At 67.3% G+C, this 57,671-nt stretch carries 40 protein-coding genes, 3 tRNA genes and 3 rRNA genes (2 of these 46 running past the window's edge); 14 read left to right on the forward strand and 32 right to left on the reverse strand.

What is annotated here, in order from left to right:
• Nucleotides 1-94: the 5' end (the start) of a histidine phosphotransferase ChpT gene (gene chpT, locus ACREEF_RS00255; RefSeq protein ID WP_431563609.1), read on the reverse strand. The gene continues 620 nt to the left of window position 1, outside the view; 94 of the gene's 714 nt are visible here — the first part of the coding sequence; its start codon is at nucleotides 92-94; the stop codon falls past the left edge of the window.
• A gap of 89 nt (nucleotides 95-183) precedes the next feature.
• Between chpT and cysQ the strand changes: the two genes are divergently transcribed.
• The gene (gene cysQ / locus ACREEF_RS00260; RefSeq protein WP_431563610.1) at nucleotides 184-969 is read left to right on the forward strand and encodes a 3'(2'),5'-bisphosphate nucleotidase CysQ; all 786 of its coding nucleotides are present in this window, start codon (nucleotides 184-186) and stop codon (nucleotides 967-969) included.
• Between the two features lie 139 nt (nucleotides 970-1,108).
• Here the strand turns inward: cysQ and ACREEF_RS00265 are convergent, their stop codons facing one another.
• The 5 genes from ACREEF_RS00265 to map form a co-directional block, all read right to left on the reverse strand.
• Nucleotides 1,109-2,029, reverse strand: coding sequence for an oxidoreductase (locus ACREEF_RS00265; RefSeq protein ID WP_431563611.1), 921 nt, complete (start codon nucleotides 2,027-2,029; stop codon nucleotides 1,109-1,111).
• A gap of 3 nt (nucleotides 2,030-2,032) precedes the next feature.
• On the reverse strand, nucleotides 2,033-2,275 hold the full coding sequence (locus tag ACREEF_RS00270) for a BolA/IbaG family iron-sulfur metabolism protein (RefSeq protein ID WP_431563612.1): 243 nt from the start codon (nucleotides 2,273-2,275) through the stop codon (nucleotides 2,033-2,035).
• Between the two features lie 67 nt (nucleotides 2,276-2,342).
• Nucleotides 2,343-2,867 carry a GNAT family N-acetyltransferase gene (locus ACREEF_RS00275; RefSeq protein ID WP_431563613.1) on the reverse strand — a complete coding sequence of 175 codons (525 nt, stop codon included), beginning with the start codon at nucleotides 2,865-2,867 and terminating at the stop codon, nucleotides 2,343-2,345.
• Nucleotides 2,864-3,595: a RadC family protein gene (gene radC / locus ACREEF_RS00280; protein WP_431563614.1), complete on the reverse strand. Its 732-nt coding sequence runs from the start codon at nucleotides 3,593-3,595 to the stop codon at nucleotides 2,864-2,866. The genes ACREEF_RS00275 and radC overlap by 4 nt, the downstream gene beginning before the upstream one ends.
• Before the next feature lie 26 nt (nucleotides 3,596-3,621).
• Nucleotides 3,622-4,443: a type I methionyl aminopeptidase gene (gene map, locus ACREEF_RS00285; RefSeq protein ID WP_431563615.1), complete on the reverse strand. Its 822-nt coding sequence runs from the start codon at nucleotides 4,441-4,443 to the stop codon at nucleotides 3,622-3,624.
• 443 nt (nucleotides 4,444-4,886) lie between these two features.
• On the opposite strand from map, the gene ACREEF_RS00290 reads away from it, so the two are divergent.
• Complete coding sequence (locus tag ACREEF_RS00290; protein WP_431563616.1) at nucleotides 4,887-6,188, forward strand: OmpP1/FadL family transporter; 1,302 nt, start codon at nucleotides 4,887-4,889, stop codon at nucleotides 6,186-6,188.
• A gap of 79 nt (nucleotides 6,189-6,267) precedes the next feature.
• Here the strand turns inward: ACREEF_RS00290 and ACREEF_RS00295 are convergent, their stop codons facing one another.
• Nucleotides 6,268-7,782, reverse strand: coding sequence for a DEAD/DEAH box helicase (locus tag ACREEF_RS00295; protein ID WP_431563617.1), 1,515 nt, complete (start codon nucleotides 7,780-7,782; stop codon nucleotides 6,268-6,270).
• Nucleotides 7,783-8,099: 317 nt separating this feature from the next.
• Entirely contained in the window at nucleotides 8,100-8,750 is a 651-nt protein-coding gene (locus tag ACREEF_RS00300) for a DUF1345 domain-containing protein (protein ID WP_431563618.1), read from the reverse strand.
• A 90-nt stretch (nucleotides 8,751-8,840) separates the two neighbouring features.
• Here ACREEF_RS00300 and ACREEF_RS00305 point away from each other — a divergent pair, with 90 nt between their 5' ends.
• Nucleotides 8,841-9,653 carry a Ku protein gene (locus ACREEF_RS00305; RefSeq protein ID WP_431563619.1) on the forward strand — a complete coding sequence of 271 codons (813 nt, stop codon included), beginning with the start codon at nucleotides 8,841-8,843 and terminating at the stop codon, nucleotides 9,651-9,653.
• Here the strand turns inward: ACREEF_RS00305 and ACREEF_RS00310 are convergent, their stop codons facing one another.
• The 5 genes from ACREEF_RS00310 to ACREEF_RS00330 form a co-directional block, all read right to left on the reverse strand.
• On the reverse strand, nucleotides 9,654-9,836 hold the full coding sequence (locus ACREEF_RS00310) for a DUF3606 domain-containing protein (protein WP_087120133.1): 183 nt from the start codon (nucleotides 9,834-9,836) through the stop codon (nucleotides 9,654-9,656).
• A gap of 50 nt (nucleotides 9,837-9,886) precedes the next feature.
• Entirely contained in the window at nucleotides 9,887-12,406 is a 2,520-nt protein-coding gene (gene ligD, locus ACREEF_RS00315; RefSeq protein WP_431563620.1) for a DNA ligase D, read from the reverse strand.
• An 85-nt stretch (nucleotides 12,407-12,491) separates the two neighbouring features.
• Nucleotides 12,492-13,820 carry an ammonium transporter gene (locus ACREEF_RS00320; RefSeq protein ID WP_431563621.1) on the reverse strand — a complete coding sequence of 443 codons (1,329 nt, stop codon included), beginning with the start codon at nucleotides 13,818-13,820 and terminating at the stop codon, nucleotides 12,492-12,494.
• A 41-nt stretch (nucleotides 13,821-13,861) separates the two neighbouring features.
• Nucleotides 13,862-18,394 (reverse strand): glutamate synthase large subunit, encoded by a 4,533-nt coding sequence (gene gltB, locus ACREEF_RS00325; RefSeq protein WP_431563622.1) that lies wholly within the window; start codon nucleotides 18,392-18,394, stop codon nucleotides 13,862-13,864.
• Nucleotides 18,391-19,824, reverse strand: a complete 1,434-nt coding sequence (locus ACREEF_RS00330; RefSeq protein WP_431563623.1) for an NAD(P)-dependent oxidoreductase — start codon at nucleotides 19,822-19,824, stop codon at nucleotides 18,391-18,393. The genes gltB and ACREEF_RS00330 overlap by 4 nt, the downstream gene beginning before the upstream one ends.
• Nucleotides 19,825-20,086: 262 nt before the next feature.
• Here ACREEF_RS00330 and ACREEF_RS00335 point away from each other — a divergent pair, with 262 nt between their 5' ends.
• Nucleotides 20,087-22,897, forward strand: a complete 2,811-nt coding sequence (locus tag ACREEF_RS00335; protein ID WP_431563624.1) for a M16 family metallopeptidase — start codon at nucleotides 20,087-20,089, stop codon at nucleotides 22,895-22,897.
• 139 nt (nucleotides 22,898-23,036) lie between these two features.
• Here the strand turns inward: ACREEF_RS00335 and ACREEF_RS00340 are convergent, their stop codons facing one another.
• The 5 genes from ACREEF_RS00340 to ACREEF_RS00360 form a co-directional block, all read right to left on the reverse strand.
• Nucleotides 23,037-24,299: a glutamate-5-semialdehyde dehydrogenase gene (locus ACREEF_RS00340; protein ID WP_431563625.1), complete on the reverse strand. Its 1,263-nt coding sequence runs from the start codon at nucleotides 24,297-24,299 to the stop codon at nucleotides 23,037-23,039.
• The gene (gene proB, locus ACREEF_RS00345; protein ID WP_431563674.1) at nucleotides 24,296-25,435 is read right to left on the reverse strand and encodes a glutamate 5-kinase; all 1,140 of its coding nucleotides are present in this window, start codon (nucleotides 25,433-25,435) and stop codon (nucleotides 24,296-24,298) included. Before proB ends, ACREEF_RS00340 begins: the two co-directional genes overlap by 4 nt.
• A gap of 182 nt (nucleotides 25,436-25,617) precedes the next feature.
• Complete coding sequence (locus tag ACREEF_RS00350) at nucleotides 25,618-27,060, reverse strand: efflux transporter outer membrane subunit (RefSeq protein WP_431563626.1); 1,443 nt, start codon at nucleotides 27,058-27,060, stop codon at nucleotides 25,618-25,620.
• The gene (locus tag ACREEF_RS00355; protein ID WP_431563627.1) at nucleotides 27,060-30,335 is read right to left on the reverse strand and encodes an efflux RND transporter permease subunit; all 3,276 of its coding nucleotides are present in this window, start codon (nucleotides 30,333-30,335) and stop codon (nucleotides 27,060-27,062) included. The genes ACREEF_RS00350 and ACREEF_RS00355 overlap by 1 nt, the downstream gene beginning before the upstream one ends.
• Nucleotides 30,336-30,341: 6 nt before the next feature.
• A complete protein-coding gene (locus tag ACREEF_RS00360; protein ID WP_431563628.1) occupies nucleotides 30,342-31,535 on the reverse strand; it encodes an efflux RND transporter periplasmic adaptor subunit in 1,194 nt (397 codons plus the stop codon).
• Nucleotides 31,536-31,701: 166 nt separating this feature from the next.
• Between ACREEF_RS00360 and ACREEF_RS00365 the strand changes: the two genes are divergently transcribed.
• Nucleotides 31,702-32,295 (forward strand): TetR/AcrR family transcriptional regulator, encoded by a 594-nt coding sequence (locus ACREEF_RS00365; RefSeq protein ID WP_431563629.1) that lies wholly within the window; start codon nucleotides 31,702-31,704, stop codon nucleotides 32,293-32,295.
• Nucleotides 32,296-32,360: 65 nt separating this feature from the next.
• Here the strand turns inward: ACREEF_RS00365 and leuB are convergent, their stop codons facing one another.
• From leuB to ACREEF_RS00410, 9 genes are read right to left on the reverse strand one after another with little or no spacing between them, the layout of a single operon-like run.
• Complete coding sequence (gene leuB / locus ACREEF_RS00370) at nucleotides 32,361-33,461, reverse strand: 3-isopropylmalate dehydrogenase (protein WP_431563630.1); 1,101 nt, start codon at nucleotides 33,459-33,461, stop codon at nucleotides 32,361-32,363.
• Nucleotides 33,461-34,051 (reverse strand): 3-isopropylmalate dehydratase small subunit, encoded by a 591-nt coding sequence (gene leuD / locus ACREEF_RS00375; protein WP_431563631.1) that lies wholly within the window; start codon nucleotides 34,049-34,051, stop codon nucleotides 33,461-33,463. The genes leuB and leuD overlap by 1 nt, the downstream gene beginning before the upstream one ends.
• Nucleotides 34,044-35,498, reverse strand: coding sequence for a 3-isopropylmalate dehydratase large subunit (leuC, locus tag ACREEF_RS00380; RefSeq protein WP_431563632.1), 1,455 nt, complete (start codon nucleotides 35,496-35,498; stop codon nucleotides 34,044-34,046). The genes leuD and leuC overlap by 8 nt, the downstream gene beginning before the upstream one ends.
• Nucleotides 35,485-36,453 (reverse strand): branched-chain amino acid transaminase, encoded by a 969-nt coding sequence (locus ACREEF_RS00385; protein WP_431563633.1) that lies wholly within the window; start codon nucleotides 36,451-36,453, stop codon nucleotides 35,485-35,487. The genes leuC and ACREEF_RS00385 overlap by 14 nt, the downstream gene beginning before the upstream one ends.
• Entirely contained in the window at nucleotides 36,437-37,693 is a 1,257-nt protein-coding gene (locus ACREEF_RS00390) for a 2-isopropylmalate synthase (RefSeq protein WP_431563634.1), read from the reverse strand. The genes ACREEF_RS00385 and ACREEF_RS00390 overlap by 17 nt, the downstream gene beginning before the upstream one ends.
• A complete protein-coding gene (locus ACREEF_RS00395; protein WP_431563635.1) occupies nucleotides 37,693-37,944 on the reverse strand; it encodes an ACT domain-containing protein in 252 nt (83 codons plus the stop codon). Before ACREEF_RS00395 ends, ACREEF_RS00390 begins: the two co-directional genes overlap by 1 nt.
• A 2-nt stretch (nucleotides 37,945-37,946) precedes the next feature.
• On the reverse strand, nucleotides 37,947-39,659 hold the full coding sequence (ilvG, locus tag ACREEF_RS00400; protein ID WP_431563636.1) for an acetolactate synthase 2 catalytic subunit: 1,713 nt from the start codon (nucleotides 39,657-39,659) through the stop codon (nucleotides 37,947-37,949).
• Between the two features lie 24 nt (nucleotides 39,660-39,683).
• Nucleotides 39,684-40,697, reverse strand: coding sequence for a ketol-acid reductoisomerase (gene ilvC, locus ACREEF_RS00405; RefSeq protein ID WP_431563637.1), 1,014 nt, complete (start codon nucleotides 40,695-40,697; stop codon nucleotides 39,684-39,686).
• 3 nt (nucleotides 40,698-40,700) lie between these two features.
• Nucleotides 40,701-42,440, reverse strand: a complete 1,740-nt coding sequence (locus ACREEF_RS00410; protein ID WP_431563638.1) for a dihydroxy-acid dehydratase — start codon at nucleotides 42,438-42,440, stop codon at nucleotides 40,701-40,703.
• 1,268 nt (nucleotides 42,441-43,708) lie between these two features.
• On the opposite strand from ACREEF_RS00410, the gene ACREEF_RS00415 reads away from it, so the two are divergent.
• The 6 genes from ACREEF_RS00415 to ACREEF_RS00440 all read left to right on the forward strand — a co-directional run bounded on the left by ACREEF_RS00415 (nucleotide 43,709) and on the right by ACREEF_RS00440 (nucleotide 48,974).
• Nucleotides 43,709-45,169, forward strand: a 16S ribosomal RNA gene (locus ACREEF_RS00415).
• A gap of 205 nt (nucleotides 45,170-45,374) precedes the next feature.
• A tRNA-Ile gene (locus ACREEF_RS00420) sits at nucleotides 45,375-45,451 on the forward strand.
• A 54-nt stretch (nucleotides 45,452-45,505) separates the two neighbouring features.
• Nucleotides 45,506-45,581 (forward strand) — tRNA-Ala (locus ACREEF_RS00425).
• A gap of 241 nt (nucleotides 45,582-45,822) precedes the next feature.
• Nucleotides 45,823-48,602 (forward strand): 23S ribosomal RNA (locus ACREEF_RS00430).
• 80 nt (nucleotides 48,603-48,682) lie between these two features.
• Nucleotides 48,683-48,797 (forward strand): 5S ribosomal RNA (rrf, locus tag ACREEF_RS00435).
• Together the 16S, 23S and 5S rRNA genes with 3 tRNA genes alongside form the textbook arrangement of a ribosomal RNA operon.
• A gap of 100 nt (nucleotides 48,798-48,897) precedes the next feature.
• Nucleotides 48,898-48,974: transfer RNA gene (locus ACREEF_RS00440), tRNA-Met, on the forward strand.
• A 266-nt stretch (nucleotides 48,975-49,240) separates the two neighbouring features.
• On the opposite strand, the gene ACREEF_RS00445 is transcribed toward ACREEF_RS00440, so the two are convergent.
• Both ACREEF_RS00445 and ACREEF_RS00450 read right to left on the reverse strand, forming a co-directional pair.
• A complete protein-coding gene (locus ACREEF_RS00445; protein ID WP_431563639.1) occupies nucleotides 49,241-49,888 on the reverse strand; it encodes an SDR family oxidoreductase in 648 nt (215 codons plus the stop codon).
• 59 nt (nucleotides 49,889-49,947) lie between these two features.
• The gene (locus ACREEF_RS00450) at nucleotides 49,948-50,877 is read right to left on the reverse strand and encodes an alpha/beta hydrolase (RefSeq protein ID WP_431563640.1); all 930 of its coding nucleotides are present in this window, start codon (nucleotides 50,875-50,877) and stop codon (nucleotides 49,948-49,950) included.
• Nucleotides 50,878-51,005: 128 nt separating this feature from the next.
• On the opposite strand from ACREEF_RS00450, the gene ACREEF_RS00455 reads away from it, so the two are divergent.
• Nucleotides 51,006-51,917 carry a LysR family transcriptional regulator gene (locus ACREEF_RS00455; protein ID WP_431563641.1) on the forward strand — a complete coding sequence of 304 codons (912 nt, stop codon included), beginning with the start codon at nucleotides 51,006-51,008 and terminating at the stop codon, nucleotides 51,915-51,917.
• 102 nt (nucleotides 51,918-52,019) lie between these two features.
• On the opposite strand, the gene ACREEF_RS00460 is transcribed toward ACREEF_RS00455, so the two are convergent.
• The 3 genes from ACREEF_RS00460 to ACREEF_RS00470 form a co-directional block, all read right to left on the reverse strand.
• On the reverse strand, nucleotides 52,020-53,174 hold the full coding sequence (locus ACREEF_RS00460) for a hypothetical protein (protein ID WP_431563642.1): 1,155 nt from the start codon (nucleotides 53,172-53,174) through the stop codon (nucleotides 52,020-52,022).
• A gap of 436 nt (nucleotides 53,175-53,610) precedes the next feature.
• A complete protein-coding gene (locus ACREEF_RS00465) occupies nucleotides 53,611-54,123 on the reverse strand; it encodes a thioredoxin family protein (protein WP_431563643.1) in 513 nt (170 codons plus the stop codon).
• Nucleotides 54,124-54,389: 266 nt separating this feature from the next.
• Nucleotides 54,390-56,489, reverse strand: coding sequence for a winged helix-turn-helix domain-containing protein (locus ACREEF_RS00470; protein ID WP_431563644.1), 2,100 nt, complete (start codon nucleotides 56,487-56,489; stop codon nucleotides 54,390-54,392).
• Nucleotides 56,490-56,591: 102 nt separating this feature from the next.
• On the opposite strand from ACREEF_RS00470, the gene ACREEF_RS00475 reads away from it, so the two are divergent.
• Together ACREEF_RS00475 and ACREEF_RS00480 are read left to right on the forward strand one after the other, a co-directional pair.
• On the forward strand, nucleotides 56,592-57,269 hold the full coding sequence (locus ACREEF_RS00475; RefSeq protein WP_431563645.1) for a TonB-dependent receptor plug domain-containing protein: 678 nt from the start codon (nucleotides 56,592-56,594) through the stop codon (nucleotides 57,267-57,269).
• A gap of 29 nt (nucleotides 57,270-57,298) precedes the next feature.
• Nucleotides 57,299-57,671, forward strand: partial view of a TonB-dependent receptor domain-containing protein gene (locus ACREEF_RS00480; RefSeq protein WP_431563675.1) — the beginning only. 971 nt of this gene lie beyond the right edge of the window; only the first 373 of its 1,344 coding nucleotides appear in the window; its start codon is at nucleotides 57,299-57,301; its stop codon lies off the right edge, out of view.

Genomic DNA, 57,671 nt, shown 5'->3' on the forward strand with positions numbered 1-57,671 from the left:
CGCCGCCTGCGGGCAGGTCGGCCGCAGCCAGGTCGGGGGCGTGATCGGAGGCGCGATCAGATGAAAGGTCTGCGGTGAGGTCGGAGAAGGTCATCGGCCGGACGGGTTGCAATCGGGAATGGTTAAGGCTGACCTGATTTGCCGGTTCGTGAAACCGGGCGCATGGGCTATCGAGGTGCGGACATGACGCACGCCCTTGAGACCGACCTCGCTTCCGGCGCCCTCGCCGAGACCATAGCCGACATCGCCGAGGAGGCCGCGCGCGTCATCCTGCCCTACTGGCGGGCCGGTGCGACGGTCGAGACCAAGGCCGACTCCAGCCCCGTGACCGAGGCCGATCGCGCCGCCGAGGCCCTGATCCTGAAGCGGCTGGCCGAGCGCTGGCCCGAGGTCGAGGCCGTGGCCGAAGAGGCCGCAGCCGCCGACGGCGTCCCCGCTTCGGTCGGGGACTGGTTCTGGCTGATCGACCCGCTGGACGGCACCAAAGGCTTTGTGCAGGGCCGCGAGAGCTTCACCGTCAACATCGCCCTGATGCGCGGCGACGCCCCGGTCGCGGGCGTGGTGACGGCGCCGGCGTCCAGCGTGACCTGGGCCTCGACGACGCCGGGCAAGGGCGCCGTGCGGCGCGTCTTCGGCGAGGCCTGGCGGCCGATCAAGGTGCGCGACCGTCCGGCCGAGGGCATCGCCCTGTTGAGCCACAGCATCACCGACGAAGAGGCCGCGCGCCTGGCTGCCCGTCACGGCTGCAGCCAGTGGCAGGGAACGGACTCCTCGTTGAAATTCTGCCTGATCGCCGAGGGGCGTTTCGACGCCTATCCACGCACCGGCCCGACCTGCGAATGGGACACGGCGGCGGGCCAGGCGGTGCTGGAAGCCGCCGGCGGCCGCGTCCTGGGCGCGGACGGACAACGGTTGGCCTATCGCAAGCCGGGCTTCCTCAACGGCCCCTTCGTGGCGATAGGCGGCTAGAGCATGATCGTTTTAGACGGAACCGCTGCGCGGTTACGGCTGAAGCGTGAATCATACTCTCGCTTATATCTGGAGCCTGATTCACCGTATCGGCGGAATCGCGAAGCGATTCCTCCTCAACGGATCAGGCTCTAGGTCTTCAGGACGCCGCCGCCGAACCGACGCGCGCCATCTCGATCTGGGCGGACAGGCCGGGCGGCAGATCGCGCTCCGGCACGGCGGCCAGGGCTTCCATCCGCTCCGGGTTGATCGCCTCGACCATGATGCTGGCGATGGCCGGGTCTGTCAGGGTGAAGGCCAGGCAGATCGCTTCGGCGTTCCAGTTCGGCGTCTGGTGCAGGAAGGCGAAGGAGCCGGCGTTGGCCATGCCCTGTTCGACGGGCTTGGCGCCGAAGCCGAACAGACCCTTCTTCTTCGGGGCCGCGCCGACGCCGGCGGCCTTGCGCTCGGTCGACAGGCTTTCCGGGAAATAGTCGTAGGTGAAGATGGCCATGTCGCGCTCGCGCGCGGCCCGCATCCGCGAACGGATGCGCCATTCCACATTGGCGTGGAAGGGCGTGTAGAGGACATCGAAGGCGCCGGTCGAGACGTAGACGTCCATCACCGGAGCGTCGCCCGACACCCCCAGAAGCCGGACATGGCCCGCCTTGCGCTGGGCCTTGAGCGCGATCAGCGAGGCCTGCGGCAGCTCATCGTCGGCGGGTTCGTCCAGCACGGCCACGTCGAACCAGCCCAGGCCGGAGGCGTGCAGCCCCCGGTCGATGGCGTCGTTCAGGGCCTCGGCCGAGAAGTCGCGGAAGCCCTTCTTGCGGCCGTCGCCGACGCCCAGGGTGACGCTGACGCAGACCAGCCGCCGCTCGACATGGCCCAGGGCCTCGCCGACGATCTCGGCCAGAACCGGGTCGGCGTTCTCGAGGTGGTAGCTGTTCACCCCGGCCTCGAGCGCGGTGAAGACCAGTTCGCTGAGGGCGGCGCGGCCGCGCCCCAGCGCCTCGGTTCCCAGGCTGAGGGTCAGGTTGGAGACCGCCGCGCCGGTGCCGCCGAACGGACGATAGCGCATCGGTCAGCCTGCCTCGGCGGGGGCCGAGGTCTCGAGCGCCAGGGCGTGCAGCTCTCCGCCCATCTGTCCCTTCAGCGCGCCGTAGACCAGCTGGTGCTGACGCACGCGCGGCAGACCCTTGAAGGCGGCGGAGACGATGCGGGCGCGATAGTGGTCGCCATCCCCGGCCAGATCCTCAATGGCGATGTCCGCATCGGGAAAGGCCTCGACCAGGTGGGCGCGCAGGACGTCGGCGGACATGGGCATCGGGGGGACTCTCGAAGAAACGCGCGGGACTGTGAATGGTAAATCTTAATGAGGGCCGCAGCCCCTGTCAGCCCGCGATGGTGCGGGGCCGCTCATACAGGACGACGGTCGAGCCCTTGTAGTCGGCCTCGGCGTAGGGGCGGTAGCCGACCCGTTCGGCCAGCTTCACCGAGGGGGCGTTGTCGGGCGAGATCATGCAGACGGTGCGCGGCTCCAGCCGATAGGCGTCGGTCCAGGCCAGGGCGGCCTCCAGGGCCTCCAGGGCCAGGCCCTGACCCTGGAAGGCGGGGGCGACGCCCCAGCCCAGTTCGGGGGCGTCGAAGGCCGGCGTCATCTCGCGGCGATAGTCCAGCACCCCTACGCTGCCGACATAGGCCCCCGTCTCCGTCTCGCGGATGGTCCAGTTGCCGTAGCCCTTGGCCTGCCAGTGGCCGAGATCGCGCAGCAGGCGGAACCAGACCTCCTCCTCCGACAGGCCGCGTCCCATGATGTGACGGGTGAAGTCGGCGTCGGCCCACAGGACGGTCAGGTCGGCCATGTCGCTGACGGCGACGGGGGTAAGGGTCAGGCGGTCGGTGGTCAGGATGGTCACATCAAACCCAGTTGCTTGAAGCTGGCCACGCCTTCGCGGCCGACGATGAGGTGGTCGTGAACCTGAAGGCTCAGCGAGCGGGCGGCCTCGATCACCTGGTTGGTCATGTCGATGTCGGCGCGGCTGGGGGTCGGGTCGCCCGAGGGGTGATTGTGGACAATGATCATGGCGCTGGCCGACAGCTCCAGCGCCCGGCGCACCACCTCGCGCGGATAGACCGGGGCGTGGTCGACCGTGCCCCGGTTCTGGATCTCGTCGAGGATCAGCTGGTTCTTCTTGTCGAGGTATAGGACGCGGAACTGCTCGCGCGGCTCATGCTGAAGGCTGAGGCGGACATAGGCCAGCAGGGCCGTCCAGGACGAGATGACAGTGCGCTTGTTGGCCTCCTCCTTGGCCACGCGGCGCGACACCTCGTGCAGGGCGGCCAGGTCCAGGGCGGTCTCGGCCCCGACGCCTTTCGAGCGGCCGCGCGAATCCTCGGAGCGGACGGTCATCAGGTCCTCGACCGAGGCGGCCAGGACGGCGGCCAGCGAGCCGAACCGGGTCAGCAGGGCCTTGGCGATCGGCTTGACGTCGCCCTGCGGCTGGCTGCGGAACAGGAAGAGCTCCAGCAGCTCATAGTCGGGCAGGTGATGGATCCCCGCGCCGCGCGCGCGTTCGCGCAGCCGCTCGCGATGACCGGCGTGGTGCGGCTTGGCCTTCGGCTTTTCCGGCGGTTGATCGAGCATCAGCCTCCCCCGGAGGGGAGACTAGCTCAGAATTTCGGGCGGAACAGGCCCTTCGGCGAGGCCGAGAAGATTTCGAGCCCGTCTTCCGTCACCCCGATGGTGTGCTCGCACTGGGCCGACAGCGACTTGTCGCGGGTCACGGCGGTCCAGCCGTCGGACAGCACCTTCACCGCCGGCTTGCCCAGGTTCACCATCGGCTCGACGGTGAAGAACATCCCCGGCTTCAGCACCGCGCCCTCGCCGCGACGGCCGTAGTGCAGGACGTTGGGGCTGTCGTGAAAGACCCGGCCGATGCCGTGGCCGCAGAAGTCGCGGACCACGCTCATGCGCTGGGCCTCGACGAATTTCTGGATGGCGTAGCCGATGTCGCCGAAGGTGGCGCCCGGCTTGACCTGGGCCAGGCCCAGCTCCAGGGCGTCATAGGTGACGTCGATCAGCTTCTTGGAGCGGGCGTTGATCTCGCCGACCGGATACATACGGCTCGAGTCGCCGTGCCAGCCGTCGACGATGACCGTGTGGTCGATGTTGACGATGTCGCCGTCCTTCAGAACCTTGTCGCCCGGAATGCCGTGGCAGACGACGTGGTTGATCGAGGTGCAGATCGTCTTGGTGTAGCCCTTGTAGCCCAGGCAGGCGGGGATGCCGCCGCGCGCCAGGGTGAACTCGCGCACCAGGTCGTCCAGTTCGCCGGTGGTGACGCCGGGCTTCACGTGCTCGCCGATCATGTCCAACGCCTCGGCCACCAGACGGCCAGCCTTGCGCATACCCTCGAAGGCCTCCGCGTCGTGGATGCGGATTTCGTGGCTGCGGACGAAGGCGTCGTTATCCAGGTCAGGGGTCTCGTACATGGTCTGCTTTCGGGCAAGCCGCCGAATGTGGGGGAGCGGCTGTGTGCGGGCTTTGGCGTCAGATGGCGAACCTAGCACAAAAGCTCAACCCCGTCAGGCGGCGGCGGTGACGCGGGGGCCGGGCGGCGCTCTCTGTCCGTTCGGGTTCAAGGCCGCCGGAGCGGCCGGAGCCCCGGGGTCGTTCATGGCTGCGATATCGCTGAAGTTGACGCTAGGGAACACGATCATTCCCAAGAACTGCGTTATTTAGGCATTGAAATTGCCGTAACGTAAGCTCTCGAAGGATTGATCGACTACGGTTCCGGCGCCACGTTTTCGCCTTATTCGGAACCGAGAGGGGCCATGATGCAACGCTTTCGTGATGTGAACGCTAGAGCTTGCGTCACCCTCCCCGACAACGGTTCGCCGCACGGACGGCGGACCGACGCAATAGGTGAAACAGTATGACTCCCAGGATTATCGGCCGCCTCGGCGGCGTCGCCCTGACCTCGCTTCTGATGGCCGGCGTCGCCGCTCCGGCCTTTGCAGGCTCCTTCTATCTGCAGGAACAGTCGGTGCGCGGCGCGGGCCGCGCCTTCTCGGGCGAAGCCGCCGACCGCGGCACGGGCTCGATGTGGTGGAACCCCGCCGCCATCGCCCGCAGCGGCCGCGAGCTGTCGTTCGGCCTGCACGCCATCCGCATCGACTCGGAAGTGAAGAACAACGGCTCCTTCGTGACCTATCCGGGCGGCGCCAATGTGCCGGTGGTGAACCCGCGCAACACCGAGGTCGACCCGATCGAAAGCGGCCTGGTGCCGAACTTCGCCTTCGCCACCCCCATCGGCGAGCGCTTCGCCGTCGGCGTCTCGGTGGCCGCGCCCTACAACTTCACCACCAAGTACGAACAGGGCTCCTTCGCCCGCTACGACGCCCTGACGTCGGAACTGCGCTCGGGCGACGCCAGCGTGACCGTGGCCTATCAGGTCAACGACTGGCTGGATGTAGGCGCGGGCCTGAACGCCCAGTACGTCAAGGCCAAGCTGACCTCGGCCATGCCGACGGTCTCGCCCCTGCTGCCCGACGGCTCGTCCTCGCTGGAAGGCGACGCCTGGGACTTCGGCTGGAACGTCGGCGCCCAGGTGCACAAGGGCCCGTGGGACTTCGGCCTGTCGTACCGCTCCAAGATCGAGCATGAGCTGGACGGCGACGTGAACATCGTCCTGACCGGTCCGCTGGCGCCCAACAGCGTCTCGGCCGCCGGCACGGCCAGCTTCAACACCCCGTGGTTCGCCTCGGCCTCGGTGCGTTACGCGGTCAACGACAAGCTGACCCTGAACGCCCAGGTCAACCGCATCGGCTGGTCCGAGTTCGCAGCCATCGACGTGGCCTATCCGGGCGGCGGCGACTCGATCCACCAGGACTACAAGGACGTGACCACCGGCGCGATCGGCCTGGACTACGCCCTCAGCGACAAGACCACCCTGCGCGCCGGCGTCGGCTATGATCCGACCCCGACCCGCGACAGCCTGCGCACGGCCCGCATCCCGGACGCCGACCGCCTGCTGATCTCGGTCGGCGGCTCGACCGAGGTGACGACGGGCGTCACCTTCGACGCCGGTCTGACCTACATCGCCTTCAGCGACTCGGACATCCACGACGACCGCACCTTCTACGCCGGGACGCCGGCGGCTGTGACCTCGCACCTGCGCGGCACGGCCGAGGGTTCGGCCCTGGTCGCCTCGCTGGGCGCGCGCTGGGCCTTCTGATCCCGGCCATAGGCTGAAACGGAAAGGGCGGCTCCCTCGCAGGAGCCGCCCTTTTTCTTTGGCCTCAGATCAGGCGATCCTAGGCGCCGTAGCCCTTGCCGCCGTTCGACGGGCGACGGTTGCGCGGACGGCGCTTCAGTTCGCCGACCGGCTTGGGCTCGGCCGAGGGGTTGGCGCGCGGCGACGACTTGGGACGTTCGCCCGCCATCGGATCATAGGCCGCCGCCGGACGCTCGGCGTGGTGGGTGCGGTCGCGGTTGGCGCCGCCCTTGCGCTGGCGGTGCGGCTGACCGCCGCCCTCAGGACGGACGCCCTCGCGGCGCGGGTTGCGGGCGCGGCCTTCGCCGCCCTCGCTGCCGCCACGTCCGCCGCGTCCGCCCCGACCTTCACGCTCGGGCAGGGTGGCCTTCTGCTTGACGCCGGCGGCCATGATCGAGGCGTCCAGCTGGGCCAGGGCCTTGTCGTTGCGGCGGTCCACGGCCGGGATCTTCTGGCGCGTGACCTTCTCGATGTCCTTGAGCAGCTTCATTTCGTCGCCGGCGACGAAGCTGATGGCCGTGCCGTCAGCGCCCGCGCGGGCCGTACGGCCGATGCGGTGCACATAGGCTTCCGGCACATAGGGCAGCTCGAAGTTGACCACGTGGGTGACCTTGTCCACGTCGATCCCGCGGGCGGCGATGTCGGTGGCGACCAGGACGCGCAGCTTGCCCTGCTTGAAGGCTTCCAGGGCGCGTTCGCGTTGCGACTGGCTCTTGTTGCCGTGGATGGCGCCGGCTTCGACGCCGCCGGCCTCCAGATAGGCCGCGACCTTGTCGGCGCCGTGCTTGGTCTTGGTGAAGACCAGGCAGCGCGTATAGGCGGGGTCCGAGAACAGCTCGGTCAGCAGGGCGCGCTTGCGGCCCTGTTCGATGTGGATGACCGACTGCTTGATGCGCTCGACCGTGGTCGACTGCGGCGTGACCTGAACCTTGACCGGGTCCTTCAGCAGCTCGCCGGCCAGCTTGCCGATCTCCGACGGCATGGTGGCCGAGAAGAAGAGGTTCTGACGCTTGGCCGGGATGCGGCTGACGATTTGACGGATCGGCTTGATGAAGCCGAGGTCCAGCATCTGGTCGGCCTCGTCGAGGACGAAGATTTCCGTCGACGACAGGTCCAGCGTCTTCTGTTGCAGGTGGTCCAGCAGGCGGCCGGGGGCGGCGACCAGGACGTCGAGGCCCTGTTGCAGGGCGCGTTCCTGCGGGCCGTACTTCACGCCGCCGAAGATGACGGCGACGCGGAAGCCCAGGTGGGCGCCGTACTGCTTGAAGCTGTCGGCGATCTGGGTGGCCAGTTCGCGCGTCGGCGACAGGATCAGGGCGCGCGTGGTGCGCGGCTGGGGCGCGACGCGGTTCTCGGCCAGGCGATGCAGGATCGGCAGGGCGAAGGCCGCTGTCTTGCCGGTGCCGGTCTGGGCGATGCCCAGCAGGTCCTTGCCGAGCATGACGTCGGGGATGGCCTTGGCCTGGATCGGCGTCGGCTTGTCGTAGCCGGTCGAGGCCAGGGCCTGGAGGAGGGCCTTGTTCAGGCCCATGGATTCAAAAGTGATATTGCTCACGTAGCGTCTTTCGCTTGCGGCGAAACGCTCTCTTGATGCGTGCGGTCAGAAGGCTCCGCCTTCTCGACCCGACGCACGCTAGAAGAGACGCCTCGCCAATCCCGATAGAGCTTCGGAATGAAGCCGTCGGGGTGGATCGGGCGCCGCCCCGCGTGTCCGGACGACGTAATGACTCTGAGGTCTGACCGGCTGCGTCTGCAATCAGGTCTTCGGAGAGGAAGACCCACACGCGTTGCAGGAAACCGGATACCGCGATTGTGCGGTGCAGCGCAGATGGGCCCCAATAGCGGCCAAGTCAAGGCGAGCCGGCGGAAAGCCTAAAGCAGACTGACCGCCATATTGACCGCCAGGGCCAGGATCACCGTGTTGAACAGGAAGGCCACCAGGCTGTGCAGGGTGGCGATGCGGCGCAGCCTCCGGCTGCTGATCTGGATGTCGGCGGTCTGGCTGGCGACGCCGATGATCAGGGCGAAATGCAGGAAGTCCCAGTAGTCGGCCTCGTCCTCGCCGGGAAAGATCAGCCCCTGGCGGTCGCCCTTGCCCGTTTCGGCCGGGGCGTAGAACGCGTGGGCGTAGTGCAGGGCGAAGATGACGTGGACGAACAGCCAGGACAGGGCGATGACGCCGATGGAGAAGAGGGCGCCGGCGGCCGAGGGCTTGCCGCCGTCCGCCGCCTCCATGACGATGATGAAGACGCTGGCCGCCGCCGCCAGCAGGCTGAGCGGCAGGACCGCGCCGCCCGCCTGATCCAGTTCGGCGGCGCGCCGGCGGATGGCCTCGACCGAACGGGCGCGCACCAGTCGGGCGAAGGTCAGCGAGAGGAAGGCGGCGGCGCCCGCGCCCCATCCCGCTGCGATCCGCGTCGGCCAGTCCCAGTCGGTCGGCGTCAGGGCGACCGCCGCGATCAGAACCGCCAGCCCCAGCCACAGGGCGGCGTGCAGACGGAACAGGCGGACGATCCAGCTCATGCGGCGGATGATTACGCTGTTCTGCGCGCTGGGCCAGAGGGCTGAACGAATCCCCGGCCGACCCGTTGATCCTGGCTGGAGGACCGGATCATGGCCGCGCGACCGACCTGGCAAGGGCATCTGAAACTGTCGTTGGTGACCTGTCCGGTGGCCCTCTATACGGCGACCAGCAGCGCCGGCGACGTGCGCTTTCACCTGATCAATCCGGCCACCAACAACCGCATCCGCATGGTGACGACCGATCCGGACACGGGCCCGGTCGAGCGGTCGGATCTGGTCAAGGGTTATGAGGTGGCGGCGGGCGAATACGTCCTGTTCGACGAGGCTGACTTCGACAAGGTGAGGCTGGAAAGCACCCGCACCATCGCCATCGACCAGTTCGTCGACGAGGGCGACATCGACCGCCTCTACTGGGACGATCCCTTCTATGTCGTGCCGGAAAAGGGCGTCGGCGTCGAAGCCTTCGCCGTGATCCGCGAGGCGATGAAGACGGCGGGCAAGATCGCCCTCGGCCAGCTGGTGCTGCGCGGCAAGGAGCGGCAACTCGCCCTGGAAGTCCACGGCAAGGGTCTGGTCGCCTATACCCTGCGCGCCCACGACGAGGTGAAGAAGGCCGACGACTTCTTCGACGACATCCCCGAGGTGACGGCGGACGCCGACATGGTCGAGATCGCCGCCCGCATCATCGGCCAGAAGGAGGCGGAGTTCGACCCGACCCGCTTCCACGACCGCTACGACGAGGCCCTGCGCGAGATGATTGCGGCCAAGGCCAAGGGCGGAAAGGGCGTGGTGTCCGCGCCCGAGCCGGACGATACGAACGTCATCGACCTGATGGCTGCGCTGAAGGCCAGTCTGAAGGGGCCGCCCGCTCGAAAGCCTGCGCCGAAGAAGAAGGCGGGCTGATCAGCGCTTCTTGCCCAGTTCGGCGGCGATGTCCTTGGTCATGCGGCCGACCTTGCGGTGGGCGGCGGTGATCTGGTCCTTGGTCACGCCCCAGCGCTTCATCCAGTATTCGACGGCCTGACGCTCGGACAGGTCCAGCCGGTCCTTGTCGATGAAGCCGCGCTTGTCCTTGAGGCCCGCCATGATCTCTGTCTCCGTTTCCATCCTGCCATAGGCCGTTCCGACGCCCGGCGTTAGAGGCCCAGTCGTTTGGACGCCGGCTTCAGCGACGCGGCGGCCGAGCGGAAATCCCGCCACGGGTCGGGCTGCGCCAGCCAGTCGGCGGCGCTCAGCAGGGTGAAGGCGCTCGGGTCCAGCCCCGGCTTCACCTGATCCCACGACAGCGGGCGGGCGATCCCCGCGCCGGGGCGGGCGCGCGGCGACCAGGGGGCGACGGCGGTGGCGGCGCGGCCGTTGCGCAGATAGTCGAGGAAGATCTTTCCGCCGCGCGCCTTCTTCGCCATCGTCGTGGTGAAGCGGTCGGGGTGGTCGGCCTTCAGCGCCTCGCAGACGGCCCTGGCGAAGGTTCTGGCGTCGTCCCAGTCGATGCGGCTGCGGGCGTCGGCGCGGATCGGGACGATGACGTGCAGGCCCTTGCCGCCGGTGGTCTTGACGAAGGGGGTCAGGCCGAGGGCCTCGAGTCGGGGCTTGAGCAGATTGGCGGCGGCGATGACGGCGTCGAAGGCGAGGCCTTCGTCGGGGTCGAGGTCGAAGGTGATCTGATCCGGAGTCTCGGGATCGCCCGGCTTGCAGCCCCAGGGATGCAGCTCCAGCCCGCCCGACTGGCCGACCGCGATCAGGCCGCCGAGGTCGGTGACGGCGACATAGGGCTTGCCTTCCCCCGCCTCGATCAGGCGCAGGCCCGGGGCGCGGCTGACCATGGCGTGGCGCTGGAAGAAGCGCTCGCCCGCGATCCCGTCCGGGGCGCGGATGACGGAGACGGGGCGGTCGAGGATGTACGGCAGCAGGCGTTCGGCGGCGGCCTCATAGTAGCGGATCAGGTCGGCCTTGGTGACGGCGGGGTGGTCGCCCAGCGCCGGCCAAAGCACCTTGTCGGGATGGGTGATGGTCACGCCCGCGACGATCAACTTGCCCGGTCCGGCGGCGGGTGCGGGCGGTTGGGGCGGGCGAGTCACGTCGGCGGGAGCCTTGTCTTCGCGCAGACCCTTGAAGGCGGCCTGGCGCAGGATGCCAGCCTCGGAATAGCCGGCGTGCTCGATCTCGGCGACCAGGACGGGGGCGACCCAGTGCAACTGCTCGTCCAGGCCGGCGCCGGCTTCGGGCGCGGCGGCGCCGACGAAGGGCGAGCGGTCGGCGGCGGCGGCTTTCAGCGCGGGCAGAAGGGTCTTGGTTAAGGCCGCCGAATAGCCCGTGCCGACCCGGCCGAGGTAGCGCAGCCCGCCCCTGGTCTTGACCCCGACCAGCAGGGAGCGGAACCGGCCGCCGCCCTCGGACGACCAGCCGCCGATCACCACCTCGTCGCGGCCCCGACACTTGGACTTGACCCAGGCCGCCGAACGGCCCGCGCGATAGGGGGCGTCCAGTTTTTTGGAGATGACGCCTTCCAGTCCCATGCGACAGGCGCTTTCCAGCACGGCCTGACCCTTGGCGGCGAAATGGTCGGCGTAGCGCAGGCGGGCGGCGTGAGATTTCGCCACTCGGTCGCACCAGGCCTGCAGCCGCGCCTTGCGGTGCGACAGGGGCAGGGGGCGCAGGTCCTCGGCGCCCTCGAACAGCAGGTCGAAGGCGAAGTAGACCAGGGCGTCGGTCCGGCCGTCGGCGATGGCGGCCTGCAGCGCCGAGAAGTCCGGCAGGTGGTCGGCGTCCAGGGCGCACAGTTCGCCGTCGACCACGGCGTCGGGCCAACGGGCGGCGTCGACGACCAGTTCGGGAAAGCGGTCGGTCCAGTCCAGACCCTTGCGGGTGCGTAAGGTCGCCCGCCCGCCGCCAGTCGCCACCTGAATCCGGTAGCCGTCGAACTTGATCTCATGCACCCAGCCCGGCGCCGAGGGCGGTCGGTCGGCGATCTGGCACAACTGGATGGGGACGAAGGCGCGGGGCTTGGCGAGGGGTTTGGCCGTGGTCTTCGACGGCCGAGGCGCGGCCTTGCGGGCGGCGGGTTTGGAGGAAGTCCATTCGGCCGGGCCGTCGGCGATTTCGGCGAGAGTGCGCCCGCTGACCACCGAGGCGTCGATCTCGGCCAGGGCGTCGCCTTCGCCCTCGACGGCATAGGCGTCCTTCTCCTTGACCAGCAGCCAGTTGGGGCGTTTGGACGGTTTTCCGCGATCCGACTTGAGCCGGATCAGGGCCCAGCCGCCCTTCAGCCGCTCGCCGTCGAGAACCAGTTTCACGACCCCCTTCTGGAAGGCGGCGTCCAGATCAGCGTCTTGGGGCGTCCATTCGCCGACGTCCCACAGCTGCACCGTGCCCGCGCCGTAGTTTCCGGCGGGGATGGTCCCCTCGAAGCCGCCGTAGTCGAGGGGATGGTCCTCGACCTCGACCGCCAGCCGCTTGACGTGGGGATCGCGCGAGGGGGCCTTGGTGACGGCCCAGGACTTCAGCACCCCGTCGTGCTCGATGCGGAAGTCGTAGTGCAGATGCGACGCGGCGTGGCGCTGGATCAGATAGCGCAGGCCGGTCTGGCGGGATTTCGCCTTGCGGCCCTTCGGCTCCGGCGTGACGCCGAAGTTCCGCTTGGCCTGGTAGGTGTTCAATTCTCCGCGCGCCGTCATGGGGACGAAACGCGGCGGGGCGGCGAAGGCTTCACGCGGTCACTAACCGCCTTGGCCGCCCGGTTCGCTAGTGCATGGCCTCGCCATGCTGGCTGTAGTCGAGGCCCTCGATCTCGGCCTCCTTCTCGACGCGCAGGCCGACGGTGTATTTGCAGATCATCAGCACGAGGAAGGTGCCGACGGCGCTCCAGACCATGGCGCCGCCCAGGCCGATGGCCTGTTTCCACACGGTGGCCCCTTCGGCCAGGGGGTTGATGGCGGCGTTGGCGAAGACCCCGGTCAGCAGGGCCCCGGCGATGCCGGCGACACCGTGCACCCCGAAGGCGTCCAAACTGTCGTCGTACTTGAGCTTATGCTTGAGCCAGACGGCCCCGACATAGGCGACCGGACCCGAGATCAGGCCGATCAGGAAGGCGCCTTTCGGATCGACGAAGCCGGCGGCGGGGGTGATGGCGACCAGGCCCGCGACCACGCCGGTCAGCAGGCCCAGCAGGGTCGGCTTCTTCTTCAGCGTCCACTCGACCGCTATCCAGCCGACGGCGGCGGCGGCGGGGGCCAGCAGGGTGTTGAAGACGGCGACGGCGGCGATCTCGTTGGCGCCGGCCGCCGAGCCGCCGTTGAAGCCCATCCAGCCGACGAACAGCAGGCCCGTGCCGATGGCGGTGAAGGCTAGGTTGTGCGGGGCCATGTTGTCCCGACCCCAGCCGTGGCGCGGGCCGAGCACGATGGCGCAGACCAGGCCGGCCACGCCCGCGTTGACGTGGACCACGGCGCCGCCGGCGAAATCGAGCACGCCCAGCTCGCCCATCCAGCCGCCGCCCCAGACCTGATGGCAGATCGGCGCATAGACGATCAGGTGCCACAGGGTGAAGAAGAGGACGCTGGCCGAGAACTTGATCCGCTCGGCGAAGGCGCCCGCGATCAGGGCCGGGGTGATGATGGCGAAGGTCAGCTGATAGCTGATCCACAGGAACTCGGGCAGGCCGGGGGTCAGGGCGTGCGCCGTCTTCACCCCGACGCCGTTGAGGAACAGGGCCTGGAGGCTGCCGATGAAGCCGTTGGCCGGACCGTCAACGGTCCCGAAGGATAGGGTGTAGCCGGCGACGAACCACAGGACGGTGACAATGGCCATGGCCGCCGTGGAATGGGCGATGGTGGCGATCAGGTTCTTCTTGCGCACCATGCCGCCGTAGAAGAGCGCCAGACCCGGCAGGGTCATCATCAGCACCAGGGCCGTCGAGGTCAGGATCCAGGCCGTGCCAGGACCGTCCAGCGCCAGCGGGACTTGATGCGCCAGCAGATTCGGCGGCGTCGCGGCGAGGGCGGGCGCAGCAAGCGCCAAGGCGACAAGGCCGCAACAGAATGCCGCGGCCTTGAGGATCGTCGATGGGTGCATGAAGGTCTCGAGGAGAAGACGCGGCGGAAGGGAAGGCGACGTCAGGCCCGGGCGGCGGGCCTGACGTCGGTGTTGGCGGCGACCGGGAGGGCGGCCAGGGTGGTCAGCGGCGCGATGCGGGCGAACTGGGGCAGGGCCTTGCTCCAGTCGGCCAGCAGGCGTCGGGCCAGCGGCGAGCCGGTGCTGGACGCATGCGCCTGAACCAGATCGTGCAGACGCCGGGCGGCGGCCTCGTCCATCGGGGCGATGGCGGCCAGGTCGCCGTTCAGGGCGCGCGGGGCGACGTTGTCGGGGTCGAGCAGGAACAGTTCGCCGCCGCTCATCCCCGCCGCCAGGTTCCAGCCCACCGGGCCGAGCACCACGACGCGGCCGCCGGTCATGTATTCGCAGCCGTGCGCGCCCAGGCCCTCGACCACGGCCTCGGCGCCGGAGTTGCGGACCGCGAAGCGCTCGCCCGCCCCGCCGGCCACGAACAGCCGGCCGGAGGTGGCGCCGTAGAGGGTGGTGTTGCCGCACAGCAGCTGGTTTTCACGCCATTCGGGCGGGCGGACGATGATGTCGGCGCCGGACAGGCCCTTGCCGACATAGTCGTTGACCTCGCCGGTGACGTCGAGGATCAGGCCGCGCGCGCCGAAGGCGCCGAAGCTCTGACCGGCGATGCCTTCCAGCTTCAGCGTCAACCGGCCGGCCGGACCCTTGGGACCGAAGCGGCGGACGATGGCCGAGGAGACGCCGGCGCCGGCGGTGCGCTGGGTGTTGTTCAGCGGATAGGACAGCTCCAGCGTCTGGCCGCGCTCCAGGAAGGCCTGGGCGTCCTTCAGCACCTGGGCGTCCAGGCTCTCGGGGACGGGCTTGCGGACCTTGTCGGCCCAGCGGCCGGGCCGGTCGACGTCGACCTTCACCAGCAGGGGATTGAGGTCCAGATCGTCCAGGTGCGTGCCGCCGCGCCGCGTCTGGCGCATCAGGTCGGTGCGGCCGACGATCTCGTCGATGGTGCGGGCGCCCAGCGAGGCCAGGATCTCGCGCACCTCCTCGGCGATGAAGGTGAAGAGGTTGACCACCTTCTCGGGCGTGCCGGTGAACTTGGCGCGCAGCCGCTCGTCCTGCGAACAGATGCCGACCGGGCAGGTGTTGGAGTGGCACTGACGCACCAGCAGGCAGCCCATGGCGATCAGGCCGGCGGTGCCGATGCCGAACTCCTCGGCGCCCAGAAGGGCGGCGATGACCACGTCGCGGCCGGTGCGCAGACCGCCGTCGGCGCGCAGGCTGACCGAGGAGCGCAGATGGTTCAGGCTGAGGACCTGATGGGCCTCGGCCAGGCCGATCTCCCACGGCAGGCCGGCGTGCTTGATCGAGGTCTGCGGCGAGGCGCCGGTGCCGCCGTTGTGGCCGGCGATCAGGATGGCGTCGGCCTTGGCCTTGGCCACCCCGGACGCGATGGCCCCGATGCCCGAGGCCGAGACCAGCTTCACCGTGACCTTGGCGTCGGGATTGATCGCCTTCAGGTCGTAGATGAGCTGGGCCAGGTCCTCGATCGAATAGATGTCGTGGTGCGGCGGCGGGCTGATCAGGGTCGTGCCGGGCACGGCGTGGCGCATCCGGGCGATGAACTCGGTGACCTTGAAGCCGGGCAGCTGGCCGCCCTCGCCGGGCTTGGCGCCTTGCGCCACCTTGATCTCGATCTCGCGGCACTGGTTCAGGTATTCGGCGGTGACGCCGAACCGGCCCGAGGCGACCTGCTTGACCGCCGAGTTGGCGTTGTCGCCGTTGGCGCGGGGGATGTAGCGATCCGGGTCCTCGCCGCCCTCGCCGGAGACGGCGCGCGCGCCCATCCGGTTCATGGCGATGTTCAGGGTCTCATGCGCCTCAGGCGACAGGGCGCCCAGGGACATGGCTTGCGACAGGAAGCGGCGGCGGATGTCCGAGACGCTTTCGACCTCGTGCAACTGCACCGGGGTCAGGCCTTCGCGGAAGTCCAGCAGGTCGCGCAGGGCCAGATCCGGCTGTTCGCGAACGGCGGCCGAATACTGCTTGAAGCGCTTGTAGTCGCCGCGGTTCACCGCGTCCTGCAGCAGGTGGATGGTCCTGGCGTCGTGGGCGTGGGCCTCGCCGCCCGCGCGGATGCGGAAGAAGCCGCCCATCGAGGGCGAGGGCACGGCCTCGCTCCAGGCCGCGCCGTGACGACGCAGGGCCGCCTGCTCCAGACCGGCCAGACCGATGCCGGAGATGCGCGACGGGGCGCCGGGGAAGAATTCGGCGGTCAGGGCGCGGGACAGGCCGAGAACCTCGAACTCGCAGCCGCCGCGATAGGCGGAGATGACGCTGATCCCCTTGCGCGCCAGAACCTTGAGCAGGCCCGCCTCGATGCCCTTTTTATAGTTCAGGCAGGCGTCGCGCAGGCTCAGGCCCGGATAGGCGCCGCGCTCCAGCCGTTCCTGGAACAGCTCCTGCGCCAGCCAGGGATTGACGGCGGTGGCGCCGACCCCGACCAGGACGGCGAAGGCGTGGGGGTCCAGGGTCTCGGCCGAGCGCACGATCAGCGAACAGAAGGAGCGCAGGCCCTTGTCCAGCAGACGGCCGTGCACCCCGGCCGTGGCCAGGATCATGGGCGCGGCCAGCCGGTCGCCGGCGGCGTGTTCGTCGGTCAGGACGATCAGGGCGGCCCCGTCGCGGGCGGCGGCCTCGGCCTCGTCGCGGATGCGGTCCAGGGCGTCGCGCAGGCGGGCGCCCGGCTTGTCGTCCTTGCCTGGCAGGTCATAGGTGCAGTCGATGACCGCGGTCGAACCCGCGCCGACCACGTCCAGCAGCCGGCCGTACATGCCGGTGGTCAGGACGGGACTGTCCAGCACGAAGACGTCGGTCTGGGCCGCGTCCTGGGCCAGGATGTTGCCCAGGTTCTTGAAGCGGGTCTTCAGGCTCATGGCCCCGGCTTCACGCAGAGGGTCGATGGGCGGGTTGGTGACCTGGGAGAAGTTCTGGCGGAAGTAGTGGGCCAGCGGTCGCGGCAGGCTGGACAGGACGGCGGGCGGGGCGTCGTCGCCCATGGAGCCCAGGGCCTCCTTGCCGTCCTTGACCAGGGCGTCCAGCAGCAGGTCCAGATCCTCGCGGCTGAAACCGGCGGCGATCTGGCGGCGGATCAGGCCTTCGCCGACGGCGGCGCGCGGCTCGGGGCCGGGGCCGATGACCGGCTCCAGATCGACCATGTTGCCCAGCCATTCCTCATAGGGATGGGCGGCGGCCAGGGCGTCGATGGCGGCCTCCTCGTCGTAGAGGCGGCCGTGCTTCATATCGACGGCGATCAGCTTGCCGGGGCCGATGTGCAGGCGGCGCTTGATCCGGCCCTCGGGCAGGGGGACCAGGCCGGCCTCGGAGCCGGCCAGCAGCAGGCCGTCCACGGTCTCGACCGCGCGCAGGGGGCGCAGGCCGTTGCGGTCCTTGCCCGCCACGACCCAGCGGCCGTCGACGGCGCACAGGGCGGCGGGGCCGTCCCACGGCTCCATCACGGCGTTGCAGTAGGAGTAGAAGGCGCGGTGCTCGGCCTTCATCATCACGTCGTCGCTGGACCAGGCCTCGGGCACCAGCAGGGCCTTGGCCATGGGGGCGGGGCGACCGGCGTGGACCAGGACCTCGAAGACATTGTCCAGGGCGGCGGAGTCGGAGCCGCCCGGCTGGACCACCGGCTTGACCTCGCCGTCGCGGTCGCCGAAGGCGGTCGCGGCCATGCGGATCTCATGGCTGCGCATCCAGTTGAGGTTGCCCTTCAGCGTGTTGATCTCGCCGTTGTGGGCCAGCATCCGGAAGGGTTGGGCCAGCTTCCACTCGGGGAAGGTGTTGGTCGAATAGCGCTGGTGGAAGACGGCGTAGCCGGACTCGACGCGCGGATCGTTCAGATCGACGTAGAGCTGGCCCAGCAGTTCGGCCCGGACCATGCCCTTGTAGACGATGGAGCGCGCCGACAGGGAACAGAGGTAGAAGCCGTTCAGGCCCGAGGCCTGGACCGCCTTTTCGATGCGGCGGCGGCACAGGTAGAGTTCGCGCTCCAGCGCTTCCCCATCCATGTCTTCGGGCGCGGCCAGCATGATCTGTTCGATCTCGGGCCGGGTGGCGTCGGCGCGGGTCCCGACCACGGTCAGGTCCAGCGGGGTCTGGCGCCAGCCGTATATGTAGAAGCCCGAACGCAGGGCCTCGGTCTCGACGATGGCGCGGGCCTGGTCCTGGGCGCCCAGATCGGTGCGCGGCAGGAAGACCTGGCCGACGGCGATGGGGCCGGGGCGCAAGGTCTGGCCGACGCTGCGGACCTGTTCGGCGAAGAAGCCCTGGGGGATCTCGATCATGATCCCGGCGCCGTCGCCCGACAGGCCGTCGGCGTCGACCGCGCCGCGGTGGGCCACGGCCTTCAGCGACTTGATGGCCATCTCGACGATTTCGCGGCGAGGCTTGCCGTCGATGGCGCAGACCAGGCCCACGCCGCAGGCGTCGCGCTCGGACGACGGATCATAGGCGTGGCCGGCGGTCAGGCGGTCGCGGTTCTCTTCGTAGCGGGCCAGCCAGTTCTGTTGCGGTGCGTCGGTCATGCGGCGGCTTCCTCGGTACGCGCGCGCAGGTAACGGTCGATTTCGGCGGCGGCGTCCTGGCCGTCGCGCACGGCCCAGACGACGAGGGAGGCGCCGCGCACGGCGTCCCCGGCGGCGAACACGCCCGGCAAGCTGGCGGCGAAACCGCCGCGCGCCACCTGGATGGTGTTCCATTTGCTGAGGGCGAGCCCCGCGTCGATCTGTTCGGCGAAGGGCTCGGGCTCGAAGCCCAGGGCCTCGATCACCAGGTCGGCGGGAATGTCGAAATCCGAACCGGCGACCGGGGCGATGTCGCGGCGCTGGCCGGGGGCGGCCTCCGTCAGCGCCATGCGCTGGGCGCGGACGGCGACGACGGCGCCGTCGCGCGACAGCAGGGCCTTGGGCGCGGCCAGCCATTCGAAGCGGACGCCTTCCTCCTCGGCGTTCTGAACTTCACGGGCGGAGCCGGGCATATTCTCGCGGTCGCGGCGGTACAGGCAGACGACGCTCGTCGCGCCCTGGCGGACGGCGGTGCGGACGCAGTCCATGGCCGTGTCGCCGCCGCCGATCACGACGACCTTGCGGCCCCTGGCGTGGGGCGCGTCGGCCACGGGGGCGTCGCCGCAGTCGACGCGGTTCTGGGCGATCAGGAAGTCCAGGGCGGCGACCGTGTCGTTCGCGCCCCGGCCGGGCACTGTCAGGATGCGCGCCTGATAGACGCCCATGGCCAGCAACACGGCGTCGTGGCGGTCGCGCAGCTCGTCCAAGGTCACGTCGACGCCGACCGAACAGTTGAGCACGAACTCGACGCCGCCCTCGACCAGCCGGTCCACCCGGCGCTGAACGACGCGCTTCTCCAGCTTGAAGCCGGGGATGCCGTAGGTCAGCAGACCGCCGACGCGGTCGTGGCGGTCATAGACGACGACGCTGTAACCCGCGCTGCGCAGCCGGTCGGCCGCGGCCATGCCGGCGGGACCGGCGCCGACGATGCCGACGCTCTGGCCGCGCTCGGCCAAGGGGCGGATGGGCTCGACCCAGCCGTTGTCGAAGGCCGTGTCGGCGATCCAGGCCTCGACCGAGCCGATGGTGACGCCGTCCCAGCCGGATTGCTGCAGGGTGCAGGCGCCTTCGCACAAACGGTCCTGCGGGCAGATGCGGCCGCAGATCTCGGGCATGGTCGAGGTGGCGGCGGCGACGCGCCAGGCCTCGCGCAGGTCGCCGTCGGCCGACAGGGCCAGCCAGTCGGGGATGCTGTTCTGCAGCGGGCAGGCGTTCTGGCAGAAGGGCACGCCGCAGTCGGTGCAGCGCCCGGCCTGAGCCGCGCCGCCGTCAGCGGTCGGTTTGACCGTGATCTCGGTGAAGGCGCGCAGACGCGCGTCAGCGGGCTGTTTCTCCAGCCGACGCTGTTCAATCAGGAAACCACCAGGGTTGGAACGACCACCTTTTTGCATTTGCTCATTAAGCGAAATCCCGCGTTGATGTGCAAATATAATCCTGCATACCGCCTAAAAATGATGATCAACAGCACGATATGTCTGGTTGTTGTTGTTTTAGGGCATATTGTATCCAGTTTTGCGTGTGCAGCGCAGCATTGTTTCGCACCTCGTAGAGGCGGCGCCGGGCGCGCGGGCGGATTAAATTTTAGAAAGGTTCGTTTCTGACGGGATAGCGACGTTACGGTCCTCCCCATCGCGACATCGCATGGGGGAATTCATGACCATCACCGCACGCCGCCTGGCCCTGCTGGGCGGGGCCGCCGTCAGCCTTCTGGCCGCCGCCGCCCAGGCCAATCCGCTGCCCGCCGCACCGGCGCCCGCCGCCCAGAACCGCACCGCCGCGGCCGCCCTGCCGGCCCTGCCCGACGTGGACATCCCCTTCACCAGGATGGTGCTGTCGAACGGCCTGACCCTGATCGTCCACGAGGACCACAAGGCGCCGATCGTGGCGGTGAACATCTGGTACCACGTGGGATCCAAGAACGAGCCGACCGGCCGTTCGGGCTTCGCCCACCTGTTCGAACACCTGATGTTCAACGGGTCCGAGAACTACAACAACGACTTCTTCAAGGGCACGGAGCTGCTGGGCGCGACCGACCAGAACGGCACCACCAACAACGACCGCACCAACTATTTCCAGAACGTGCCGACCTCGGCGCTGGACTCGATCCTGTGGCTGGAAAGCGACCGGATGGGCCATCTGCAGGGCGCCATCGACCAGGCGCGCCTGGATGAGCAGCGCGGCGTCGTCCAGAACGAGAAACGCCAGGGCGAGAACCAGCCCTATGGCCGGGCCTGGGACGCCATCACCAACGCCACCTATCCGGCCGACCATCCCTATGGCCACACCGTCATCGGCTCGATGGACGATCTGAACGCGGCCGACCTGGATACGGTCAAGGCTTGGTTCCGCGACTATTACGGCGCCGCCAACGCCGTCATCGTCCTGGCCGGCGACATCACGCCCGAGGAAGCCAGGGCCAAGGTCGAACGCTACTTCGGCGACATCCCCTCGGGCCCGCCGGTGACCCATCCCAACCAGATGATCGCCAAGATGACGGGCGCCCAGAGCGAGACCATGTATGACCGCGTCGGCCAGCCGCGCCTCTACAAGGTGTGGAACACGCCGCCGACGGGAACGGCCGAGGCCGACTATCTGGGGATGCTGGGTCAGGTTCTGAGCAGCGGCCGCAACTCGCGCCTCTACAAGCGCCTGGTGTTCGACGATCAGATCGCGACCTCGGTCGGCGCCTTCAACTCGGAAGCCGAGATCGGCAGCCAGTTCCTGGTCATGGTCACGGCCAAGCCCGGCCAGGACCTGAAGCGCATTGAAGCCATCGTCGACGAGGAAATGGCCCGGCTGCTGCGCGACGGCCCGACGGCCGACGAACTGGAGCGCGCCCGCACCAACGTCGGCGCGGCCTTCATCCGCGGCTCCGAGCGGATCGGCGGCTTTGGCGGCAAGTCCGACATCCTGGCCGAGAGCGAGGTCTATCTGGGCGATCCTGGCGCCTGGAAGGCCGGCTATGAGCGCATCCTGGCGGCCCGTCCCGCCGATCTGACGGCCGCGGGCCGCGCCTGGCTGACCGACGGCAGCTATGCCCTGTCGGTCCTGCCCTTCCCCGACTATTCGGTCGCGGCGACGGACGTCGATCGTTCCAAGGGCGTGCCGACGCCCGGCGCCGTGCCTGCGGCCGACTTCCCCGACATCGAACACGCCACCCTGTCGAACGGTCTGAAGGTCGTGCTGGCGTCGCGCGACGGCGTGCCGACGGTCAGCATGAACCTGATCGTCAACGCCGGTTCGGCGGCGGACGGCGCCGACAAGGCGGGCATCGCCCAGCTGGCTCCGGCGGTGATGACCAACGGCACCACCCATATGGACGCCCTGCAGATCAGCGACCGGACCCAGCTGCTGGGCGCCACGCTCGGCGCAGGCTCGGCGACCGACTACAGCTCGGTGTCGCTGACGGCGCTGACGCCGCGCCTGGCCCCGTCGCTGGACCTGTTCGCCGACGTGATCGAGAATCCGGCCTTCCGTCCGGCCGACTTCGCCCGCGCCCAGGCGCAGCAGGTCTCGGGCATCCAGCAGGCGAACCGCAACCCCGGCGCCATCGCCAACCGCATCCTGGCCGCCGACGTCTATGGGCCACAAAGCCCCTATGGTCGTCCGACCTCGGGTACGGAACAGTCGGTGGCGGCGCTGACGCCGGCGGACGCCAAGGCCTTCCACGACACCTGGTTCCGCCCCGACAACGCCACCCTGGTGGTCGTCGGCGACATCAGCATGGCCGAGCTGAAGACCCAGCTGGAGCGGGCCCTGGGCGGCTGGCGCGCGCCCTCGACGCCGCTGCCGGTCAAGGCGGCGCTGGTGACGGCGGCCGCGCCCGCGACGCCCCGGGTGCTGATCGTCGACCGTGCCGGTCCGCAGTCGATCATCACGGCGGGCCGCCTGGCCCCGGCCTTCGACGCCGCGGCCCAGCCCTCGCAGGTGGCCTTCAACACGGCCCTGGGCGGCGCCTTCACCAGCCGGATCAACATGAACCTGCGTGAGGACAAGCACTGGTCCTATGGCGCGGGCGCCGGCGTGCGCACGGCCAACGGCCCCCGCCTGTTCGCGGCGACGGCGGCGGTTCAGGCCGACAAGACCGCCGAAAGCGCGGCCGAAGTCCGTCGTGAGCTGAGCGAAGTGATCAGCTCGCGTCCGGTCACGGAAGGCGAGCTGAGCGCGGTCAAGGCCAACCTGATCCAGGGCATGGCCGGCGACTGGGAGACCAACGCCTCGGTCATGGGCGACCTGACCCAGATGGTCGTCTACGGCCTGCCCGAGAACTACTACGACGGCTATGCCGCCGGGGTGAATGCGACGACGCCGCAGTCGGCCTCGGTCGCGGCGCGCGCCATCGTCGGCGACGGGCCGACGACCTGGGTGGTGGTCGGCGACCGCGCCGCCATCGAACCCAAGATCCGCGCCCTGAACCTGGGCGAGGTGCAGGTGGTCGATACCGAGGGCCGCCCCGTCCAGTGACGGATCGGTTCGGAAAGACAGGAGAGGGCGGCGCTGCGGCGCCGCCCTTTTTCTTTGGGCCTACCGCGCGTGATTCTGGGGCCTATCGCCCTTCGGGCTACTTGAGGCCCGCGTCATCCCGGAAAAGGCGGAGCCGTTATCAGGGGCGGGTCTGGCCCTGGCCGCGCACGACGTATTTGTAGGTGGTCAACTGTTCGGCGCCGACGGGGCCGCGGGCGTGCAGTTTCGAGGTCGAGATGCCGATCTCGCCGCCGAAGCCGAACTCGCCGCCATCGGCGAACTGGGTCGAGGCGTTGATCAGGACGATGGCGCTATCGACGCCATTGGCGAAGCGCTCGGCGGCGTCGGCGTCGGCGGTGACGATGGCCTCGGTGTGGCCCGAGCCGTAGCGGCGGATGTGCTCGACCGCGCCGTCCACGCCGTCGACGACCCGCACCGACAGGACGGGCGCCAGGTATTCGGTGGTCCAGTCGGCCTCGACGGCTTCGGCGGCTTCGGGGATAAGGGCGCGGGTCTCGGCGTCGCCGCGCAGTTCGCAACCGGCGGCCATCAGGTCGGCGGCGACGGCGGGCAGCAGGCGCTCGGCGGCGGCGCGATCGACCAGCAGGGTCTCGGTGGCGCCGCAGACCGAGACGCGGCGCATCTTGGCGTTGACGGCGACGCGGCGGGCGACGTCGAGGTCGGCGGCGGCGTCCAGATAGGTGTGGCACAGGCCCTCGAGGTGGCCGAGCACGGGGGCCTTGGCCTCGGCCTGAACGCGGGCGACCAGGCTCTTGCCGCCGCGCGGAATGATCAGATCGATGGACCCCTCTAGCCCCGACAGGATGGCGCCGACGGCTTCGCGATCAGCGACGGGGACCAGTTGGACGGCGTCGGCGGGCAGGCCGGCCTCAGCCACGGCGCGGCTCACAACGGCGGCGATGGCGCGCGAGGATTCCAGGCAATCCGAACCGCAGCGCAGGATGGCGGCGTTGCCCGAGCGCAGGCACAGGGCGGCGGCGTCGGCGGTGACGTTCGGGCGGCTCTCGTAGATGACGCCCAGCACGCCGATGGGGGTGCGGACGCGGGCGATGTCCAGACCATTGGCGGGGGTCCAGCGGGCCATCTCGGCGCCGACCGGATCGGGCTGGGCGGCGATGGTCTCGACGGCGACGGCCATGCCCTCGACGCGGGCGGGCGTCAGGGCCAGGCGGTCGATCAGGGCTTCGGACAGGCCGGAGGCGCGGGCGTCAGCGATGTCGCGGGCGTTGGCGGCCAGGATCTCGGCCTCGGCGGCGCGCAGGCCGGCGGCGATGCGGGTCAGGGCTTCGGTGCGGGCGTCCGGCGTCGCAGCGCGCAAGGCGTCGGCGGCGGCGCGGGCGCGGCGGCCCATGTCGAGCATGAGAGCGTTGATGTCGGTCATCGGGTTTCCAGCACCAGGTCGTCGCGGTGGATCACGACCGAGGGGCCGCGATAGCCGATCAGGCCTTCGATCTCGTCGGAATGGCGGCCCCGGATCAGGGCGATCTCGTCGGCCGGATAGGCGGCCAGACCGACGCCGACGACGGCGCCGCTCGCGTCCAGCAGGCGCAGGCTCTCGCCCTTCTCGAAGTCGCCGCTGACGGCGACGACGCCCGAGGGCAGAAGGCTCTTGCCCGCCTTCAGGGCGCGCACGGCGCCGTCGTCCAGCGTCAGCGCGCCGCCCGGCGCCATGCTGCCGGCGATCCACTGTTTCCAGGCGGCGAGCGGCGTGGCCGGGGCGGTGATCAGGGTGGCGCGCGCGCCCTCGGTCACGGCCTTCAGCGGATGCGGGGTCAGGCCCGAGGCGATGACGGTGGCGCAGCCGGCCGAGCGGGCGATTTGGGCCGCCGCCAGCTTGGTGGCCATGCCGCCGGTGCCGACCCCGGCCTCGGCATTGGCGCCGCTGGCCATGCCGAGGATGTCGGGGCCGAGGCTCTCGACCAGCGGCAGGTGTCGGGCCTCGGGATCGCGGCGCGGGTCGGCGGTGTAGAGGCCGTCCACGTCGGACAGCAGGATCAGCAGGTCGGCGCGCGCCAGCTGGGCCGCGCGGGCGGCCAGTCGGTCGTTGTCGCCGTAGCGGATTTCCTCGGTGGCGACGGTGTCGTTTTCATTGACCACGGGGACGACGCCGTGGGCCAGCAGGGCCTCGACCGTGGCCCGCCCGTTCAGCCAGCGGCGGCGGCGTTCAGTGTCGTCGCGGGTCAAAAGGACCTGGGCGGTGATTAGGCCGTGAGGGGCCAGGGCCTCTTCCCAGGCGTGCATCAGCAGGGATTGGCCGACGGCGGCGGCGGCCTGCTTGTCCTGCAGCCGGCCCGGCGTGGTGTTCAGCCGTCCGCGCCCCAGGGCCACGGCCCCGGAGGAGACGACGATGACCTCGAGGCCTTGTTGACGCAGCGCGGCGATGTCCTGGGCCAGCGAGGCCAGCCAGTCGCGGGCGACGGCGCGGGTCGCGTGGTCGATGAGCAGGGAGGAGCCGATCTTGACCACGACGCGTCGGGCGTGAGCCAGCGCCGTCGCGGGCGAGGCCTCGGCGGTGATGTCGGCGGCGGGGGAGGGCGCGGCGGGAACGGTCACGCATTCTCCCTAGAGCATCAATCGGGCCGGGGTCACGTCTGCGGACGTGAAAATCGTGCGGCGCGCTCTAAAAGAAAACGCCCGGCGGGGTCGAACCTGCCGGGCGTTTCCATGTTCAGCGATGATCCGAGGATCAGGCTTCGGGATTAGGCTTCAGGATCTGGGGCCTGATCCCAGCCGCCGGCCAGGGCCTTGAACAGGGCGATCTGGTAGGTGGTGACCTGGGCCTCCGAAGCGGCGAGGGCCGCATCGGCGCCGGCCAGGGTCCGTTCCGAATCCAGCACCGTCAGGAAGCTGTCGGCGCCGGCGTCGAAACGCAGGCGCGACAGACGCGCCGCCGTCGCCGCCTGATCCCGCGCGGTGCGCAGGGCCGTGCGGCGGTCCAGTTCATTGGCGTAGGCGCTGAGGGCCGTCTCGGTTTCCTGCAGCGCCGTCAGCACGGTCTGGTCGAAGGTCGCCAGGGCCGCGTCGGTCTGGGCGTCGGCCTGCTTGATGCGGGCGCGGGCCACGGCGATGTTGGGGAAGTTCCAGCTGATCAGCGGGCCGACGCTGAAGCGGAAGCTGGAATCCTTGCCCAGATCATTGCTGTCCAGCGCCGTCGTGCCCAGGGATCCACCGAGGCTGATGGTCGGATAGAGGCTGGCGGTGGCCACGTTGACGCGGGCGGCGGCGGCGGCCAGACGGGCCTCGGCCTGACGCACGTCGGGACGACGAGCCAGTAGCGTCGCGCCGTCGCCGACCGGGATCGGCTGCGACAGCTGCGGCGGCGACTGGCAGCCGCGCGCCGCCTCGCTGGCCTCGGCCGGGGTGCGCCCGGTCAGGGTGGCGAGGCGATAGAGGGCGCCGTCGCGTTGGGCCCGCAGCGGCGGCAGGCTGGCGCGGGTGGATTCAAGCGCTGCGCGGGCGCGGGCCACGTCCAGACCGTTGCCGGAACCGCCGTCCAGCAGACGCTGGGTCAGGTCGACGGTCTTGGACTGCAGGTCGATGGTCCGTTCCGCCACCGCGATCTGGGCGTTGGCGGAACAGGTGTCGGCATAGGCTCGAGCCGTTTCGGCGACGACCGAGATGCGGATCACCTCCAGCGCCTCACGGGCGGCGTCGGCGTCGGCGCGGGCGGCGCGGATGGTCGAGCCCACGCGACCGAACAAATCGATCTCATAGGCCATGTCGAGGCCGCCGCTGTAGGTCTCGCTGTTCTCAAACGGCTGGCCGTTGTTGCCGTCGGCCGTGGTCGCGGCCGAGGCGCGGCCGTACTGGCCCGAGGTGTTGAGATTGGTGCTCGGCAGACGGCCGGCGCGGGCTTCGGACAGCGAGGCCCGGACGGCGCGCAGATTGGCCGCGGCCGCCTCCAGTTCGTTGTTCTCGGTCAGGGCCTGCTGGATCAGGCCGTCCAGTGCAGCGTCGTTATAGAGACGCCACCAGTCGGCGCGGGCCGCCTCGGTCGAAACCGAGGCGGATTGCGAGCCGATGAAGGCGCCCGAGGCCTGGGGGGGAAGGGCGGCGTCGGGCGCCTTCGGCCCGACCGCGCAGGCTGCGAGTAGAAGCGCGGCGCTGGAGGCGGTCAGGAAGGGAAGGGCTTTACGGTTCATCAGGCGTCTCCCAGGCGCGGGCTGGCCGTGGTCGGCGCGGCCGGCGCGGGGTCGTTGGGGTCGTACGGATCATGCGGCGGGGCGCCATAGGTGGTCGGCAGGTCGCGTTCCTTGACCGGCGGCTTGGGCAGTTTGGCCGCGAGCCAGCGCATCATGACGTAGAAGACCGGGGTGAAGATCAGGCCGAAGAAGGTCACGCCCAGCATGCCGGAGAAGACCGACGTGCCCAGCGACTGGCGCATTTCGGCGCCAGGGCCGGTCGCCAGCATCAGCGGCACGACGCCGAAGATGAAGGCGAAGGAGGTCATCAGGATCGGACGCAGACGCACCTTGGCGGCGTAAACAGCCGCTTCGAAGCGATCCATGCCCTCTTCCTCTTCCGCCTGCTTGGCGAACTCGACGATCAGGATGGCGTTCTTGGCCGCGAGCGCGATCAGGACGACCAGGCCGATCTGGACCAGGATGTTGTTGTCCAGACCGCGGATGTTCACCCCGATCATGGCCGCCAGCAGACACATGGGCACGATCAGCACCACCGCGAGCGGCAGGGTGAAGGCCTCATATTGCGCCGCCAGAACCAGGAAGACGAAGACCACGGCCATGACGAAGATGAGCGAGGCGCCGCCCGAGGCCTGTTTCTCCTGCAGGGCCAGTTCGGTCCACTCGTAGCTGAAGCCTTGCGGCAGGGCTTGAGCGGCCAGATTTTCCATCGCCGCGATGCCCTCACCGGACGAGACGCCCGGCGCGGACTGCCCCTGAAGCTCGGAAGCCGGGAACAGGTTGTAGCGGACGACGCGAGCCGGACCGGAGTCCTCGCGCAGGTTGGCGACGGCGCCGATCGGCACCATGGCGCCGGTGGCCGAGCGGGTCTTCAGATTGGCGATGTCGGCGATGTCGTCCCGCGACGAGGGTTCAGCCTGGGCGGTGACGCGGAAGGTGCGCCCCAGCAGGTTGAAGTCGTTGATGTAGGACGAACCCAGATAGACGCCGAGGGTGTCGAACACGGCCGAGGGCTGGACGCCCATCATCAGGGCCTTGTTGCGGTCGACGTCGGCGCCGATGCGCGGCGAGCCGGTGTTGTAGGTCGAGAAGACCTGCTGCACCTGATCGGGCCTCTGGGCGGCGCCGCCCATCATGGCGAAGGTGGCGCCTTCCAGCGCGCGGTAGCCCGCGCCCGAACGGTCCTGGATCATCATCTTGAAGCCGTTGCCGTTGCCCAGGCCCTGAACGGCCGGGGGGGCGATGACGAAGATGTTGGCGTCCTCGATGCCGCCGGTGGCGCCGGTGATGGCGCCGGCCAGGGCGACGGCGGCCTGTTCCCTGGTGCGGTCCTCGAAGGCGTCGAGGCGCACGAAGATGGTCGCGGCGTTGGACCCGAACGAGAAGCTGGAGCCGTCGAGACCGGCGAAGGCCACGGTGCCGTCGACACCCTCGGTCTTCTGGATGATCTCGTCGGCGCGCTTCATCACGGCCTCGGTGCGGTCCAGCGAGGCGCCGGCGGGCAGTTGGACGACGCCGATCAGGAAGCCCTGATCCTGCTCGGGGATGAAGCCCGAGGGCGTGTCCACCAGGCGCCAGCCGGTGAGGGCCAGCAGGCCCGCATAGACGATCATGACGAGCATCAGCGAGCGCACCAGGCGGGCGGTCAGGCGACCATACTTGTCCGACAGCCAGTCGAAGCCCTGGTTGAACTTGGCCCCGGCCCAGCGGATGTAGTAGGTGACCGCGCCCCACAGACCCGGCTTGCGGATGTTGTCGTGGTCGGTGTGCGGCTTGAGCAGCAGGGCGGCCAAGGCCGGGGACAGGGTCAGCGACACCACCAGCGAGATCAGCGTCGCCGAGGCGATGGTGACGGCGAACTGGCGATAGAAGATGCCGGGAATGCCGGGGACGAAGGCGGTCGGCACGAACACCGCCGTCAGCACCAGGCCGATGGCGATCAGGGCGCCGGAGACCTCCTGCATCGAACGATAGGCGGCCTCCTTGGGCGTCAGCCCCTGACGCAGATATCGCTCGACGTTCTCGACCACGATGATGGCGTCATCGACGACGATGCCGACGGCCAGGACGAGGGCGAACAGCGACAGGGAGTTGATCGAATACCCCAGGGCCAGCTGCACGGCGAAGGTGCCGACGAGGGCGACCGGGATGGCGATGATGGGGATGATGGCCGCGCGCCAGGTCTGCAGGAAGATCAGGACGACCAGGGCCACCAGGACGAGGGCTTCCAGCACAGTGTGCTGCACCGCCTCGACCGAGGCGGCGACGAATTCCGTCGGATTGTAGGGGATGGAGACGGCCATGCCCGCGGGCAGTTCGGCCTTGATCGCCTCGACCTCGGCCAGGACGCGGTCGGCGGTGCCCAGGGCGTTGGCGCCTGGTTGCTGGACGATGGCGATGCCGACGCCGCGCTGGCCGTCGAAGAAGCCGCGGATGCCGTAGTCCTGGGCGCCCAGTTCGACACGGGCGACGTCGCGGACGCGGGTCACGCGGCCTTCGGCGTCGGTCTTGATGACGACGTCAGCGAACTGGTCGGGATCGGACAGACGGCCCTGCACCTGCACCGGCAGCTGGAAGGCCGCGGCGTTGGTGGCGAAGGGCGGCTGGCCGATGGCGCCGGCCGCGGCCTGGACGTTCTGGGCGCGCAGGGCGGCGACGATGTCGGGACCCGTCAGACCGCGCTCGGCCGCCTTGGCCGGGTCGATCCAGACGCGCATCGAATAGTTGCCGCCGCCGAACACCTGGACCTGGCCCACGCCGTCGATCCGCAGCAGGCGGTCCCGCAGCGTCGAGTTGGCGTAGTTGCCGACGTAGTCGTTATCTAGGCTCCCGTCCGGCGAGGTCAGGCCGACGATCATCAGGAAGCCGCTTTCGGCCTTGTTGACCGTCACGCCGATCTGGCGGACCTGTTCGGGCAGCTTGGGCTCGGCCAGGGCGACGCGGTTCTGGACCAGCACCTGGGCGGAATCGAGATCCGTGCCGGGCTGGAAGGTCACCGTGATAGCCACCGCCCCGTCCGAGGTGGACGAGGAGGTCAGGTAAAGCATCTTCTCGACGCCGTTGACCTCTTGTTCGATGGGGGCGGCCACGGTCTCGGCCAGGGTCTCGGCCGAGGCGCCGGGGTAGGCCGCGTTGATGGTGATCGTCGGGGGCGCGATCTCCGGATACTGCGACAGGGGCAGCATCGGATAGGCGAACAGGCCGATCAGGGTGATGAACACCGATATCACGCCCGCGAAGATCGGGCGGTCGATGAAGAAGCGGGAGATATTCATCTAGGATCAGCCCGCGTTGGCGAAGGAGGCGCTGGAGGCCGGCGCCGCCTGGGTGACGGGGGCCGCGCCCGCTTGCGGCGCGACGGGGGCGATGGTCCCGTTCTTGGGCGTGACCTTCATGCCCGGCATCTGGATGCGCTGACCGCCGGCGATGATGACGCGGTCGGTCGACTTCAGGCCCGAACGGATGACGCGCAGGCCGTCGACCAGGGGGCCAGTCTGGACCGGGCGCGGCGCCGTCGTGCCGTCGGCGTTGACGACGATCACGACGCGGCGGGCGGCGTCGGTGGCGATGGCGGCGTCGGGCACCAGCAGGGCCTGATAGGAACCGCCGCCGGCCAGTTGCGCCTGGCCGAACATCCCGGGCTTCAGGAAGCCGTCGGCGTTGGGGACCACGGCGCGCAGGCGGATGGTGCCCGAGGCGGTGTCGATGGCGTTGTCGGTGAAGTCCAGAGCGCCGGTGCGGCTGTAGGCGGTCTCATCCTGCAGGCGGATGCGGATCGGCGCCGGGCCGCCCGTGCGGGCTTCGCGCTGATACTTCAGCGCCAAGGCTTCGGAGCCGTCGAAGACGAAATAGATGGGCGAGGCCGAGACCACGGTCGTCAGGATGTCGCCGGCCGAGGAGCCGCCGCCGATCAGGTTGCCCGGATCGACGCGACGGTCGGAGACGCGGCCCGCGATCGGGGCGACGACGCGGGTGAACTCGACGTCCAGCTGACGGGCGCGAATGGCGGCGTTGGCGGCCGAGACGGCGGCCTGGGCCTGAGCCACGGCGCCGCGCTTGGCGTCGACCTCGGCCTGGGACACGGCCTGCGAGGCCAGCAGGCCTTCGGCGCGGGCGAACTCGGTGCGGGCCAGGGTCAGCTGGGCCTGGGCCTGGGCCAGCTGGGCCTGGGCCGACGCCAGCGCGGCCTGGGCCGGGCGCGGGTCGAGGGTGAACAGCAGCTGGCCCTGACGGACGAAATCGCCGTCCTTGAAGTGGACCGACTGGATGTAGCCGCCGACGCGGGCGCGTACATCGATCGAGCGAGGCGCTTCAAAGCGGCCGGTGACTTCATCCCAGTCGACGACCTGACGCACCAGCGGCGTGGCGACCGTGACGGGGGGCGCTTGGGGTGCGGGGGCTTCGCCTCCCTTGGAACAGCCATAGAGGGCGGCTGACATCATGACGGACGCAACCGCGATCTTAACCGTGCGCATCGGCGCATTCTCCTGTCGGGAGGGATTTCAAACATAACAGACCGGCGCTCTCGGGGGGAGGAAGCGGCCAGTCAACGTCGGGTGACTTAATGATGAGCGCGGTTCCGCTTGTCAACGCCTGATGACAAAGCCATATAGGCGATAAGGTTTATTGGAGTGCGACCAATTGGTCCTGTGCGACGTCCCCCGGCCACGTAACGCGAACGCGACCCGCCAGGCGATTCTGGAAGCGGCGCGGGAGCGTTTTTGTTCCGACAGCTATGATGATGTCGGCATGCGCGACGTCGCGCGCGACGTCGGCGTGGATGCAGCTCTGATCAGCCGCTACTTCGGATCCAAGGAAGATCTGTTCGTAGCTGTTCTGGACAGCTGCAAGAACGGCCGCGACCTGATGGACGGCCCGCGCGAGGACTTCGGCGAGCGGCTGGCGCGGGAGATCGTCTATGGGGACCTGACGCCCTGCGAGGCGGACGGGGACGGGGCTCGGATGCGCGGCCTGCTGATCCTGCTGCGCTCGGTCGGTTCGGCCAAGGCGATGGACGTCATGCAGCGGACCTCCAACAATCGCTTCTTCGACCCGCTGGCCGCCTGGATCGGGGGCGCGGACGGCCCGGTCCGAGCGCGTCTGGCGGCGGGCCTGATCATGGGCATGGCCATCGGACGGGAGCTTTCGGACGGCTATTCCTCGCTCGACGAGACGCAGAAGGGGGAGTTGGCGCGGCGCATGGCGGCGGCGCTGCAGGGCCTGATCGACAACTGAATGCAAAAAGGGCGGACCGCGAGGCCCGCCCTTTCTCTTTATATCTATGCCCAGGCGCTGGAGGCTCAGGCCCAGTGCATCGGCACGTGGCGGGCGGCGGCCCAGTGGATGGCGCGGATGGCGTCGACGATGGCGCGGGTGGCCTCGACCGTGCCCAGGGCGCCGCCCAGATCGGCGGTGACGGCCCCCGAGGCCAGGACGGCGGCGACGGCGGCCTCGATGGAATCCGCCTCGTCCTCCAGGTCGAAGCTGTGACGCAGCATCATGGCCGCCGACAGCACCATGCCGACCGGGTTGGCCAGGTCCTGGCCGGCGATGTCCGGCGCCGAGCCGTGGATCGGCTCGAACAGGCCGGGACCGTCGGCGCCCAGCGAGGCCGAGGGCAGCAGGCCGATGGAGCCGCCCAGCACCGAGATCTCGTCCGACAGGATGTCGCCGAACATGTTCTCGGTCAGGATGACGTCGTACTCGCGAGGCTTGCGGATCAGGTGCATGGCCATGGAGTCGACTAGGGCGTGCTCCAGGGTGATCTGCGGGTACTCCTCGGCGTGGATGCGGGTCACCACCTCGCGCCATAGCCGGCTGGTCTCCATGACATTGGCCTTGTCGACCGAGGTGACCTTGCCGCGACGCTGGCCGGCGGCCTGGAAGGCGGCGCGGGCGACGCGTTCGATCTCCTCGACCGTATAGACGCACAGGTCCGAGGCGCTGGTTTCGGTGCGGGTCTTCTCGCCGAAATAGACGCCGCTGGTCAGTTCGCGGAAGACGATCAGGTCGACGCCCTCGACGATCTCCTTCTTCAGCGGCGAGCGGTGGGCCAGAACCGGCGAGACCTGCAGGGGGCGCAGGTTGGCGTACAGGCCCATCGCCTTGCGGATGGCCAGCAGGCCCTGTTCCGGGCGGACCGGCGCGCCGTCCCACTTGGGCCCGCCGACCGCGCCCAGCAGGACGGCGTCAGCGGTCAGACAGGCGGCTTTCGTTTCGTCGGGCAGGGCTTGGCCGGTGGCGTCGATGGCGGCGCCGCCGATCAGGTGCTCGGTGAACTCGAACTTATGACCATAGATGTCGCCGATGCAGGTCAGGACGCGCTCGGCCGCGGCGGTGACTTCAGGGCCGACGCCGTCGCCGGGCAGGACCACGATGTTGAAGGTGCGAGTGTTGGGCATCAGGCGGACTCCGGTTCACGGAAACGTTCGTAGGTCTGGATGTAGGGCAGCTTGGATTGCAGCCAGCCGAGGGTGTCGACGCCGTCCAGCAGGCACTGGCGGGCGAAGGCCTCGACCTTGAACGGGACGGGGGCGACATTGCCGCGACGGATCTCGCCGGCTTCCAGGTCGATGGTGACGGGCTGTTCCGGATGGGCGGCCAGGTCGTCCCAGGTCGCCTGATCGACGACGATGGGCAGGAAGCCGTTCTTCAGGGCGTTGGAGGTGAAGATGTCGGCGATCTCGGTCGAGATCACCGCCCGGAAGCCGTAGTCCAGCAGGGCCCAGGGGGCGTGTTCGCGCGACGAGCCGCAGGCGAAGTTCGGGCCGGCCAGCAGGATGCGGTGCTCGCGCGGGTCGATGCGGTTCAGCACTGATTCCGGCTTGGGCGCGCCGTCGGCCTCATAGCGCCAGTCGTAGAAGGCCTGGGCGCCCAGACCCTCGCGCGTGGTGGTGGTCAGGAAGCGGGCCGGGATGATCTGGTCGGTGTCGATATTGGCCTGGCTCAGGGTCAGGGTCTTCGACGTCAGAACCTTGAACGGATCAGACATGATGTTTCTCCCCTATCGCCGAGCGCGCGGCGCTCGGCTGCATGAGGGGAGTCTCCAGATAGGCGCGCGGGTCGGTCAGGACGCCGGCGACGGCGCTAGCCGCGGCGGTGGCGGGGCTGGCCAGGATGGTGCGGGCGCCCTTGCCCTGACGGCCTTCGAAATTGCGGTTGGAGGTGGAGACGGCCAGTTGGCCCTCACCGACCACGTCGCCGTTCATGGCGATGCACATGGAGCAGCCGGGGATGCGCCATTCGGCGCCCGCCTCGGTGAAGACCTTGTCCAGCCCCTCGGCCTCGGCGTCGCGGCGCACGGCCTCGGAGCCGGGGACGACCAGCATCCGCACGCCCGGCTGGACCTTGCGGCCCCGCAGGACGTCGGCGGCGGCGCGCAGGTCGGGCAGGCGGCCGTTGGTGCAACTGCCGATGAAGACGACGTCGACCTTGTGGCCCGTCGTCGCCTCGCCCGCCGTGAAGCCCATGTAGGCGATGGCCTTGCGGTCCGAATCCGAGCGGGGCTGCGGCACCGGGGCGCCGACGGGGGCGCCGGCGTCGGGGGTAGTGCCCCAGGTGGCCATGGGGCGGATGGCGGCGCCGTCCAGCGTCACCTCCTTGTCGAAAGTCGCGCCGGGGTCGGAGGCCAGGCTCAGCCAGTCGGCGGCGGCGGCCTCGTAGTCGGCGGGGACGTGTTTGCGGCCGCGCAGCCAGTCGATGGTGGTCTGGTCCGGGGCGATCATGCCCGCGCGCGCGCCCGCCTCGATGGACATGTTGCACAGGGTCATGCGCCCTTCCATGTCCAGCGAGCGCACGGCCTCGCCCGCATATTCGATGACGTAGCCGGTGCCGCCGCCGAAGCCGATGGCGGCGATGACGGCCAGGGCGACATCTTTACCGGAGACGCCGGGGCGCAGGCGCCCGTCGACGGTGACGCGCATGGACCTGGCGCGGCGCTGCAGCAGGCACTGGGTGGCCAGGACATGGCCGACCTCGGAGGTGCCGATGCCGAAGGCCAGGGCGCCGAACGCTCCATGCGTGGCCGTGTGGCTGTCGCCGCAGACGACCGTCATGCCCGGCTGGGTCAGGCCCAGCTCCGGCCCCATGACGTGGACGACGCCGCGTTGGTCCGAGCCCCATCCGGCCAGCTCGACGCCGTGGCGGGCGCAGTTGGCCTCCAGGGTCTCGACCTGCTTGCGCGCCTGGTCGGTGACGTAGGGCCGCTCGCCGTCCGGCCCGGCGGGCAGGGTGGGGGTCGAGTGATCCAGGGTGGCGAAGGTGCGGTCGGGGCGGCGGACCTTCAGTCCGCGCGCCTCGATTTCGGAGAAGGCCTGGGGCGAGGTGACCTCGTGGACCAGGTGCAGGTCCACATACATCACCCCCGGCGTCTCGGCCGTTTCCGGCACGACGACGTGCCGGTCCCAGACCTTTTCATACAGGGTTCTAGGCGGGCTCATGCACGCGCTCCTTGGGAGAGGCGGCGGCCTCTCCAATAGGCTCCAGCCAGCCGAAGCGGTCGGGGGTGGTGCCGTCGAACAGGCCGCGGAAGGCCGTGTTGACCGCCTTGGTGATGGGGCCGGGCCCAGCGGCGCGGGTGGGGATGCCGTCGATGGAGCGGACCGGGGTGATCTCGGCGGCGGTGCCGGTCATGAAGACCTCGTCGGCGACGTAGAGGGCCTCGCGCGGCAGGATCTGCTCGCGAGCCTCATAGCCCAGGCCGCGGGCCAGCTTCATGACCGTGTCGCGGGTGATGCCCTGCAGGATGGAGGCGGCGGCGGGCGGGGTCATCAGCACCCCGTCCTTGACCACGAACAGGTTCTCGCCGGCGCCTTCCGACAGGCGGCCGTCGACGCCCAGGGCGATGCCTTCGCCGAAACCGCCGACGCGGGCCTCACGCCCGATCAGATAGCCCGACAGATAGTTGCCGCCCGCCTTGGCGCCCGCCGGGATGGTGTTGGGCGCGACGCGGTTCCAGCTGGAGACGCAGGCGTCGACGCCCTTCTCCAGGGCCTCCTCGCCCAGATAGGCCCCCCAGGGGAAGGCCGAGATCATAACGTCGGTGCGGATGTTCTGCGGCGACGGCGTCACGCCCATGCCGCACTCGCCCAGGAAGGCCAGAGGGCGCAAGTAAGCCGAACGCAGGCCCTCGGAGCGGACCACGTCCTTGCAGGCCTGGATCAGCTCGTCCTCGGTGAAGGGCAGGGGGAAGTGATAGATGCGCGCGCTGTCGAACAGGCGGCGGATATGGTCGGTCAGGCGGAAGCCGCACGGGCCGTTGGGGGTGTCATAGACGCGGATGCCCTCGAACACCGAGGTGCCGTAGTGCAGGGCGTGGCTCATGACGTGGATCTTGGCGTCGGCCCAGGGCGTCAGTTCGCCGTTGATCCAGATATTCTTAGCCAGCGGTTGCATAGGTCTTGTCCATTTGTGCGGAGCCCGCTCCGGCTGTCACAGCCGCGATGATGGCGGTCAGCTCCGCGTCATTGATTTCGCCGATCTGGTCGGCGCGTTGCTTGAAGCCGGCGAAGACGTCGGCCAGGCGCTGGCCTTCCAACACGTGACCCAGGGCTTCGGCCCGCTTGCCGACCGCGTGGCGGCCGGAATGCTTGCCCAGCACGAAGTAGCTGCCCTCGAAACCAACGTCCTCGGGACGCATGATCTCGTAGGTGCGGCTGTCGGCCATCATGCCGTGCTGGTGGATCCCGGCCTCGTGGGCGAAGGCGTTCAGGCCGACGATGGCCTTGTTGCGGGCGATGACGCTCTCGGTCACCTCGCGCAGGGTTTCTGAGGCCCGCACCAGGTGGCGGCTCTCGGCGGATACGCTGACGCCATAGCGGTCCGCGCGGGTGCGCAGGGCCATGATGATCTCCTCGATGGAGGCGTTGCCGGCGCGTTCGCCGATGCCGTTGATGGCGCCCTCGATCTGACGCGCCCCGCCCTCGACCGCGGCCAGGGAGTTGGCCACGGCCAGACCCAGGTCGTTGTGGGCGTGCGACGAGAAGATGATGTCGGCGTGGCGCGGGCGGATGATCCCGTCCAGATAGGCGAAGCGCTGACGCGCCTCTTCTGGCGTGGCGTAGCCGACGGTGTCGGGCACGTTCAGCGTCTGGGCCCCCGCGTCGGCGGCCGCCGTCAGGGCCTCGGCCAGGAACTCCGGCTCGGTGCGGAAGGCGTCCTCGGCCGAGAACTCCACGTCGTCGAACATGGAGGCGGCGTATTCTACCGAGCGGGAAATCGTGGCCAGCACCTCGTTGGTGCTCATGCGCAGCTTGGCCGAGCGGTGGATCGGGCTGGTGGCCAGGAAGACATGGCAACGACGGTGCGATTTCGGTGCGGGCGACAGGGCCCGGAACGAGGCGTCGATGTCCTTCTCGTTGGCGCGCGACAACGAGGCGAAGACCGGTCCCTCGATCTCGCCCGCCACGCGGCGGATGCATTCCTCGTCGCCCGGCGAGGCGGCGGCGAAGCCGGCCTCGATCACGTCCACGCCCAGGTCGCGCAGGACATGGGCCATCTTCAGCTTGGCCTCGGCCGACATGGAGAAGCCGGGCGCCTGCTCGCCGTCGCGCAGGGTGGTGTCGAAGATGATGACGCGGTTGGGATCCGACGCCGTAATCTCGGCGGTTCTGGATACTCGTTCTACTCGGGACATTAGGCGGCCTCGGACTGGTAGGTGGGGGCGCTGATGCGAGCGACGCCGAACAGGCGGTCGATCTGGCAGCCCAGATTGTCGATGGAGCGCGCGGCGTCGCGGCCGCGCACGGTCAGGGCGATGCGGCGCGAGGCGCCCTCATCCGCCATGCTCATGCCGTCGATGTGGAAGCCGCGGCGCTCCACCAGGCCGATGAGACGCTGAAGCGAGCCGTCGGCCCGGTCGATCTGGATGTGAATGGTGTCGCTCATGCTCATGCGCCTTCCATCATTTCAGCGTTGCTCTTGCCCGGCGGAACCAGAGGCCAGACGTTCTCTTTGGGGTTGATGACGACGTGGGCCAGGCAGGGGCCGTCGGCGGCCAGCAGGCGGGCGATGCCGTCCTCGACCTGATCGCGACGGTCGATGCGGAAGGCCTCGACGCCGAAGGCCTCGGCCACCTTCACGAAGTCCGGGTTGTCGGACAGATCGACCTCGGAATAGTTCTCCTCGAAGAACAGCTCCTGCCACTGGCGCACCAGGCCCAGCGACGAGTTGTCCAGCAGGACGATCTTCAGGGCGACGCCGTAGCGGCGCAGGGTCGCCAGCTCCTGAATGTTCATCATGAAGCCGCCGTCGCCGGCGATGGTGACGACCGTGGCCGACGGGTCGGCCAGCTTGGCGCCCAGACCGGCGGGCAGGCCGAAGCCCATGGCCCCCAGGCCGCCCGAGGTGATGTGGGCTTCCGGCTTGGAGAAGCGGCAGTGCTGGGCCGCCCACATCTGATGCTGGCCGACGTCGCAGGCGGCGACGAAGCGGTCGCCGGCCGCTTCGGACAATTGCTTCAGCAGGGCGGGGGCATAGACGCCTTCGCCCGGCGCGTCGTAGCGGGCGGCGTGATGCGCGGCCGCCGTGGCGCAGCGGATGACCCAGGGATCGATGGCCAAAGGCGCGGAGGCCATGCGCGCCGTCAGGGCCTCGACGCCGGGCTTCAGCTCGCCGGCGACCGCGACATGGGTCTCACGCAGCTTGCCGATCTCGGAGGCGTCGATGTCGAAATGGACGACGCGGGCGTGGGGCGCGAACTCGGCCAGCTTGCCGGTGGCGCGGTCGTCGAAGCGGGCGCCCAGGACGATCAGCAGGTCGGACGCCTGAACCGCCTCGTTGGCGGCGCGCGTGCCGTGCATCCCCAGCATGCCCAGATAGCCTGGGGCGTCGGTCGGAACCGTGCCCAGGGCGTTCAGGGTCGAGACGGCGGGGATGCCGGTGGCCTCGGCGAAGGCGCGGACGGCCTCGACAGCGCGGCCGATCTTCACCCCGCCGCCGATGTAGATCAGCGGGCGCTCGGCGGCGCGGATGAAGCGCTCGGCCTCGGCGATGGCGTCGTGGTCGACCTCGGCGGTCTCATTGGGGATGTTGAAGCCGAACGGGGCGACGGCGGTGGCGAACTGGACGTCCTTGGGCAGGTCGACCAGCACCGGTCCGGGACGGCCCGAGGCGGCGATGTGGAAGGCCTGTTCGACGGCGGCCGGGATCTCCGACGCGTCGCGCACCAGGATGGAGTGTTTCACGATCGGCAGGGTGACGCCCAGGATGTCGATCTCCTGGAAGGCGTCGGTGCCCATGACGCCCTGGGGGACGTTGCCGGTGATGCAGACCATGGGCACCGAATCCATCATGGCGTTGGCGATGCCGGTGATCAGATTGGTGGCGCCGGGGCCGGAGGTGGCCATGCAGACGCCGACCTTGCCCGAGGCGCGGGCGTAGGCGTCGGCGGCGAAGGCCGCGCCCTGTTCGTGACGGACCAGGATATGCTTCAGGCCCGTGCCGGTCAGGGCGTCATAGATGGGCATGATGGCGCCGCCGGGGTAGCCGAAGACCACCTCCACGCCCATCCGCTCCAGGCTGGAGACGAGCAGGCGCGCGCCAGTGGCCGTGTCGTTCACGGTCGCCGGGGCGGGGGCGGTTTTCGGGGCGGCGACGCTCATCACACTCACTCTATGGTTTTCGGATCAGGCGGCTTCAGACTTGGCGGTCTGCAGCCAGGCCATGCGTTCGCGCAGACGGGCGCCCGTCTGCTCGATCTGGGATTCGCTGTCGGCCTTCAGCCAGGCGGCGTACTGCGGCTTGCCGGTCTCGTTCTCGGCGATCCAGTTCCTGGCGAAGGTGCCGTCCTGGATCTCGGTCAGGACCGTCTTCATGCGGGCGCGGGTTTCGTCATTGATGACGCGCGGGCCCGAGGCGACGGCGCCCCACTTGGCGGTTTCCGAGATGAAGTGGTGCATCTTGGAGATGCCGCCCTCGTAGAACAGGTCCACGATCAGCTTCAGCTCGTGCAGGCATTCGAAGTAGGCGATCTCGGGCTGGTAGCCGGCCTCGACCAGGGTGTTGAAGCCCGACATGACCAGTTCCTTGGCGCCGCCGCACAGGACGGCCTGTTCGCCGAACAGATCGGTTTCGGTCTCTTCGCGGAAAGACGTCTCCAGCAGGCCGCCGGTCGCGCCGCCGATGCCCTTGGCGTAGCCCATGGCGCGGTCGCGCGCCTTGCCGGTCGCGTCCTTCTCGATGGCGAACAGCGAGGGGACGCCGCGGCCGCGCGCGAACTCGCGACGGACCAGATCGCCCGGACCCTTGGGGGCGACCAGGATGACGTCCATGTCGTCGCGCGGGGTGATGCGGTCGTAGATGATCGAGAAGCCGTGGGCGAACAGCAGGGCGGCGCCCGGCTTGGCGTTGGGCTCGATGATGTCGCGATAGACCTCGTTCTGGATCATGTCCGGGGTCAGGATGGCGATGATGTCGGCGCCGCGGACGGCCTCGGCCGGCTCGGCGGTGGGGACGCCGTCGGCGGTGGCGTGCTTCCAGCCTGTGCCGCCCTGGCGAACGCCGACGACCACGTCATGGCCCGAGTCCTTCAGGTTCTGGGCGTGGGCGCGGCCCTGCGAGCCATAGCCGATGACGGCGATGCGCTGGCCGGCGATGGCGCCCGGCTTGATGTCGTCGTTGGTGTAGATCGTGATGGCCATGGTTCAGGCGTCCTCAGAGATGGGGGCGTTGGAATAGGTCGCTGCCGTTTGAGCGGGCGGCGGATTGGGAATGGTCACGGCCCCTTGCGAGGCGGAGGCGACGGCGGCGCGGTATTTCGCGAAAACGCCTTGCGCCGGACGGACCCGGTTGGGGGCGAAGTCCGCCCGGCGCGCCTCCAGATCGACGAGCACGTCGATCCTTCGGTTGGTGACGTCGATGACGATCGGATCGCCATCGCGAATGAGAGCAATCGGGCCGCCGACCGCCGCTTCGGGCGAGACGTGGCCGGCGACGAAGCCATAGCTGGCGCCCGAGAAGCGGCCGTCGGTCAGCAGGGCGACGTTTTCGACCTTGCGGCCCTTCAGGGCGGCGGTGACCTGCAGCATCTCGCGCATGCCGGGACCGCCCTTGGGGCCTTCGTAGCGGATGATGATGACGTCGCCTTCGCCGACCGAGCCGTCCTGAACCGCGCGGAAGGCGTCTTCCTCGCAGTCGAACACGGCGGCGGGGCCTTCGAAGCGGTCGACCTTGTGGCCGGTCAGCTTGATGACGGCGCCCTCGGGAGCCACGTCGCCATAGATGACGGCGTAGGAGCCGCGCGCCATGACGGGGGCGTCCATGCTGGCCACGACCTGCTGGCCAAGCGTTTCCTCAGCCTCGGCGGCCTCGGTGAACAGGCTGCGGCCGGTGACGGTCGGCGTGTTGACGATCTTGCCCGCCTCGGCCAGCCGCTGGGCGACCAGGCGCGTGCCGCCCGCCGCGAACAGGTGCGAGGCCAGGAAGCGGCCGCCGGGCTTCAGGTCGCAGATGACCGGAGCCTCGACGCAGGCCTGGTGGCAGTCCTCGATGCCGAAGTCGACGCCGGCCTCGGCCGCGATGGCGGTCAGGTGCATGACGGCATTGGTCGAGCCGCCCGAGGCCGAGACGGCGATGGCCGCGTTCTTCAGGCTGGCCTTGGTGATGTATTTGCGGGCTGTGTCGCCGGCGAAGACGCGCTCGACGATCAGGCGGCCGCAGCGCTCGCCCTCGGCGCCCTTGCCGGGATCGACGGCGGGGACATCGTTGGCGCCCATGGGCGAGATGCCCATGATCGACAGGGCCATGGCCATGGTGTTGGCGGTGAACTGGCCGCCGCAGGCGCCGGCGCCGGGGCAGACCGCGCTCTCGACCGCCTTCAGGCCTTCGTCGGACAGGGCGCCGGCGCCGTGGGCGCCGATGGCCTCGAACACTTCCTGGACCGAGACCTCCTTCTCGCCGATCCGGCCAGGCAGGATGGTGCCGCCGTAATAGACCAGGCCGGGGATATCCATGCGGGCCAGAGCCATGGCCGCCGCCGGAATGGTCTTGTCGCAGCCGACGATGCAGACGACGCCGTCCAACTGATGGCCTTCGACGGCCAGCTCGATGGAGTCGGCGACGACCTCGCGGCTGATCAGCGAGGCCTTCATGCCCGCCGTGCCCATGGAGATGCCGTCGGTGACCACGATGGTGTTGAAGTCGACGGGATAGCCGCCCGCCGCGACGATGCCGGCGCGCACGTCCCTGGCCAGACGGTCCAGGTGCATGTTGCAGGGCGTGACCGTCGACCAGGTGTTGACGATGGCGATCATCGGCTTGTCGAAGTCGGCGTCCTGCATCCCCGCCGCCCGCAGATAGGAACGGGCCGCAGCCCGGCTCGGGCCCTGGGTGACGGCGGAACTGCGCGCGTTGGGTTGTTTTTTGCTGTCGGGCGTCTTGGTCATCGGATTTTTGGAAGGTTCTGTCTGTCGGTTCTGTGCTGGGCACATGAAAAACCCCGCTGCCGGATGGGAGCGGGGTGAAGCGGGCGATTCTGGCTGGGGTCAGGTCAGGTCGCAGGCATCCACACCGCTCGGCTAAGCGGAATGAGAATTACCGAAAGAAGGAGTACGCCCAGCGACAGCACGCGCAGATCCGCCGCCGCTTTCGCGGGGCTCAGGATCGCAGCAATGGCGGCGCGGTGGGACAAGAGAGAACCTTTCAACTGGGCGCTCTTATGCCGTCGCCCATGCTGCGATGCAACCCGCCGGGCCCAATTTGTGGAAGAAAAGTGCATTAGCCTGCTCATTGGGGCTGTTGCACCGGTAATGTTCCGTCGAACTCCTGTGTCGACGCAAAATTCTACCAGTCCTTGATGGGTTGTGTGGGGTGTGGGGGTCTCGGGGCGTCGCCGCACGATGGGCGGCTTGCGTCGGGCCTTGAGGGTGCGGGGATGATGTCCATGCGAGCCGCGAGGACGTTCGATCACATTATATATGCACGGGGAACTTTTTAGCCGGCATCGCTCTCTGCGACTCTCGTTCGTTGAGAATGTTCGTCTTTTTCTCATTTAGGGGTTGTGGCGTCGGGGGGTGGTTTGTATATCGCCACCTCGCTCGGCGACGGGCTGGCCCACGGGGCTTCGGGGACTGGATTTCCGGGGTTTTGGCGGGGGAGGGAGTTGAAAAACTTCTTGCTTCTGCCGGGTGGTTCGACTAGTCTCCGCGCTTCGATCGAATCGTTGGTTCAGCACTGAGGGAAGCCTCTATCGCTTCCCCCGACGATTTTCTGCGGCCTCGAAAGCTTCGGTTTTCGAAACTGCAGAAAGGCTGAAAAGCCCGGTTGACACGGAGATCGGCTTTCACTAGATAGCCGCCTCCGCCGCTCCTTCCCGGAGCGGTTCGGTGAAAAGAAAGTTCTTTAAAAAGAACTGCTTGACACCAAAAACTAAGGGCGGTAAACACCGCCTCCGCCGCTCACCAGGCGCTAAACGGTGGGGCCGGAGTTTCCGGTCTTGGTCTTTGAAATCGTTGATCTGGAAAGAGAAACGCAGGCGGCGGTGTCCTAGCGAAGTTCTTCGGAACTTTAGTCGACACTGACAATCTGCGGTCTTTTTGAAAAGACATACCATGTAACCGATCTTCGGATTGGTGACGTGGGATCTCGTCAATAATACGTAGAACTAATGCCAAGCGATCTTAGGGTCGCGATGCTTAGGTCAGATAAGTCAACTCAACCTGAGAGTTTGATCCTGGCTCAGAGCGAACGCTGGCGGCAGGCCTAACACATGCAAGTCGAACGGACCCTTCGGGGTTAGTGGCGGACGGGTGAGTAACACGTGGGAACGTGCCTTTAGGTTCGGAATAGCTCCTGGAAACGGGTGGTAATGCCGAATGTGCCCTTCGGGGGAAAGATTTATCGCCTTTAGAGCGGCCCGCGTCTGATTAGCTAGTTGGTGAGGTAATGGCTCACCAAGGCGACGATCAGTAGCTGGTCTGAGAGGATGACCAGCCACATTGGGACTGAGACACGGCCCAAACTCCTACGGGAGGCAGCAGTGGGGAATCTTGCGCAATGGGCGAAAGCCTGACGCAGCCATGCCGCGTGAATGATGAAGGTCTTAGGATTGTAAAATTCTTTCACCGGGGACGATAATGACGGTACCCGGAGAAGAAGCCCCGGCTAACTTCGTGCCAGCAGCCGCGGTAATACGAAGGGGGCTAGCGTTGCTCGGAATTACTGGGCGTAAAGGGCGCGTAGGCGGATCGTTAAGTCAGAGGTGAAATCCCGGAGCTCAACTTCGGAACTGCCTTTGATACTGGCGATCTTGAGTGTGAGAGAGGTATGTGGAACTCCGAGTGTAGAGGTGAAATTCGTAGATATTCGGAAGAACACCAGTGGCGAAGGCGACATACTGGCTCATTACTGACGCTGAGGCGCGAAAGCGTGGGGAGCAAACAGGATTAGATACCCTGGTAGTCCACGCCGTAAACGATGATTGCTAGTTGTCGGGCTGCATGCAGTTCGGTGACGCAGCTAACGCATTAAGCAATCCGCCTGGGGAGTACGGTCGCAAGATTAAAACTCAAAGGAATTGACGGGGGCCCGCACAAGCGGTGGAGCATGTGGTTTAATTCGAAGCAACGCGCAGAACCTTACCACCTTTTGACATGCCTGGACCGCCAGAGAGATCTGGCTTTCCCTTCGGGGACTAGGACACAGGTGCTGCATGGCTGTCGTCAGCTCGTGTCGTGAGATGTTGGGTTAAGTCCCGCAACGAGCGCAACCCTCGCCATTAGTTGCCATCATTTAGTTGGGAACTCTAATGGGACTGCCGGTGCTAAGCCGGAGGAAGGTGGGGATGACGTCAAGTCCTCATGGCCCTTACAGGGTGGGCTACACACGTGCTACAATGGCGACTACAGAGGGTTAATCCTTAAAAGTCGTCTCAGTTCGGATTGTCCTCTGCAACTCGAGGGCATGAAGTTGGAATCGCTAGTAATCGCGGATCAGCATGCCGCGGTGAATACGTTCCCGGGCCTTGTACACACCGCCCGTCACACCATGGGAGTTGGTTCTACCCGAAGGCGATGCGCTAACCGTAAGGAGGCAGTCGACCACGGTAGGGTCAGCGACTGGGGTGAAGTCGTAACAAGGTAGCCGTAGGGGAACCTGCGGCTGGATCACCTCCTTTCTAAGGATGCTTCTCCAGTGTCTCTCACGAGACATTATTGAGGCTCCGATTTAGTCGTGTGCTTAGGCACACTGACATTATGCGGGACGCCGCCGTCTCCGTTTCTCTTTCCTCATTCCGTCATCGACGCCAGAACCATTCGGGTTTTGTAGTTGGTGACGCGATCGCGAGCCTGGGCTCTTCAGCCTGGCTGTCGTGCCGCCATAGGCCCGTAGCTCAGGTGGTTAGAGCGTACGCCTGATAAGCGTAAGGTCGGCAGTTCGAGTCTGCCCGGGCCTACCAGCCTCCGAGCTGGTCCGTGGCATCGTCGACGGTTCTCCCGGCTTGTTCCCTAATGGGGCCATAGCTCAGTTGGTAGAGCGCCTGCTTTGCAAGCAGGATGTCGTCGGTTCGACTCCGTCTGGCTCCACCATCACTCCTTGAGAGCGCTGATTTGAGCGCACCGGGTGATAGGCACACCGCGATCTGACAGGTTTGCATCCAACCGCATGGTTGGCTGCATTGACATTGTGAAGGAAGAATTTGTCCGGCCCCTCATAGGCTTTCAGGACAGGTTCGAGAAGACATCGTCTGGCAAGTAAAACCAGGTGTAGGTCCGGCGGATACCTCTTTCCATCCCCCGGGTAGCCTATGCATGGGTTTTGCTGAGAAACGATCAAGCGTTGAAGGGCTTCTGACGGATGCCTTGGCGTAGAGAGGCGATGAAGGACGTGGCAAGCTGCGATAAGAGCCGGGGAGGCGCTAGCACCCTTTGATCCGGCTATTTCCGAATGGGGAAACCCACCTTTACAGTCTTCCAACTCTGCTTTTCGGAGCAGCGATTGGTAGGTTGTTTAAAGGTATAATGAGCTGAATACATAGGCTTCATTAAGCGAACCCGGTGAACTGAAACATCTCAGTAACCGGAGGAAAGGACATCAACCGAGACTCCCGTAGTAGTGGCGAGCGAACCGGGACCAGGCCAGTGCTCTTGTGAAATAAAGGCGAACAAGCTGGAAAGCTTGGCCATAGCGGGTGACAGCCCCGTAGCCGTCAAACAGCAAGAGACTCGAGTAGGGCGGGACACGTGAAATCCTGTCTGAACATGGGGGGACCACCCTCCAAGCCTAAGTACTCCTCTACGACCGATAGTGAACAAGTACCGTGAGGGAAAGGTGAAAAGCACCCCGACAAGGGGAGTGAAACAGATCCTGAAATCGGAAGCCTACAAGCAGTCGGAGCCCCCAAGCGGGGTGACGGCGTACCTTTTGTATAATGGGTCAGCGACTTCATGTGTCGAGCAAGCTTAAGCCGTTAGGTGTAGGCGCAGCGAAAGCGAGTCTGAATAGGGCGCTAAGTTCGACGTATGACGACCCGAAACTAGGTGATCTATCCATGAGCAGGTTGAAGGTTAGGTAACACTAACTGGAGGACCGAACCCGTGAATGTTGAAAAATTCTGGGATGACTTGTGGATAGGGGTGAAAGGCCAATCAAACCTAGACATAGCTGGTTCTCCGCGAAATCTATTTAGGTAGAGCGTCCGACGAATTCCTTGGGGGGTAGAGCACTGGATGGTTGCGGGCTGCGCGAGCGGTACCAATACTAACCAAACTCCGAATACCCAAGAGAACTATCGGGCAGACACACGGCGGGTGCTAACGTCCGTCGTGAAAAGGGAAACAACCCTAACCATCATCTAAGGCCCCCAAGTCATGGCTAAGTGGGAAACGATGTGGGATTGCTTTGACAATCAGGAGGTTGGCTTAGAAGCAGCCATCCTTTAAAGAAAGCGTAACAGCTCACTGATCAAGCGATCCTGCGCGGAAAATGTAACGGGGCTAAAGCCATGCGCCGAAGATATGGGTTTGCAGTTTACTGCAAGCGGTAGCGGAGCGTTCCGTAAGCCTGTGAAGGTCAACCGTGAGGTTGGCTGGAGGTATCGGAAGTGAGAATGCTGACATGAGTAACGATAAACAGTGTGAGAAACACTGTCGCCGAAAGACCAAGGGTTCCTGCGTAAAGCTAATCTGCGCAGGGTTAGTCGGCCCCTAAGGCGAGGCTGAAAAGCGTAGTCGATGGGAAGCAGGTAAATATTCCTGCACCAGCTGGAAGTGACGGATGGCATAACTTGTAAGGGCTTATTGGATTGTCCTTGCAGGGGCGTTGTCCCTGGAAATAACTCCAGCAGAGACCGTACCCGAAACCGACACAGGTGGTCAGGTAGAGCATACCAAGGCGCTTGAGAGAACTGTGCTGAAGGAACTCGGCAAATTGCACGCGTAACTTCGGAATAAGCGTGACTCACCCTGCGCAAGCAGGAATGAGTGGCACAAGCCAGGGGGTAGCGACTGTTTAGCAAAAACACAGGGCTCTGCGAAGCAGCAATGCGACGTATAGGGTCTGACGCCTGCCCGGTGCCTGAAGGTTAAAGGGAGGAGTGAAAGCTCCGAACTGAAGCCCAGGTAAACGGCGGCCGTAACTATAACGGTCCTAAGGTAGCGAAATTCCTTGTCGGGTAAGTTCCGACCTGCACGAATGGCGTAACGACTTCCCCACTGTCTCCAGCACAGGCTCAGTGAAATTGAATTCCCCGTGAAGATGCGGGGTTCCCGCGGTCAGACGGAAAGACCCTATGAACCTTTACTATAGCTTCGCCTTGGCGTTAGCGACCGTATGTGTAGGATAGGTGGGAGGCTATGAAACCGGGGCGCCAGCTCTGGTGGAGCCATCCTTGAAATACCACCCTTACTGTCGTTGACGTCTAACCGAGATCCGTTATCCGGATCCGGGACATGGCGTGGTGGGTAGTTTGACTGGGGCGGTCGCCTCCCAAAGTGTAACGGAGGCGCGCGATGGTGGGCTCAGACCGGTCGGAAATCGGTCGTCGAGTGCAATGGCATAAGCCCGCCTGACTGCGAGACTGACAAGTCGAGCAGAGACGAAAGTCGGCCATAGTGATCCGGTGGTCCCGAGTGGAAGGGCCATCGCTCAACGGATAAAAGGTACTCTAGGGATAACAGGCTGATTTTGCCCAAGAGTCCATATCGACGGCAAAGTTTGGCACCTCGATGTCGGCTCATCACATCCTGGGGCTGGAGCAGGTCCCAAGGGTATGGCTGTTCGCCATTTAAAGTGGTACGTGAGCTGGGTTCAGAACGTCGTGAGACAGTTTGGTCCCTATCTGCCGTGGGTGTTCGAAGCTTGAGAGGATCTGTCCCTAGTACGAGAGGACCGGGATGGACATACCTCTGGTGGACCTGTCGTGGCGCCAGCCGCGCAGCAGGGTAGCTAAGTATGGAATAGATAACCGCTGAAAGCATCTAAGCGGGAAACTAACCTCAAAACAAGGCTTCGCTGAGGATCGTGGAAGACTACCACGTTGATAGGCCAGGTGTGGAAGTGCGGCGACGCATGAAGCTTACTGGTACTAATAATCCGATCGGCTTGATCGTTTCTCAGCAAAACTCATTCGGTTTTACTTGCCGATATAAAAAACGCGACGATGTCTTCTCTGCTTTATGTGTTCGGTTGACCCCGTGGCTATGTCGGAGGTTCCACACCCGATCCCATTTCGAACTCGGTCGTTAAGCCCTCCAGAGCCAATGGTACTTCGTCTCAAGGCGCGGGAGAGTAGGTCGCCGCGGGGTCTACCGAACACATAAAACAGTCTTCTCACTTGTCCTATCGCCCTTCGGGCTACTTGAGGACAGGTCTCGAACCACATTCTTCCTTCACACACCGCCTTGCCGCGGGATGGAGCAGCCCGGTAGCTCGTCAGGCTCATAACCTGAAGGTCGCAGGTTCAAATCCTGCTCCCGCACCCACTACAGTAGTACAATCGCCGTCCTGGCCTACCAGGGCGGCGATTTGTCCTTTGACGGTCAGCCCGTATTGGCCCCGCTCCGGCAGCGGCGTGACCACGACCGTCTCGATCAGCCGGCGTACCAGGTCGCGAGCTTCGGCCGCCGCCTCGCTGTCGCTGCGATGCAGCGCCTGGGCGAGATCGCCCACCACACGGCGATAATGTTCGGCGATCCCAGGGTGCAGCGATAGGGGCGAGTTGGTCTGAAACGGATTGAAGGGGCGGCGGTCAGCCCTGCAGATCCGGGGCGTCGCTGTCGGTGTTCGGTTTGTTGACGCCCAGGTTCAGGGCGGTGATGCGCTCAAGGTTCAGGATCAGATCGACGGCCAGGGCGGCGACGCTCTTGCGCGAGACGATGGTGCCCTTGAACGGCCCGTCGCGGGTCGTGGTCTCAAAGGCGACCTCGTCGGCGTCGGTCAGCCAGGCGGGGCGCAGGACGGCGTAATCCAGACCGGATGCCTCGACGATGTCGGCGGCCCGGCGATAGGGCGGCAGATAGGCGCCGATCTCGCGCCGGTTCCACTCGCCGAACCGGCCCGGAACCTCGTCATAGACGCCGAGCGAGGTGACGAAGATCAGCTTCTTCACGCCCGTTTCCTTCATCGCCACGACGATGGCTTCGGCCTGGGCGTCCATGTCGCCGGAAAGGCCTGCGAACACGACATCCTGGCCCGTCATGGCGGCTTTCAGGGTCTCGGCGTCCATCACGTCGCCCTGGACGACGCGGGCGTTGGCGGGCGGGGTGCGGTCCAGCTTGGCCGGGGTGCGCAGATAGAGGGTCTGGGCCACGTCGTCGCGGTCGCCCAGCATGACGGCCCAGCGGGCGATCTGGCCGCCGGCGCCCAGGATGAGCGCCTTTGTGGTCTCGGTGGTCATGGTTCGTGTGTCCGGTCTGGATGGGGGAGCCGGGACGTAGCCACGCCCCGGCGTCTCGATCACAGGTGGGTCTTGAAGAAGGGAACCAGCTCGGCCATCGCCAGGGCGACGGGCTCGGGCTTGTCGTAAAGGTCGTAGTGCGACCAGTCGGCTAGGGAGACCAGGCGGCGGTCCTTGGAGGCGACGGCGCGGCCGTAGACTTCCATGCCGTCGCGATAGGCGCCGAAGGCTCCGACCTTCTGTCCGATGACCACCATGACCGGCTGGGTCAGCAGGGTCTCGGCGAAGGCGAAGGCGTCCCAGGCCAGGGTCTTCTGGGCGTGCGAGAACAGCATCCGGGTGGCGCCGCCTTCCTGCTGGCCGCGCGGGGTCTTGTAGTAGTCAGTGGCCTCGAACACGTCGCGCTCGGTCAGGCCTGCTGCCGTGGCGGCCTCCGGGCTGGCGGGCAGCAGTTCATTGACCTGAAGGTCGCCGCCGCGCGCCTCGGCCGTGCGCTGCGCCGCCATGGCGTTCAGGGCGCCGAGCGGGTCGTAGCTGCTGAAGCCCTCGCGGAACAGGCGGCCGACGTTGACGCCGGTGATGCTGACCACGGCCTTGATGCGCTTCTCGGTCAGGGTAGCGTTGATGGCGTAGGCGCCGCCGCCGCAGACGCCGATCACACCGATCCGGTCGGCGTCGACGTAGGGCAGGGTGACGGCGTAGTCGATGACCCGGCTGATGTCCTCGACCCGTTGGGTCGGGTCTTCGATCCAGCGGGGCGAACCGCCCGACGCGCCCTGGAAGCTGGCGTCATAGGCGATGACCACGAAGCCCTGTTCGGCCAGGCCCTGGCCGTAGACATTGCCCGACGTCTGTTCCTTGCAGCTTCCGAACGGGTGGACGCTGACGATGGTCGGATGGGTCTTGGTTTCGTCGAAGCCCGGCGGGAAGCGGATGTCGGCCGCGATAGACCAGGCCATGTCGGGGTTCTGGATGGTGACGCTCTGCATGGGGATGCTCCTGCGCTCGGCCCGTCGAGGCGGCGGGCGTTTCGATGAAGCGAACCTAGTCCTGCCCCCTGGGCGGAAAAATCGGGCTCCTCTTCAATCAGCTTGAAGTTTGCCTTCATAATGGGCGCATGGACCGCACCCTGCTTCCGGCGCTCGCCGCCTTCGCCGAGGTCGCCCGCGAGGGCGGCTTCACCGCCGCCGCCCGGCGGTTGAACGTCTCGCCCTCGGCCCTGTCCCAGACCCTGCGGACGCTGGAGGAGCGGTTGGAGGTGCGCCTGCTGAACCGCTCGACCCGATCGGTGTCGGTGACGGAGGAGGGGCGCCTGCTGTTGTCGCGGATCGAACCGGCCCTGGCCGTCATCTCCCAGGCGGTGATCGGCCTCGACGACGACCGGGAGCAGCCGGCCGGCGAAATCCGCATCTCCACCTCGCGCCTCGCCGCGCGACAGTTCATCGAGCCGCATCTGGGGGAGTTCCACAGGCGCTATCCCAAGGTTCGTCTGGAACTGGTGATCGACGACGGTCTGGGCGACATCATCCGCGAGGGCTGCGACGCGGGCGTCCGCCTGCGCGAGGCGGTGGCGGACAGCATGATCGCCGTGCCGATCAGCCCGCCCATGCGCCTGGTGGTGGTGGGTTCGCCCGCCTATCTGGCCGGACGCGCGGCGCCGCAGACGCCGTATGATCTGAGCGCCCACGACTGCGTCGCCTTCCGACCCGGCGTCCAGGGGCCGATCATGAAGTGGGAATTCAGCGACCCCGCCACGGGGCAGGATTTCACCATCGAGCCGCACGGTCCCTTCGTCACCAACGCGGACGAGACCATGCTCAGCGCCGGGCTCCAGGGCCTGGGTCTGGTCCAGCACATGGACTGCGTCGTGCGCGAACATGTCGCCGCCGGCGCCCTGATCCGCGTTCTGGACGACTGGTGTCCGCCCTTCGACGGCTTCGATCTCTATCTGCCCTCTCGCGAGCAGATGGCGCCCAAGATGAGAGCTCTGGTGGACTTCCTGGTCGAAAAACGACGCGCGCTCGAATAGGCATCAAGGCGGCGCTAATTTGTGCGTACTGACTGTCGTGTTCGAGGAATGAGGCCAATGTCTGCAACTGGCGCAGAGCTGGCCTTGAGGGAGGAGGGCGGATCAGCGCGTCGCCGTTTCCTCTACGCCGAGCAGGCTGGTTGCGGTGAATGTCGGGGCCAGAATGGCGATATCATAGCCGAGCGCCAGTTCACGCCATTCCGGCGGTGCGGACGCCAGGCCCTCGGCCCTGAGAGCCCTGAGATCCACCAGCATCCACGATCCCGGCGCGGCGTCAGCCGGCTGCGCGAGGGCGACATCCTTGCGCCAATCCGGTGCCTCGTCGTCTGCGATGTTGAAGGCGCGCGCGGTGGCGGGCCGCCCGACGCCGCTATAACCGGCCTCCGAGCCCTTGGCTCCCAGCACGATGATATGCAGGGCCGTGACGCCTTCACCGTCGGCGCGCTCGGCCACATAGGCGCCGAGGTCGCGCTGATTGAGCGGATTGAGCGACTTGTAGAAATGCCAGGCGCCGAACTTCATCAGGACACGCGCACCGGGATTTTCGGCGAGGTGGCCGGCGAAGGTGCGCTTCATCAGCCGCGCGCGGCGTCCGTTGGGGTCGCCCTGGCGAGCCTGCGACGCCTGGTAGATGGCGCGAGTTTCCGTCAGCAGACCAAAGAGATACTGAACGCGCTCCCCGCCATCCTGCGCGACCGCGGCGGCCGCTTGATCGAGATCCTTCTGCGTGCCCGAGAGCAGGAAGAGGTCGCCGGGCGAGCCTGATGCGAGCGCAGCGGTGGTCGCGTTCTGATCCTGCGTAGCCAGATCGGTCAGGGCGGCACGGGCGAGGGGCCCTGGCCCGGAGGCCAGCATTTCCTGAAGCAGGTGGCCGCTGGATCCGAGGAACTCCTGGTCCAGTCCCCAGAGCTGGAAATCCGATCCGGCGGCGGCGGCGCAATCGCCCGCCATCCGAACTTCATCGCGTCCGTTGAAGAAGGCGATGCCGTCTGGATGCGCGCGCAGGAAATCGGCGATCCGGGTTTCTCGGTCGTCTGATCGCATGACTGCATCGACAACGCGGGCCGCTTCCGGGCCGGCTTCGATGGCCATGGCGGTCAGGCCAGAGGGCGCCATCAGGCGGCAGATCTGGGTTGTGAACGCCGGGATCTCGCGGGTCATGTGGCTTTCGCCGATCAGGACGTAGCGGCTGGCGGCGACGGCCTGGGACAGGATGAGCGCACCTGCGCCTGACAGGTCGTCCGGATTGACGTCCATAGGCGCGATCACCTGGGCGAGGCGGGAAGGGAAGGGCGAGGGCGTCGCCTCCTCGGCGACTGAGATGGTCGCAAAAGCGCCGAGGCTGGCCAGAAGGACGGCTGACAGGCCTTGATGAATTCTTCGCACGCGTTTCCCCCGAAAACGACCCGATTGATTCTCGTCTAGCAAGGCCCGGAACGGACAGCCAATGAACTCCAATCCATGACAGGGTCTGCATTAGCCCGTGGCGCTTCCACCAAGCCAACCCGCTCCTTGGGAAGGTGGTCGATAACTTCTCATTCTCGGCTGGCGGTGAATGTCTCGTATTGGCGTGAACCTGACAGGCTCAATCGCCTTGCCAGCTTTGCAATCTGTCGCAGCGGCTCAAGATAGGACAGAAGCAGCTCACGTCAGCAATGTCGGCAGCCGCCGCATGGTCGACGGGTCTTCCGGGTCAGACTCTCAGATCGGCTAGGGTCGCCAACTCCTCGTAGATCGCATCACCTGTACGGCTCTCGGCATTTCGCCAGCTGGTTGCGGTCGTCGGGTTCACCAGAACTCCGTCACTCGTAAGCACCAGTACATTCGGCAGACCAGGCAACTCCGGAACGCCGAAACGACGCGCGATGCCCAGATTGTGTCCGTCACCGCTTTTGGGCATCCCAATGTTCACGAAAACCAGTTCGTATTTGCGTTCGATGAGTTCGGCGAAGCGATCAGTAACCAGCCAACCGGCGAGGGCGCGGCTGTCGCTGCACCAGTTAGCTCCCATCACCAACAGAACCCGCTTGCCCGACTGTCTGGCGCGCGCCAAAGCAGCGTCCACATCGGCCGACGCGTTGTCGCTCACGTGATAGGAGCGGGCCTCTGGCCTAGGAGCCGCCGCAGGCATAGGCACAGGCGACGGTGCGGACGCGCATGCCGTCAGGGCCAGCGCCGCCGAAACGATCAGCGGAATTTGTTTCACTGGGCAATCTCCCATGGACGGCGCGGCCAGCGGCAAGCAGTCACGTGATGCACCCGTGCCGTGGACCCGCTTCGCCACGAATTCGATGATCGGTCAAGCTACGTCGCGTTCCAGATCGCCGGTCCGATATTGATCGGCAGGTCGATCTGTCGTGGAGCCACCCCGTCCCATTTTTCACGGGCGGCGCTCCAGCTCGGGCCCGCTATCATGTGGCCCAGACGGCTGAGGCCGGCACCTTAAGCTTCGTTGATGTGGGCCCGGCGGGCCTATCGGCGCGCCAGTTGAATGGCCCGCAGGTCCGCCTCGTCGCGAACCACCCTGGCCGCAACGATGTCCTGGGTGGGGGAGACGGCCAGGCTGTGCTTCTGGCCGAATCTTCCCAGCGACTGCACGTCGCGGCTCGCGCCGGACCATGTTGTCAGGCGCAGGACGGTCTCGCCGCTGGGGCTTCCCGCCAAGTGATAGGCGCCGTCTCTTGTCGGCGCCCAGGCCTCCTCTTGGCTGACGCGGATCAGAGGGGCGGTGAGAACAGCGCCGGCTGGTCCAAGGCGCCAGAGCCGATCGTCATCCTGTTTCACTGCATAGAGGCCCTTGCCGCCCGCGCTCTTGATGGTCCAAACCCCGGCGCTGTTCGGAACCACGGTGACGCGCCCGCGCGGATCGACTCGCTCGACCCGCCAGCCGGTGTCCCTCAAGGTGGGAACAACGAGGTCGCCATTGCTGTCCCAGGCCAGTTCGTCGCGCGCCGCCCCGTCCGAGGTGACCTTGCGAAGACCGGATCCGTCGGCGTTGATCAGATAGACGTCGGTGCGGCGGTCGCGCGCCGCGATGAAGGCGATGCTGCGACCGTCCGGCGACCAGCGGGGCGAGAAGACGGTGTTGGCCTTCAGATCGGTCAGTCGCGTCGGCGCGCCTTCGCCGCGTTGGACCCAGATATCCGATCCTCCATTCTGATTGGAGATGAAGGTCAGTTGGCCTGTCGTGGAAAGGTCCGGATCCCAGTCGTTGGTGTTACCGTTCGTCAGGGCGACGGGGGCGGCGCCAGCGCGCCAGGCGAACAGGTTTGATCCATAGTCGCTGGCCTCGGCCACAAGCAGGCCATGCTGATCGGAGGACAGGCGACCGAACGCGAGCAGGCCCAGGCTCAGGCGAACAGGCTTGGCCGGACGCTCCACGTCCACCGACCACAGGCCGGAATCGCCGTTGCGATTGCTGGAGAAGACCAGGCTCCGATCATCGGCGGTAAAGGCGTAGCCCAGGGCCTTCCAGCCGTTGCGGGTGAGGGCCCGTTGTCCTGCGCCAGAAACCTCGGCTGTGTAGAGGTCGCCGACGCCGTAGGAGAAGAAGCGCCGAAAAGCCAGGCGATCGCCGCGATGGGTGACGATCGGGTCGCTGTCACCCAGGCTATTGGGGGGCGGCGAACTGACTTCTCGCATCCGGCCGGTGCCAGGGTTCAAGGCGCGGATGCGGCGCACAGAGTTGCGCGTCGGCCGATCGGACAGCAGCAGTTCGCCCTCGCGGGTCCAGGCCAGGCGCGTGGTGGAATCGACGGAGCAACGCCCGACCACGCGCGCCTCGCCCTGGGGGATCGGCGCGACCAGAATCTCACAAGGGGCGTTCGCGATGCTGCGGACGAATGCGATGTTCTGACCATCCGGCGACCAGGCGGGCGCCATCTCGTCCTCAGGCGTGTTGGTGAGACGGATTGGCGTGCCGCCAGCGACGCCGCGCAGAAAGATGTCTTTCTGTGCGCCGTATCCGGCGCCGCCGGCGTAGGCGATCAGGCGCCCATCCGACGAAAGAGCAGGGTGGGTCTCGACGCCGAGCTCGGAGGTCAGGGGCTGCACAGTCTCGGCGGCAAGCGCGCCGGGTGGCCGCATTACGACGAGGGCGACGGCGCCCAGCGCGATGATCGTGAAGACTGCGCCGCCCGCCAGAAGCAATCGCGGCGATCGCCAGGCTGATCGAGAGAGGGAGGCAATCGATGACGCCTCGCCTGTCTTGGCCGCTTCTGGCGTGACGGTGAGAAGGCGCAGGCGGTAGCCGACCTTGGGAATGCTGATGATCTCGACGGCTGGATCCCGCTGGAAGGCCTTCCTCAGCTTGACGATGCAACGCACCAGGGCGTCGGTCCCGACGACGCGACCGTCCCAGCAGAGTTGAGACAACTCCTCGCGGCTGATGGGCTCGCCGCGCCGCCGATTGAGCGCGATCAGAACCTGCATGACCCGGGGCTCGAGTTTGCAGCGCGCGTCGGACCAGACCACCTCGACGGTGGCGGGATGGACCATGGCTGTCCCCAGCGGGAAGGGCGGTTCGGACACCAGTTCGATCGGCCTGCGAAGCAGAGCTGACAGGTCGTTCATCGGCAAATCATCGACTGAAAATCGGGGCTCTGCCCTCGCTCATGGAACGCCAGTCTCTTCTATCGCGGCGCTTATTACCAGCCATCTCGATGGGACCCGCCGATGCGTATCTTCGACCCCCGCCTACTCGTTCTGACGCCTCTCTCCTTGACGCTCGCCGCGCCGGCCCTGGCGCAGAGCGTGCCGCCGCCGCCTTCTCCTCCGCAAGCTGAAACCAGTCAGCAGGGGGTGTTGGTTTTCGCTCCAGACTTCTTCGCCGCTCAGCAGCCGGTCACGGCCCTGGACATGGTCAGCCGCATTCCGGGCTTCAGCGTCATCGACGGCGACGGCAGCCGCGGCTTTCAGGGCTCGGTCGGAAACGTCCTGATCAACGGCTCGAGGCCCGCCTCGAAGAACGACACCGGCTCCAGCGTGCTGTCGCGCATCCTGGTCGCCCAGGTTGAGCGGATTGAACTGGTCCGCGGCGGGGCTCCCGGCATTGACATGCAGGGCTTCTCGGTCGTCGCGAACGTCATCATTCGCGAGCAGTCCAGCCGCCAGACCATCTTCACCGGTGATGCGCTGCTGTATGAGGGCGGACAGGATTCCTATGGCGGCTCCCTGCAGTTCACGGCCAATGACGGCGACCGCACCTGGGGCTTCACCATCACGGACGGCTTTATTGACAACGACTCCAGCGGCATCGGCCCGGTCCTGCGGCTGGACGCTCATGGAAACGTCCTGCGCGACGAGGTCCATTTCAGAGATCAGAAAGGGGGGGGGCGACCTCGCTGCGGCTGAACTACGCCGACGCCTTCCTGGGGGGGCGGATCGATCTGACCGCCCGCTACGGGGTCAACGACTTCGAGAACGTGAACCTGCAGACCGCGCCCATCGTGCGACGCGAGACCGCGTACGAGGAGGAGGGCGCGTTCGGTGAGTTCGGTGCGCTATTCACCCGCCCGGTGAACGACAGCCTGACGTCCGAAACGCGCTTCATCCATGAGTTCGACGCCGAGGATTCCCTCTCCATCGGGCGGTCGCGAGTGGACGGCGTGGTCAGCCCCGAACAACGCTTCGTCAACGAAACCGAGACTTCGGAGACCATTCTGCGCAGCCTTCTGCGCTACGAACATTCGCCCAGCCTGAGCTTCGAGACCGGCGGCGAGGTCGCCTACAACATGCTGGAGACCAAACAGGCGC

This window comes from Brevundimonas sp. (genome assembly GCF_050729455.1).
Taxonomy (GTDB): Bacteria; Pseudomonadota; Alphaproteobacteria; order Caulobacterales; family Caulobacteraceae; genus Brevundimonas.

Excerpts from the sequence above, each read along its gene's own strand:
- cysQ (WP_431563610.1), top strand. The coding sequence starts at position 184 with ATGACGCACGCCCTTGAGACCGACCTCGCTTCCGGCGCCCTCGCCGAG.
- ACREEF_RS00265 (WP_431563611.1), bottom strand. The coding sequence starts at position 2,029 with ATGCGCTATCGTCCGTTCGGCGGCACCGGCGCGGCGGTCTCCAACCTG.
- ACREEF_RS00270 (WP_431563612.1), bottom strand. The coding sequence starts at position 2,275 with ATGCCCATGTCCGCCGACGTCCTGCGCGCCCACCTGGTCGAGGCCTTT.
- radC (WP_431563614.1), bottom strand. The coding sequence starts at position 3,595 with ATGCTCGATCAACCGCCGGAAAAGCCGAAGGCCAAGCCGCACCACGCC.
- map (WP_431563615.1), bottom strand. The coding sequence starts at position 4,443 with ATGTACGAGACCCCTGACCTGGATAACGACGCCTTCGTCCGCAGCCAC.
- ACREEF_RS00290 (WP_431563616.1), top strand. The coding sequence starts at position 4,887 with ATGACTCCCAGGATTATCGGCCGCCTCGGCGGCGTCGCCCTGACCTCG.
- ACREEF_RS00300 (WP_431563618.1), bottom strand. The coding sequence starts at position 8,750 with ATGAGCTGGATCGTCCGCCTGTTCCGTCTGCACGCCGCCCTGTGGCTG.
- ACREEF_RS00305 (WP_431563619.1), top strand. The coding sequence starts at position 8,841 with ATGGCCGCGCGACCGACCTGGCAAGGGCATCTGAAACTGTCGTTGGTG.
- ACREEF_RS00310 (WP_087120133.1), bottom strand. The coding sequence starts at position 9,836 with ATGGCGGGCCTCAAGGACAAGCGCGGCTTCATCGACAAGGACCGGCTG.
- ACREEF_RS00320 (WP_431563621.1), bottom strand. The coding sequence starts at position 13,820 with ATGCACCCATCGACGATCCTCAAGGCCGCGGCATTCTGTTGCGGCCTT.
- gltB (WP_431563622.1), bottom strand. The coding sequence starts at position 18,394 with ATGACCGACGCACCGCAACAGAACTGGCTGGCCCGCTACGAAGAGAAC.
- ACREEF_RS00330 (WP_431563623.1), bottom strand. The coding sequence starts at position 19,824 with ATGCAAAAAGGTGGTCGTTCCAACCCTGGTGGTTTCCTGATTGAACAG.
- ACREEF_RS00335 (WP_431563624.1), top strand. The coding sequence starts at position 20,087 with ATGACCATCACCGCACGCCGCCTGGCCCTGCTGGGCGGGGCCGCCGTC.
- ACREEF_RS00340 (WP_431563625.1), bottom strand. The coding sequence starts at position 24,299 with ATGACCGACATCAACGCTCTCATGCTCGACATGGGCCGCCGCGCCCGC.
- ACREEF_RS00350 (WP_431563626.1), bottom strand. The coding sequence starts at position 27,060 with ATGAACCGTAAAGCCCTTCCCTTCCTGACCGCCTCCAGCGCCGCGCTT.
- ACREEF_RS00355 (WP_431563627.1), bottom strand. The coding sequence starts at position 30,335 with ATGAATATCTCCCGCTTCTTCATCGACCGCCCGATCTTCGCGGGCGTG.
- ACREEF_RS00360 (WP_431563628.1), bottom strand. The coding sequence starts at position 31,535 with ATGCGCACGGTTAAGATCGCGGTTGCGTCCGTCATGATGTCAGCCGCC.
- leuB (WP_431563630.1), bottom strand. The coding sequence starts at position 33,461 with ATGCCCAACACTCGCACCTTCAACATCGTGGTCCTGCCCGGCGACGGC.
- leuD (WP_431563631.1), bottom strand. The coding sequence starts at position 34,051 with ATGTCTGATCCGTTCAAGGTTCTGACGTCGAAGACCCTGACCCTGAGC.
- leuC (WP_431563632.1), bottom strand. The coding sequence starts at position 35,498 with ATGAGCCCGCCTAGAACCCTGTATGAAAAGGTCTGGGACCGGCACGTC.
- ACREEF_RS00385 (WP_431563633.1), bottom strand. The coding sequence starts at position 36,453 with ATGCAACCGCTGGCTAAGAATATCTGGATCAACGGCGAACTGACGCCC.
- ACREEF_RS00390 (WP_431563634.1), bottom strand. The coding sequence starts at position 37,693 with ATGTCCCGAGTAGAACGAGTATCCAGAACCGCCGAGATTACGGCGTCG.
- ACREEF_RS00395 (WP_431563635.1), bottom strand. The coding sequence starts at position 37,944 with ATGAGCGACACCATTCACATCCAGATCGACCGGGCCGACGGCTCGCTT.
- ilvG (WP_431563636.1), bottom strand. The coding sequence starts at position 39,659 with ATGAGCGTCGCCGCCCCGAAAACCGCCCCCGCCCCGGCGACCGTGAAC.
- ilvC (WP_431563637.1), bottom strand. The coding sequence starts at position 40,697 with ATGGCCATCACGATCTACACCAACGACGACATCAAGCCGGGCGCCATC.
- ACREEF_RS00410 (WP_431563638.1), bottom strand. The coding sequence starts at position 42,440 with ATGACCAAGACGCCCGACAGCAAAAAACAACCCAACGCGCGCAGTTCC.
- ACREEF_RS00445 (WP_431563639.1), bottom strand. The coding sequence starts at position 49,888 with ATGACCACCGAGACCACAAAGGCGCTCATCCTGGGCGCCGGCGGCCAG.
- ACREEF_RS00450 (WP_431563640.1), bottom strand. The coding sequence starts at position 50,877 with ATGCAGAGCGTCACCATCCAGAACCCCGACATGGCCTGGTCTATCGCG.
- ACREEF_RS00455 (WP_431563641.1), top strand. The coding sequence starts at position 51,006 with ATGGACCGCACCCTGCTTCCGGCGCTCGCCGCCTTCGCCGAGGTCGCC.
- ACREEF_RS00460 (WP_431563642.1), bottom strand. The coding sequence starts at position 53,174 with ATGGACGTCAATCCGGACGACCTGTCAGGCGCAGGTGCGCTCATCCTG.
- ACREEF_RS00470 (WP_431563644.1), bottom strand. The coding sequence starts at position 56,489 with ATGAACGACCTGTCAGCTCTGCTTCGCAGGCCGATCGAACTGGTGTCC.
- ACREEF_RS00475 (WP_431563645.1), top strand. The coding sequence starts at position 56,592 with ATGCGTATCTTCGACCCCCGCCTACTCGTTCTGACGCCTCTCTCCTTG.